Origin of the sequence: Pseudomonas sp. 1928-m (assembly GCF_029269135.1) — a bacterium.
In the GTDB taxonomy this organism is placed as follows: domain Bacteria; phylum Pseudomonadota; class Gammaproteobacteria; order Pseudomonadales; family Pseudomonadaceae; genus Aquipseudomonas.
The window spans coordinates 338,046-394,838 of the sequence record NZ_JARIXO010000003.1 but is presented as its reverse complement, the minus strand read 5'-3'; the positions used below and the strand labels follow the sequence as shown (position 1 = coordinate 394,838).

General features: G+C 59.7%; 56 protein-coding genes, 1 tRNA gene and 1 pseudogene (2 of these 58 running past the window's edge). 36 read left to right on the top strand and 22 right to left on the bottom strand.

Going from position 1 to position 56,793, the window contains the following annotated elements; translation table 11 throughout:
- Nucleotides 1-532, top strand: partial view of an SDR family oxidoreductase gene (locus P3C18_RS13780; RefSeq protein ID WP_275962416.1) — the 3' portion only. Its footprint begins 260 nt before the window's first position; the window shows 532 of its 792 coding nt (coding positions 261-792); its start codon lies off the left edge, out of view; its stop codon occupies nt 530-532.
- Nucleotides 533-541: 9 nt separating this feature from the next.
- Here P3C18_RS13780 and P3C18_RS13775 read toward each other — a convergent pair whose 3' ends face one another.
- Entirely contained in the window at nt 542-2,023 is a 1,482-nt protein-coding gene (locus P3C18_RS13775; protein WP_275962414.1) for an AAA family ATPase, read from the bottom strand.
- A gap of 57 nt (nt 2,024-2,080) precedes the next feature.
- On the opposite strand from P3C18_RS13775, the gene P3C18_RS13770 reads away from it, so the two are divergent.
- From P3C18_RS13770 to coq7, 3 genes are all read left to right on the top strand, one after another.
- Nucleotides 2,081-2,419 carry a histidine triad nucleotide-binding protein gene (locus P3C18_RS13770; RefSeq protein WP_275962413.1) on the top strand — a complete coding sequence of 113 codons (339 nt, stop codon included), beginning with the start codon at nt 2,081-2,083 and terminating at the stop codon, nt 2,417-2,419.
- On the top strand, nt 2,404-3,237 hold the full coding sequence (locus P3C18_RS13765; protein WP_275962412.1) for a formylglycine-generating enzyme family protein: 834 nt from the start codon (nt 2,404-2,406) through the stop codon (nt 3,235-3,237). The genes P3C18_RS13770 and P3C18_RS13765 overlap by 16 nt, the downstream gene beginning before the upstream one ends.
- 66 nt (nt 3,238-3,303) lie before the next feature.
- The gene (coq7, locus tag P3C18_RS13760; protein ID WP_275962411.1) at nt 3,304-3,951 is read left to right on the top strand and encodes a 2-polyprenyl-3-methyl-6-methoxy-1,4-benzoquinone monooxygenase; all 648 of its coding nucleotides are present in this window, start codon (nt 3,304-3,306) and stop codon (nt 3,949-3,951) included.
- A 69-nt stretch (nt 3,952-4,020) separates the two neighbouring features.
- Here coq7 and P3C18_RS13755 read toward each other — a convergent pair whose 3' ends face one another.
- Nucleotides 4,021-4,446, bottom strand: coding sequence for an OsmC family protein (locus P3C18_RS13755; protein WP_275962410.1), 426 nt, complete (start codon nt 4,444-4,446; stop codon nt 4,021-4,023).
- Between the two features lie 233 nt (nt 4,447-4,679).
- Here P3C18_RS13755 and crp point away from each other — a divergent pair, with 233 nt between their 5' ends.
- The gene (crp, locus tag P3C18_RS13750) at nt 4,680-5,324 is read left to right on the top strand and encodes a cAMP-activated global transcriptional regulator CRP (RefSeq protein ID WP_136664372.1); all 645 of its coding nucleotides are present in this window, start codon (nt 4,680-4,682) and stop codon (nt 5,322-5,324) included.
- 62 nt (nt 5,325-5,386) lie between these two features.
- Here crp and trpC read toward each other — a convergent pair whose 3' ends face one another.
- The 6 genes from trpC to rpe all read right to left on the bottom strand — a co-directional run bounded on the left by trpC (nt 5,387) and on the right by rpe (nt 10,947).
- The gene (trpC, locus tag P3C18_RS13745; RefSeq protein WP_275962409.1) at nt 5,387-6,223 is read right to left on the bottom strand and encodes an indole-3-glycerol phosphate synthase TrpC; all 837 of its coding nucleotides are present in this window, start codon (nt 6,221-6,223) and stop codon (nt 5,387-5,389) included.
- Nucleotides 6,220-7,269 carry an anthranilate phosphoribosyltransferase gene (gene trpD, locus P3C18_RS13740; protein ID WP_275962408.1) on the bottom strand — a complete coding sequence of 350 codons (1,050 nt, stop codon included), beginning with the start codon at nt 7,267-7,269 and terminating at the stop codon, nt 6,220-6,222. The genes trpC and trpD overlap by 4 nt, the downstream gene beginning before the upstream one ends.
- A complete protein-coding gene (locus tag P3C18_RS13735; RefSeq protein ID WP_275962407.1) occupies nt 7,269-7,862 on the bottom strand; it encodes an aminodeoxychorismate/anthranilate synthase component II in 594 nt (197 codons plus the stop codon). The genes trpD and P3C18_RS13735 overlap by 1 nt, the downstream gene beginning before the upstream one ends.
- An 11-nt stretch (nt 7,863-7,873) precedes the next feature.
- Nucleotides 7,874-9,352 (bottom strand): anthranilate synthase component I, encoded by a 1,479-nt coding sequence (gene trpE / locus P3C18_RS13730; protein ID WP_275962406.1) that lies wholly within the window; start codon nt 9,350-9,352, stop codon nt 7,874-7,876.
- A gap of 231 nt (nt 9,353-9,583) precedes the next feature.
- Entirely contained in the window at nt 9,584-10,276 is a 693-nt protein-coding gene (locus P3C18_RS13725; protein WP_275962405.1) for a phosphoglycolate phosphatase, read from the bottom strand.
- Entirely contained in the window at nt 10,273-10,947 is a 675-nt protein-coding gene (gene rpe / locus P3C18_RS13720; RefSeq protein WP_275962404.1) for a ribulose-phosphate 3-epimerase, read from the bottom strand. The genes P3C18_RS13725 and rpe overlap by 4 nt, the downstream gene beginning before the upstream one ends.
- A 136-nt stretch (nt 10,948-11,083) precedes the next feature.
- On the opposite strand from rpe, the gene P3C18_RS13715 reads away from it, so the two are divergent.
- Complete coding sequence (locus tag P3C18_RS13715) at nt 11,084-12,106, top strand: alpha/beta hydrolase family protein (protein WP_275962403.1); 1,023 nt, start codon at nt 11,084-11,086, stop codon at nt 12,104-12,106.
- Nucleotides 12,107-12,109: 3 nt separating this feature from the next.
- Here the strand turns inward: P3C18_RS13715 and P3C18_RS13710 are convergent, their stop codons facing one another.
- The 3 genes from P3C18_RS13710 to P3C18_RS13700 are packed head-to-tail and all read right to left on the bottom strand — an operon-like array spanning nt 12,110 to nt 14,557.
- Entirely contained in the window at nt 12,110-12,871 is a 762-nt protein-coding gene (locus P3C18_RS13710) for a DnaJ domain-containing protein (protein ID WP_275962402.1), read from the bottom strand.
- 1 nt (nt 12,872) lies between these two features.
- On the bottom strand, nt 12,873-13,544 hold the full coding sequence (gene murU / locus P3C18_RS13705) for an N-acetylmuramate alpha-1-phosphate uridylyltransferase MurU (RefSeq protein ID WP_275962401.1): 672 nt from the start codon (nt 13,542-13,544) through the stop codon (nt 12,873-12,875).
- On the bottom strand, nt 13,541-14,557 hold the full coding sequence (locus tag P3C18_RS13700) for a phosphotransferase (protein WP_275962400.1): 1,017 nt from the start codon (nt 14,555-14,557) through the stop codon (nt 13,541-13,543). The genes murU and P3C18_RS13700 overlap by 4 nt, the downstream gene beginning before the upstream one ends.
- Before the next feature lie 125 nt (nt 14,558-14,682).
- On the opposite strand from P3C18_RS13700, the gene P3C18_RS13695 reads away from it, so the two are divergent.
- The 15 genes from P3C18_RS13695 to P3C18_RS13625 all read left to right on the top strand — a co-directional run bounded on the left by P3C18_RS13695 (nt 14,683) and on the right by P3C18_RS13625 (nt 32,053).
- A complete protein-coding gene (locus tag P3C18_RS13695) occupies nt 14,683-17,451 on the top strand; it encodes an LPS-assembly protein LptD (protein ID WP_275962399.1) in 2,769 nt (922 codons plus the stop codon).
- Nucleotides 17,432-18,724, top strand: a complete 1,293-nt coding sequence (locus tag P3C18_RS13690; RefSeq protein WP_275962398.1) for a peptidylprolyl isomerase — start codon at nt 17,432-17,434, stop codon at nt 18,722-18,724. The genes P3C18_RS13695 and P3C18_RS13690 overlap by 20 nt, the downstream gene beginning before the upstream one ends.
- A 157-nt stretch (nt 18,725-18,881) precedes the next feature.
- The gene (gene pdxA, locus P3C18_RS13685; protein WP_275962397.1) at nt 18,882-19,883 is read left to right on the top strand and encodes a 4-hydroxythreonine-4-phosphate dehydrogenase PdxA; all 1,002 of its coding nucleotides are present in this window, start codon (nt 18,882-18,884) and stop codon (nt 19,881-19,883) included.
- Between the two features lie 108 nt (nt 19,884-19,991).
- Nucleotides 19,992-20,795: a 16S rRNA (adenine(1518)-N(6)/adenine(1519)-N(6))-dimethyltransferase RsmA gene (gene rsmA / locus P3C18_RS13680; RefSeq protein WP_275962396.1), complete on the top strand. Its 804-nt coding sequence runs from the start codon at nt 19,992-19,994 to the stop codon at nt 20,793-20,795.
- 41 nt (nt 20,796-20,836) lie between these two features.
- Nucleotides 20,837-21,217, top strand: coding sequence for a Co2+/Mg2+ efflux protein ApaG (apaG, locus tag P3C18_RS13675; protein WP_275962395.1), 381 nt, complete (start codon nt 20,837-20,839; stop codon nt 21,215-21,217).
- On the top strand, nt 21,217-22,038 hold the full coding sequence (locus P3C18_RS13670) for a symmetrical bis(5'-nucleosyl)-tetraphosphatase (RefSeq protein ID WP_275962394.1): 822 nt from the start codon (nt 21,217-21,219) through the stop codon (nt 22,036-22,038). Before apaG ends, P3C18_RS13670 begins: the two co-directional genes overlap by 1 nt.
- Nucleotides 22,035-22,364, top strand: coding sequence for a thiosulfate sulfurtransferase GlpE (gene glpE / locus P3C18_RS13665; protein WP_275962393.1), 330 nt, complete (start codon nt 22,035-22,037; stop codon nt 22,362-22,364). Before P3C18_RS13670 ends, glpE begins: the two co-directional genes overlap by 4 nt.
- A gap of 415 nt (nt 22,365-22,779) precedes the next feature.
- A complete protein-coding gene (locus tag P3C18_RS13660; protein WP_275962392.1) occupies nt 22,780-24,702 on the top strand; it encodes a PrkA family serine protein kinase in 1,923 nt (640 codons plus the stop codon).
- Between the two features lie 99 nt (nt 24,703-24,801).
- Nucleotides 24,802-26,073, top strand: coding sequence for a YeaH/YhbH family protein (locus tag P3C18_RS13655; protein WP_275962391.1), 1,272 nt, complete (start codon nt 24,802-24,804; stop codon nt 26,071-26,073).
- Complete coding sequence (locus P3C18_RS13650; RefSeq protein WP_275962390.1) at nt 26,070-27,638, top strand: SpoVR family protein; 1,569 nt, start codon at nt 26,070-26,072, stop codon at nt 27,636-27,638. Before P3C18_RS13655 ends, P3C18_RS13650 begins: the two co-directional genes overlap by 4 nt.
- Nucleotides 27,639-27,700: 62 nt before the next feature.
- Entirely contained in the window at nt 27,701-28,213 is a 513-nt protein-coding gene (locus tag P3C18_RS13645; protein WP_275962389.1) for a DUF4136 domain-containing protein, read from the top strand.
- 103 nt (nt 28,214-28,316) lie between these two features.
- Nucleotides 28,317-29,549: a multifunctional CCA addition/repair protein gene (locus tag P3C18_RS13640; protein ID WP_275962388.1), complete on the top strand. Its 1,233-nt coding sequence runs from the start codon at nt 28,317-28,319 to the stop codon at nt 29,547-29,549.
- Nucleotides 29,550-29,727: 178 nt separating this feature from the next.
- Nucleotides 29,728-30,294, top strand: a complete 567-nt coding sequence (locus tag P3C18_RS13635) for a YfiR family protein (RefSeq protein WP_275962387.1) — start codon at nt 29,728-29,730, stop codon at nt 30,292-30,294.
- A complete protein-coding gene (locus P3C18_RS13630; RefSeq protein ID WP_275962386.1) occupies nt 30,291-31,550 on the top strand; it encodes a diguanylate cyclase in 1,260 nt (419 codons plus the stop codon). The genes P3C18_RS13635 and P3C18_RS13630 overlap by 4 nt, the downstream gene beginning before the upstream one ends.
- Nucleotides 31,551-31,564: 14 nt before the next feature.
- The gene (locus tag P3C18_RS13625) at nt 31,565-32,053 is read left to right on the top strand and encodes an OmpA family protein (RefSeq protein ID WP_275962385.1); all 489 of its coding nucleotides are present in this window, start codon (nt 31,565-31,567) and stop codon (nt 32,051-32,053) included.
- Here P3C18_RS13625 and folK read toward each other — a convergent pair whose 3' ends face one another.
- Complete coding sequence (folK, locus tag P3C18_RS13620) at nt 32,054-32,593, bottom strand: 2-amino-4-hydroxy-6-hydroxymethyldihydropteridine diphosphokinase (protein ID WP_275962384.1); 540 nt, start codon at nt 32,591-32,593, stop codon at nt 32,054-32,056.
- A complete protein-coding gene (gene folB / locus P3C18_RS13615) occupies nt 32,584-32,940 on the bottom strand; it encodes a dihydroneopterin aldolase (protein ID WP_090256062.1) in 357 nt (118 codons plus the stop codon). Before folB ends, folK begins: the two co-directional genes overlap by 10 nt.
- A 74-nt stretch (nt 32,941-33,014) precedes the next feature.
- Between folB and plsY the strand changes: the two genes are divergently transcribed.
- Complete coding sequence (gene plsY / locus P3C18_RS13610) at nt 33,015-33,584, top strand: glycerol-3-phosphate 1-O-acyltransferase PlsY (protein WP_275962383.1); 570 nt, start codon at nt 33,015-33,017, stop codon at nt 33,582-33,584.
- A gap of 34 nt (nt 33,585-33,618) precedes the next feature.
- Here the strand turns inward: plsY and tsaD are convergent, their stop codons facing one another.
- Nucleotides 33,619-34,644, bottom strand: a complete 1,026-nt coding sequence (gene tsaD, locus P3C18_RS13605; protein WP_275962382.1) for a tRNA (adenosine(37)-N6)-threonylcarbamoyltransferase complex transferase subunit TsaD — start codon at nt 34,642-34,644, stop codon at nt 33,619-33,621.
- Between the two features lie 204 nt (nt 34,645-34,848).
- Between tsaD and rpsU the strand changes: the two genes are divergently transcribed.
- From rpsU to P3C18_RS13580, 5 genes are all read left to right on the top strand, one after another.
- On the top strand, nt 34,849-35,064 hold the full coding sequence (rpsU, locus tag P3C18_RS13600) for a 30S ribosomal protein S21 (protein WP_003296736.1): 216 nt from the start codon (nt 34,849-34,851) through the stop codon (nt 35,062-35,064).
- Between the two features lie 163 nt (nt 35,065-35,227).
- Complete coding sequence (gene dnaG, locus P3C18_RS13595; RefSeq protein WP_275962380.1) at nt 35,228-37,204, top strand: DNA primase; 1,977 nt, start codon at nt 35,228-35,230, stop codon at nt 37,202-37,204.
- 67 nt (nt 37,205-37,271) lie between these two features.
- Entirely contained in the window at nt 37,272-39,116 is a 1,845-nt protein-coding gene (gene rpoD / locus P3C18_RS13590; RefSeq protein WP_275962379.1) for an RNA polymerase sigma factor RpoD, read from the top strand.
- Nucleotides 39,117-39,220: 104 nt separating this feature from the next.
- Nucleotides 39,221-42,955, top strand: a complete 3,735-nt coding sequence (locus P3C18_RS13585; protein ID WP_275962378.1) for an EAL domain-containing protein — start codon at nt 39,221-39,223, stop codon at nt 42,953-42,955.
- A gap of 15 nt (nt 42,956-42,970) precedes the next feature.
- A tRNA-Ile gene (locus tag P3C18_RS13580) sits at nt 42,971-43,047 on the top strand.
- Nucleotides 43,048-43,157: 110 nt separating this feature from the next.
- On the opposite strand, the gene P3C18_RS13575 is transcribed toward P3C18_RS13580, so the two are convergent.
- The gene (locus P3C18_RS13575) at nt 43,158-43,709 is read right to left on the bottom strand and encodes a YfbU family protein (RefSeq protein ID WP_275962377.1); all 552 of its coding nucleotides are present in this window, start codon (nt 43,707-43,709) and stop codon (nt 43,158-43,160) included.
- A 230-nt stretch (nt 43,710-43,939) separates the two neighbouring features.
- Here P3C18_RS13575 and gpM point away from each other — a divergent pair, with 230 nt between their 5' ends.
- The 3 genes from gpM to P3C18_RS13560 all read left to right on the top strand — a co-directional run bounded on the left by gpM (nt 43,940) and on the right by P3C18_RS13560 (nt 45,580).
- On the top strand, nt 43,940-44,704 hold the full coding sequence (gpM, locus tag P3C18_RS13570) for a phage terminase small subunit (RefSeq protein WP_275962376.1): 765 nt from the start codon (nt 43,940-43,942) through the stop codon (nt 44,702-44,704).
- 95 nt (nt 44,705-44,799) lie between these two features.
- Nucleotides 44,800-45,192 (top strand): head completion/stabilization protein, encoded by a 393-nt coding sequence (locus P3C18_RS13565; RefSeq protein WP_275962375.1) that lies wholly within the window; start codon nt 44,800-44,802, stop codon nt 45,190-45,192.
- A complete protein-coding gene (locus P3C18_RS13560) occupies nt 45,143-45,580 on the top strand; it encodes a hypothetical protein (protein WP_275962374.1) in 438 nt (145 codons plus the stop codon). Before P3C18_RS13565 ends, P3C18_RS13560 begins: the two co-directional genes overlap by 50 nt.
- Here the strand turns inward: P3C18_RS13560 and P3C18_RS13555 are convergent.
- A pseudogene (locus P3C18_RS13555) lies at nt 45,575-45,820 on the bottom strand (hypothetical protein); the annotation flags it as partial. The gene P3C18_RS13560 and the pseudogene P3C18_RS13555 sit on opposite strands and share 6 nt — an antisense overlap.
- Nucleotides 45,821-45,859: 39 nt before the next feature.
- Between P3C18_RS13555 and P3C18_RS13550 the strand changes: the two are divergent.
- Both P3C18_RS13550 and P3C18_RS13545 read left to right on the top strand, forming a co-directional pair.
- Nucleotides 45,860-46,849, top strand: coding sequence for a hypothetical protein (locus P3C18_RS13550; protein ID WP_275962373.1), 990 nt, complete (start codon nt 45,860-45,862; stop codon nt 46,847-46,849).
- A 144-nt stretch (nt 46,850-46,993) separates the two neighbouring features.
- Entirely contained in the window at nt 46,994-47,317 is a 324-nt protein-coding gene (locus P3C18_RS13545) for a helix-turn-helix transcriptional regulator (RefSeq protein ID WP_275962372.1), read from the top strand.
- Here the strand turns inward: P3C18_RS13545 and P3C18_RS13540 are convergent.
- The 4 genes from P3C18_RS13540 to P3C18_RS13525 form a co-directional block, all read right to left on the bottom strand.
- Nucleotides 47,314-47,664 (bottom strand): type II toxin-antitoxin system RelE/ParE family toxin, encoded by a 351-nt coding sequence (locus P3C18_RS13540; protein WP_275962371.1) that lies wholly within the window; start codon nt 47,662-47,664, stop codon nt 47,314-47,316. The two genes, P3C18_RS13545 and P3C18_RS13540, sit on opposite strands and share 4 nt — an antisense overlap.
- A 303-nt stretch (nt 47,665-47,967) precedes the next feature.
- A complete protein-coding gene (locus P3C18_RS13535) occupies nt 47,968-48,480 on the bottom strand; it encodes a hypothetical protein (RefSeq protein ID WP_275962370.1) in 513 nt (170 codons plus the stop codon).
- A gap of 64 nt (nt 48,481-48,544) precedes the next feature.
- Nucleotides 48,545-48,949 (bottom strand): type II toxin-antitoxin system HicB family antitoxin, encoded by a 405-nt coding sequence (locus P3C18_RS13530; RefSeq protein ID WP_275962369.1) that lies wholly within the window; start codon nt 48,947-48,949, stop codon nt 48,545-48,547.
- Between the two features lie 86 nt (nt 48,950-49,035).
- Entirely contained in the window at nt 49,036-49,218 is a 183-nt protein-coding gene (locus P3C18_RS13525) for a type II toxin-antitoxin system HicA family toxin (RefSeq protein WP_275962368.1), read from the bottom strand.
- Between the two features lie 844 nt (nt 49,219-50,062).
- On the opposite strand from P3C18_RS13525, the gene P3C18_RS13520 reads away from it, so the two are divergent.
- From P3C18_RS13520 to P3C18_RS13505, 4 genes are all read left to right on the top strand, one after another.
- The gene (locus P3C18_RS13520) at nt 50,063-50,833 is read left to right on the top strand and encodes an NERD domain-containing protein (protein ID WP_275962367.1); all 771 of its coding nucleotides are present in this window, start codon (nt 50,063-50,065) and stop codon (nt 50,831-50,833) included.
- A gap of 118 nt (nt 50,834-50,951) precedes the next feature.
- Nucleotides 50,952-51,938 (top strand): hypothetical protein, encoded by a 987-nt coding sequence (locus tag P3C18_RS13515; protein WP_275962366.1) that lies wholly within the window; start codon nt 50,952-50,954, stop codon nt 51,936-51,938.
- Nucleotides 51,935-53,032, top strand: coding sequence for a hypothetical protein (locus P3C18_RS13510; protein ID WP_275962365.1), 1,098 nt, complete (start codon nt 51,935-51,937; stop codon nt 53,030-53,032). The genes P3C18_RS13515 and P3C18_RS13510 overlap by 4 nt, the downstream gene beginning before the upstream one ends.
- Nucleotides 53,033-53,036: 4 nt before the next feature.
- Nucleotides 53,037-53,711 carry a hypothetical protein gene (locus P3C18_RS13505; RefSeq protein WP_275962364.1) on the top strand — a complete coding sequence of 225 codons (675 nt, stop codon included), beginning with the start codon at nt 53,037-53,039 and terminating at the stop codon, nt 53,709-53,711.
- A 531-nt stretch (nt 53,712-54,242) separates the two neighbouring features.
- Here P3C18_RS13505 and P3C18_RS13500 read toward each other — a convergent pair.
- The gene (locus P3C18_RS13500) at nt 54,243-55,604 is read right to left on the bottom strand and encodes an EAL domain-containing protein (RefSeq protein WP_275962363.1); all 1,362 of its coding nucleotides are present in this window, start codon (nt 55,602-55,604) and stop codon (nt 54,243-54,245) included.
- A gap of 141 nt (nt 55,605-55,745) precedes the next feature.
- Nucleotides 55,746-56,793, bottom strand: partial view of a GGDEF domain-containing protein gene (locus P3C18_RS13495; protein ID WP_275962362.1) — the 3' portion only. 38 nt of this gene lie beyond the right edge of the window; the window shows 1,048 of its 1,086 coding nt (coding positions 39-1,086); its start codon lies beyond the right edge, outside the window; it ends in the stop codon at nt 55,746-55,748.

The window sequence follows — 56,793 nt, the reverse complement described above, 5'->3', positions numbered from 1 at the left end:
CGCCGGCATCGGCACCTCAGGCGCTTACGTGGCTCAGGACTGGGCTCGCGAACAGCAACTGATCGAACTGAATATCCTCGCACTCGCCCGCCTCTGCCACGCCATCGGCACCATCATGGCCGGCCAAGGCAGTGGGCAGATTCTCAACGTCGCCTCGGTTGCCGGCTTTCAGCCAGGCCCGGGCATGAGCAACTACTACGCAAGCAAGGCCTACGTGCTGCACTTTTCCGAAGGCCTGCGCGAAGAGCTGAAAGAGTACGGCGTTAAAGTCTCCGTACTCTGCCCGGGGCCAACCCGCAGCGCGTTTTTCCGCACGGCACGCATGAACAGTGATGCGCTACAAGGCAGCAAGCTGATGATGAGCGCCGAAGAAGTGGCCCTGATCACCGTCAAGGCGCTGGAGAAAAACCGCGCGATCATCATCCCCGGCTGGCGTAACCGCTTGCTAGCCCTCAGCCCTAGGCTAGGGCCGCGCTGGCTGGTACGGCGCATCAGCGCACGGCTCAATCGCCAGTTCGGCAAGCCAATCTAAGCGGCTGCTTTAACCTGCATTGACCGTGCGCCCATCCGCCCAGGCGCGCAGGGCGGCAAGGTCTTCGGCCATCACTACCGACAGCGGCGCGGTGCTTTGGATGCTCTGCAGCAGCAATGCCTGATTGACCGCTTGCTGCTGGGCTTGTGCGGCATACAGAGCACTGACCACCGCCTGCTCGATTTCCGCGCCGGAAAAACCATCGCAAGCCGCCGCCAGTTGCGTCAGATCGAAGCCCGTCACTTCCAGCTCACGCCGCGCCAGATGAATACGGAAGATCTCGGCCCGCACCGCCGCATCCGGCAGGTCGACAAAGAACAGCTCATCGAAACGCCCCTTGCGCACCAGCTCTGGCGGTAGCCGTGAAATCACGTTGGCGGTGGCCACCATAAAGACCGGCGCCTTGCGCTCGGCCATCCAGGTCAGCAGGGTGCCGAGCACCCGCTGGCTGACGCCACCATCGTGATCACCACTGGCCAGGCCCTTCTCGATCTCATCCATCCACAGCACACAAGGCGCCATCTGCTCGGCAAGCTTCAAGGCTTCGCGCAGGTTGCGCTCGGTCTCGCCGAAGAACTTGTTGTACAGGCAGGCAAAGTCCAGACGCAGCAGGGGCAAGCCCCACAGGCCGGCGATGGCCTTGGCGGCCAGGCTCTTGCCGCCGCCCTGTGCGCCAACCAACAGCACGCCCTTGGGCAGATCGACACCTTTACCTTCAAGAAAGATGCTTTGCCGTTCACCCAGCCAGCGCTTGAGGTTGCTCAGCCCGCCGACCTCGGCGAAACGTGCGGTGTCGTACTCGAAACTCAGCACGCCATCGAGATCGAGCAGCTTGAATTTGGTCTTGTTCAGCTCCGGCAAATCTTCCTGAGTAATCGCGCCGTCATCGCAGATTACATTGCGCGCCAGCGCACGCGCCTCGGCATGGCTAAGGCCGCGCAGATTCTTCACCACCTGCTGCAAGGTGCGGTTATCGGTGCGCACCCGGGCATTGCGGTTGCGCGCACTCCAGGCAGTGGCCTCATCGCGCACGATGGCCAACAACTCTTCCTCGGAGGGCAGCGAAAGACTGAAGCGCGATGCATAGCGCTGCACTTCCGGCGGCAGTTTGCAGGCGTGGGAAACCAGCACAAGCGTCGGCTTGCTGGGCTGCTCGCTCATGGCGATTTCCTTGAGCAGACGCACCAGCTTGGGGTTGTCCTCAAGAAATGGATGCAGATCGCACATCACATACAGCGTCGGCTGAGTGTCAGCCTTGATCAGACGCAGGGCGGTTTCCGGCTCCAGGGTGGCGCTGTCGACGGGCTCCTGAATGGAAAACCCCACACGCTGCAAACCCTCAGTCACCGACCACAGCTGCAAGCCAAGACTGCGGCGCACCGCAAGGCTGGTCAGGGTTTCCAGCACACGCAGCTCATCCCAGGACTCGATCAGCACCAGTTTGGTCTTGGAATCCAGCACCAAGCCCAGATCATGAATATCGTTTTTCACCCACGCTCCTTGTCCACTAAACTCGGGCCTCGTTAAATACCGGCCAGGAGACTGTCCATGGACTGTCTATTTTGCAAGATCGTCGCTGGTGCAATACCGGCGCGCAAGCTTTATGAAGACGATCAGGTGATTGCCTTTCACGATATCGGCCCGCAGGCACCCGTACACTTTCTGGTTATCCCAAAAAAGCACATCAGCACCCTCAATGACCTAAGTGAGGCGGACAAGCCGCTGGCTGGACATATTCTCTTCACCGCGCAACGCCTGGCCACGGAGCAAGGCTGCGAGGAAGGCTTTCGCGTGGTGATGAACTGCAATGACCTGGGCGGCCAGACGGTGCACCACATCCATATGCACGTACTGGGTCAGCGGCAGATGGCATGGCCACCGGGTTGAGTCGTGCATTACTCGGCGCGCTGACCGTGCTCGCCCTGCTGATTGGCAGTCCCGCGCACGCGCATATGCCTGGCAGCGTGTTCAGCGACGCCTTGCCCAAGGGCCAGCAAGGGCCGCAGCTGGTTGTAGTGCCCGCCGGACGTTATCTGCTGGGTGACCACAGCGGCCGTGGCAACCATAACGAGCGCCCGCTTACGCCCATCGAAATCAACCAGCCGTTCGCCATCGGCCGCTACGAAGTCAGCTTTGCCGACTGGCAGCACTACGCCGAAGCCACCGCCACAGCAATGCCGGACAACGAGGGCTGGGGACTGTCGGCGCAGCGACCGGTGATCCATGTGTCTTGGCACCAGGCCCAGGCTTACAGCCAGTGGCTGTCGAAGGTCACCGGCCAGCGTTATCGGCTGCCCACCGAAGCCGAGTGGGAGTATGCCGCCCGCGCCGGCACTGACAGCTACTACTGGTGGGGCGAGCAGCTCGACAGCCCAGAAACCCGGCCGCGCGCGCATTGCCGTGGCTGCGCCACCTCGAGGCTGATTCAGAGTAAGACCGAACGCGTCGGCCAGTTCGCCGCCAATGCCTTCGGTCTGCATGACACCGCCGGTAATGTCTGGGAATGGACCGCCTCGCGTTTCTCCAGCCCCTTCGACGGCAGCGAGCAACAGGCGGCCAGCCTGCTCGACAAAAGCCCGCGGGTGGTGCGCGGCGGCGCCTGGAACAGCGGCCCGAGCTACCTGCGCAGCAGCCAGCGCGATATGAAACAGCCGCAGCACAAGGACTACGCACTGGGTTTTCGTGTGCTGCGCGAGCTGCCCTGATCTCGATCAAGCCGACGGCCCGTGTTTGCAGTAAACTGGCCGCCGTAGTCATCGCCGGAGGTCCCTATGGCCAGCGAACGTCACTTTTCCCCCGTTGATCGCCTATTACTGCAAGCCGATGCCGCGCTGCGCACTCTGCTGCCCTTTAGCGGCCAGCCAAGCCGGCCATCACCGGCCATCGTGCAACCAGAAGCCGAGCTGGACGAACAGCAGGCCCAGCATGTCGCCGGCTTGATGCGCATCAACCACACCGGCGAGGTTTGCGCCCAGGCGCTGTATCAGGGCCAGGCCCTGACTGCCAAGCTGCCCCAGGTGCGCAAAGCCATGGAGCATGCCGCCGATGAGGAGATCGACCATCTGGCCTGGTGTGAGCAGCGTATCCGCCAGCTGGGCAGCCAGCCGAGTATTCTCAATCCGTTGTTCTACGGTTTGTCCTTTGGTGTCGGCGCGGCCGCCGGGCTGATCAGCGACAAGATCAGCCTGGGCTTTGTTGCCGCCACCGAAGATCAGGTGGTCAAACACCTTGATGAACACCTGCAGCAGATTCCGCTGGAAGACCAGAAATCCCGCGCGATTCTCGAACAGATGCGCGTCGATGAAGAACAGCATGCCTGCAACGCCCTGAATGCCGGCGGCCTGCGCTTCCCGGCACCGGTAAAGTTCGGCATGAGCTTGCTGGCCAAGGTGATGACCAGCACCACCTACCGGGTCTAGGGCTAACTCACAGGCACAGAAAAGGGCACCGCGGTGCCCTTTTTCATGTCGTGGGATATCTGCTGCGGCTTACGCGCCCAGCTCGATAATTTCGTAGTCATGGGTGATCTCGACGCCACCACGACCCAGCATGATCGAGGCCGAGCAGTATTTCTCGGCCGACAGTTCAACCGCACGCTTGACCTGAGCCTCCTTCAAACCACGGCCCTTGACCACGAAGTGCAGGTGAATCTTGGTGAATACCTTGGGCTCTTCGGTGGCGCGTTCAGCCTCCAGAAAGGCTTCACAGCTCTCTACCGCCTGCCGGGATTTTTTCAGGATGCTGACCACATCGAAATTGCTGCAACCGCCCAAACCGATCAACACCATCTCCATCGGGCGCACACCCAGGTTGCGTCCACCGCTCTCTGGCGGGCCGTCCATTACCACTGCATGGCCGCTGCCCGACTCACCGATAAACAGGGCTTCGCCGGCCCACTGAATACGCGCTTTCATTACTCGGGCTCCGCTGTTAAAAAGGAAAGCAGCTTAGCACAGCACCGTTACAAGCTCTTTGGGTGCCAAGAGAGCCAAAAGCTCGCCGCTGAGTGTTAGCCAAGTCGCAAAACAACACCTAGTCTTGGACTGGTGGTTAAGCTGATAGCTAATTACTGGCACACTTGTACAGATAACTATTATTAGAACTTCAGCCGCACAACGGCTTACCTTTATAAATTCGGGATTCAGGCATGGTAGCTATTACCCTCACACCTAAAATAAAAAATCTCGACAAGCTTCTCGCGCATTGCCACCGCCGTCGCTACACAGCCAAGAGCACCATCATCTATGCGGGCGATCGCTGCGAAACGCTGTTCTTCATCGTCAAAGGGTCGGTCACTATCCTGATCGAAGACGATGATGGTCGTGAAATGATCATCGCTTACCTAAACTCCGGCGATTTCTTCGGAGAAATGGGCCTGTTCGAGAAGGACGGCACCGAGAAAGAACGCAGCGCCTGGGTGCGCGCCAAGACCGAGTGCGAAGTGGCGGAGCTGAGCTACGCCAAGTTCCGCGAGCTGACTCAGCAGGACCCGGACATTCTCTATGCCCTGGGCAGCCAGATGGCCGAACGCCTGCGCAACACCACGCGCAAGGTTGGCGACCTGGCCTTTCTGGATGTCACCGGCCGTGTTGCGCGCACCCTGCTCGATCTGTGCAAGCAGCCCGACGCCATGACCCACCCAGACGGCATGCAGATCAAGATCACCCGCCAGGAAATCGGCCGTATCGTCGGCTGTTCCCGCGAGATGGTTGGTCGCGTACTCAAGGCCCTAGAAGAACAGGGCCTGGTCAACGTCAAAGGCAAAACCATGGTGGTGTTCGGCACGCGCTAAACCGCATGCTGTAGACGTAAAAAAGCCGACGCATGCGTCGGCTTTTTTATGGCTTGGTGGTATCAGTCCACATCAGGCGCAGCAATCACCCGCTTGCGCTCGGGGAAGAACAAACGCTCCAGCTCAGCCCCCGGATTATCGGCGCGCATAAACGCCTCGCCGACCAGAAAGGCATACACCTCGCTGATTTCCATCAACTCGACATCGGCACGGTTGAGGATGCCGCTCTCGGTCACCACCAGACGATCACGAGGAATCCGTGGCAGCAGGTCGAGGGTGGTTTCCAAGCTGAGTTCGAAGGTGTGCAGGTTGCGGTTGTTGATACCCACCAGCGGCGTATCCAGAGTTTTCAGTGCACGCTCCAGCTCATCGCCGTCGTGCACCTCCACCAGCACATCGAGACCGAATGCCTTGGCAGTCGCCGCCAACTCGGCCATTTGCGCGTCTTCCAGCGCCGAGACGATCAGTAGCACGCAATCGGCACCCAAGGCGCGGGCTTCAACGATCTGATAGGGATCGATCATAAAGTCCTTGCGGATCACCGGTAGCGAGCAGGCCGCACGGGCTTCCTGCAGGTAGCGATCCGCGCCCTGGAAGAAGTCGACATCGGTCAGCACCGACAGACAGGTCGCACCGCCGCTCTGGTAGCTCTGGGCAATCTCGGCCGGGACGAAGTTTTCGCGCAGCACGCCCTTGCTCGGCGAGGCCTTCTTGATCTCGGCGATCACCGCCGGCTGTTTGCGCTTGGCCTGGCTGATCAGCGCTTCGGCAAAACCGCGCACCGGATCGGCGTTGCGGGCTTGCTGCTCGATTTCAGCCAGGCTGACGATACTGCGCCGAGCCGCCACTTCCTCAGCCTTGCGCGCGAGAATCTTCTCCAGAACGGTTGGAATACTCACCCGGCATTCTCCTCTTTGAATACGGCGGTAAAGGACACCAACTCCTGCAATTTCTCCCAGGCCAACCCGGTGTGCAAGGCGTCATGGGCCAGTTGCACGCCTTCTTTGAGGCTAGCAGCCAGGTCAGCCGCGTACAGCGCTGCGCCGGCATTCAGCACGATCATATCGGCGGCCTTCTGCCCGGCGTCGGTCTTGCGTTTGCTCAGGGCATCGCGGATCAGCGCCAGCGAGGCCTCCGGGCTTTCCACTGCCAGACCAATCAGACTCTGGCTCTTCAGCCCGAGGTCTTCCGGCAGCACTTCGTACTCAGTGATCTGGCCATCCTTCAGTTCCGCCACATGGGTCGCGGCGGCCAGGCTGAACTCATCCAGGCCATCGCGCGAATGCACCACCAGGATATGTTGGCTTCCCAGGCGCTTGAGCACCTCGGCCAGCGGTCGGCAGAGCGCTTGGCTGAACACGCCGACCACCTGATGCTTGACCCCGGCCGGGTTGGTCAGCGGGCCGAGCATATTGAAGATGGTGCGCAGGCCCAGTTCACGGCGCGGCACCGCTGCGTACTTCATCGCCGAATGATGCACCTGGGCAAACATAAAACCGACGCCGACATTCTCGATGCAGCGCGCCACTTGCTCCGGCGTCAGGCTCAGGTAGATACCGGCAGCCTCAAGCAGATCGGCACTGCCGCTCTTGCCGGATACTGCGCGGTTACCGTGCTTGGCCACCTTGCCGCCAGCGGCGGCGACGACAAAGCTCGCAGCGGTCGACACGTTGAAGATATTCGCGCCATCGCCACCGGTGCCAACCACGTCGACCACGTGGTCGAGGGTCTGCAGGTGGACATGGCTGGCCAGCTCACGCATCACCGAGACCGCGCCGACGATTTCATCGATGGTCTCGCTCTTCATGCGCATGCCCATCAGGAAGGCGCCGATCTGCGCATCCGTGCACTGGCCGGTCATGATCTCGCGCATCACGCTCTGCATTTCTTCGGTCGACAGATCGAGCTGGCTGACCACCCGATTGAGGGCTTCCTTGATATTCATCAGCGCAGGCCTCCTTGTTGTTTGAGGAAGTTGGCAAACAGCTCATGGCCCTGTTCGGTAAGAATCGACTCAGGGTGGAACTGCACGCCCTCGATATGCAGGGTCTTGTGGCGCAGGCCCATAATTTCGTCCACCGAGCCATCCTCGTGCTGAGTCCAGGCGGTGATTTCCAGGCAGTCCGGCAGGGTTTCGCGCTTGACCACCAGGGAATGGTAGCGGGTTACGGTCAGCGGGTTGTTCAGGCCGGCAAATACGCCCAGGTCCTTATGGAATACCGGACTGGTCTTGCCGTGCATCACCTGACGTGCACGCACTACATCGCCGCCGAAGGCCTGGCCGATACTCTGGTGGCCGAGGCACACACCGAGAATCGGCAGCTTGCCGGCGAAATGCAGAATGGCCTCGATAGACACCCCGGCTTCGGTCGGCGTGCAAGGGCCGGGCGACACCACGATACGTTCGGGCTGCAGCGCTTCGATCTCGGCAATCGACAGTTCGTCGTTGCGGATTACATGCACATCGGCGCCCAACTCACCCAGGTACTGCACCACGTTGTAGGTAAAGGAGTCGTAGTTATCGATCATCAAAAGCATGGCGCAACCCCTTATTCGGCAGTCTGTTCGGCGAGGGCGACGGCGCGGAACATGGCGCGACGCTTGTTCAGGGTTTCTTCCCATTCCAGGGCCGGCACCGAATCGGCAACAATGCCGGCACCGGCCTGCACGTGCAGCTCGCCGTCCTTGATTACCGCAGTGCGGATGGCGATGGCGGTGTCCATATTGCCGTTCCAGGCCAGGTAGCCCACCGCGCCGCCGTAGACGCCGCGCTTGACCGGTTCCAGCTCATCGATAATTTCCATCGCGCGAATCTTCGGCGCACCGGACAGAGTGCCGGCCGGCAGGATGGCGCGCAGGGCGTCCATCGCCGTCAGGCCTTGCTTGAGCTGGCCGGTGACGTTGGAGACGATATGCATCACGTTGGAGTAGCGCTCGATCACCATCTTCTCGGTGAGCTTGACGCTGCCGGTGCTGGCAACCCGACCGACATCGTTGCGGCCCAGGTCGATCAGCATCAGATGCTCGGCGACTTCCTTGGCATCGGACAGCAGGTCCTCTTCCAGGGCCAGGTCAGCTTCTTCGCTGGCACCACGCGGGCGGGTGCCGGCAATCGGCCGCACTGTGACCAGGCCATCTTCCAGACGCACCAGCACTTCCGGTGAGCTGCCAACCACATGGAAGTCGCCGAAGTTGAAGAAGTACATATAGGGCGTAGGATTGATGCAACGCAGCGCACGGTACAGATCAATCGGCGCAGCCTTGAACGGGATCGACATGCGCTGGGAGATCACCACCTGCATGCAGTCACCGGCGAGGATGTACTCCTTGATCGCCTTGACCGCATTTTCGTAGTCATCGCGTTTAAAGCTGGAAATGAAATCCGGCTCGGCACCCGCTGGCGCAGCCAGATCTACACCCAGGCGCGGAGTAATCGGCTGACGCAGCTTGTGCAGGATCTCCTGCAGGCGCGCCTGGCCCTGTTCCAGCGCATCGGCCTGGGCCGGGTCGGCAAGGACGATGGCGTGCATCTTGCCGGCCAGGTTGTCGAACACCACCACCGCATCGGAGACCATCAGCAGGATATCCGGGGTGCCCAGTGCGTCCGGATTCACACCCTTGGCCAGCTTGGGCTCGACATAACGCACGCTGTCATAGCCGAAGTAACCAACCAGGCCGCCGTTAAAGCGCGGCAAGCCCGGCAAGGTTGGCACCTTGTAGCGCGCCTGGAACTGCTCGACAAAGGCCAGAGGGTCTTCGCACTGGTGGCGCTCGACCTCGACACCGTCGACGCTGATCAGCACTTCATGGCCATAGGCACGCAGCACGGTGCGGGCCGGCAGGCCGATGATCGAGTAACGCCCCCACTTCTCGCCGCCCTGGACGGATTCGAGCAGGTAGGTATTGGCCTCATCGGCCAGCTTCAGGTAGATCGACAGCGGAGTGTCGAAATCCACCAGGGTTTCGCAGGCAACAGGAATGCGGTTATAGCCGGCAGCGGCTAAACGCAGAAATTCTTCGCGGGTCATGAGCAGCCTCGTGGCTTGAGGTAATACGGTCGTGTGCAAACGCGCCGCCTAGGCGGCCAAGATCAGGTCAGGGGCGCCAGCGCCAACGGGCCAGGGCCTTGATGATTTTCATGTCGGTGCTTGCCGACCAGCGCGTGCAGGTAACCACCACGAAGCTCTCTTAATTCAGGCGGGATTGAAGTTCGGCCACACTAGCGCAGGGCCGGAAGCGAATCAACCCGCAAGCCCCGGCTACGCGGTAACCGGCAATAGCTCGCACAGATTATCCAACACTCGCGCCGGATTCTCCTCGGCAATCGGCCGACCATGGTTATAGCCGTAGTTCAGGGCCGCGCAGATGATGCCAGCTGCCTTGGCCGCCAGCACATCATTGCGCGAGTCACCGACAAACAGCGCCTGCGCCGCCTCCACCCGCGCCAGCTGCAGCACATGCAGCAAGGCCGCCGGGTCGGGTTTCTGCTGCGGCAGGGTGTCGCCGCCGATAATCCAGCGGAAATAGCCACCCAGACCCTTTTCATCCAGCAGCGGCGCGACGAAACGCTCGGGCTTGTTGGTGACAATCGCCAGCTCGACCCGTTGCTCGCGCAGCCAATCCAGGGTGGGCCGCACGCCAGGATAGACCTGGGTCAGGGCGTGGCTTTCGGCGTAGTGCTGCATAAACAGCTCCAGCGCCTGCTCGGTGCGAGCCTCATCTATATGCTCATGCTGCAGGCCGCCGGCCAGGGCGCGGCGCACCAGCACCCGCGCGCCATTGCCGACCCAATCGCGCACCTGTTCGATGCCCGCTACCGGCAGACCGAGCAATAGCAAGGTCTTGTCGATGGCCGCGGCCAGATCCGGCACCGAGTCCACCAGGGTGCCGTCCAGGTCGAACATCACCAGGCGCGGCAACTCGCCCTGGAACAGCTCGCGCAGCAGACTCACCCGCGCGCCTGGGCCAGCTCGGCGCGCATGGCGTCGATCACGGCTTTGTAGTCCGGCTGATTGAAGATCGCCGAGCCGGCGACAAAGGTATCGGCGCCTGCCGCAGCGACTTCGCGAATGTTCTGCACATTCACCCCACCGTCGATTTCCAGGCGGATTTCACGCCCGGATGCATCGATCAGCGCACGCGCTTCTTTGAGTTTTTCCAGGGTATGGGGAATAAACTTCTGCCCGCCAAAGCCCGGGTTGACGCTCATCAGCAGGATCATGTCGACCTTGTCCATCACGTGCTTGAGCACGTCCAGCGGGGTGGCTGGATTGAACACCAGGCCGGCCTTGCAGCCACCATCGCGGATCAGTTGCAGGGAGCGGTCGATATGCTCGCTGGCCTCAGGATGGAAGGTGATATAGCTGGCGCCGGCCTCGATAAAGTCGCCGATTATACGATCCACCGGCTTGACCATCAGGTGCGCGTCGATGGGCGCGGTGATGCCGTATTTGCGCAGCGCAGCGCAGACCATCGGGCCGATAGTCAGGTTCGGCACATAGTGGTTGTCCATTACATCGAAGTGCACGATGTCAGCGCCGGCGGCGAGCACCTTGTCCACTTCCTCACCCAGGCGAGCGAAGTCAGCGGAAAGAATCGACGGAGCAATGGCGAAGGGTTGCATAACGCACCTCGGTGGCATTCACGGAAGGCGCGCATTGTACCAGCCCGATCCAAGGCCTGGCGCGGGTGAGCGACACCTGACAAAGCCGGGTGGAAAAGGCTAGGCTGCTGAGACCCGATGTTTGCTGGAGAGCCCCATGTTTTCGCGCCCCGCCGCCCTTGCTCTGAGCCTGCTGTTAGTCATCAGCCCACTACAAGCGGAAGAACAAACGCCCGCAGAAGAAGCCACCGCCGCTACGGACGCCCCAACCGAGCCGACGGAAGAAATACGCGCACCCTTAGCCGAGCGCAGTGAGGTTGAGGCCACCGCACTGGAGCAGCGGCTGGAGCAAAAGGAGCAGCAGCAACTGCAGGCGGGCGATGAACGCTTTCTTGCCCTATGGCTGCCGGCCAATGTCGCCGAGCCCAGCGGTGCGGTAATCATCCTGCCAGGCGACGATGAAAACGCCGACTGGCCGCAAAGCGTCGGCCCCTTGCGCAGCAAGCTACCCAACGGCGGCTGGCACAGCCTCAGCCTGACCCTGCCTGACCCCAATAGCGATGCACCGCCACTGCGCAGCGCCGAGCCAGCGCCAGAAGACGCTGCGGCCGACACCACAGAGGCACCGGCAGAGGAAAGTGCCGAGGACAACCCCGCCACCGATGAAGCCAGCGCGCAAACCAGCAGTAGCCAACTCGACAGCGCCGAAACAGCGGCAAGCAAAGTGAAAAACATCGAAGCGCAACAGAAAGCCCATGCCCAGCGCGTATTGGCACGCATCGAATCGGCCATTGACTTTGCCGAGCAACAACAAGCCAAGACCATCGTGCTACTCGGCCACGGCAGTGGCGCCTACTGGGCCGCGCGCTACCTGGCAGAGCGCAAGCCAGCCAACATTCAGAATCTCCTGCTGGTCGCCGCACAATTGCCCGCCGGCTATACCCCGCCACTGGATGAACTGATTCCGCAACTGCAGCTGGCCACCGGTGACTTCTACTACAAGGACCTGCCCGCCGACCGCCAGGCCGCACTGAAACGCTCGCAGGCCAGCAAACGGCAGAAGCATCCCGCCTATATACAGATCGCCATGAAGGCCCTGCCGGGCAACCGCGAAGCAGAGCAGGAACAGCTCTACCGCCGCATTCGCGGCTGGCTAACGCTGAAGTTGCAGGCGAAATAGAGCCTAGCGAAAGCCGTGACGCTGGCGAATCAGGTCATAGGCCTGGTGCAGCTCACGGGTACGTTCAGTCGCCTCGCGCACACGCTCCGGCGTGGCGCCGCTGCCCGCCAGCTTGTCCGGATGATGGCGACTCAATAAGCGCCGATATGCCTGCTTGATCCGCGCAGGCTCGGCATCGGCGTTTACATTCAACAGGTTCAGGGCGCGTTGATAGGCGTTGCTGGCCGTCGAGACCAGCGGCCCCTGCTGCGGCGCGTAGGCGTCACTCAACTGCGCCTGGGTAGCCGATGAAACCTGCAGCCACTTGCCCCAGAGCATGATCAGTTCGCGCTCGGCCTGACCGACCTGACCATCCACCCAGGCCATCCGCCAACAGGCACGCAGCAGTATTTCGCTGCGCTCACGCTGTCGGTGCAACGGCGCACGCAAACTGTCGCGCCCGGTCTTGCCCCGAGCAAAAGCCGCTATCGCCTGACGCTGCCCCTCAACATCCAGCCCCAGGCGCTGCATTTCCGCCTTCGCCTGCTGGATATGCGCCGGCAGCACACGACCACCGCTCTTGGCCAAACGCCCCAGAAGCACAAATAGCAGCCACTCATCACGCACCTCGGCGCGACCGCCCAGGCGCTCACGCAAGGCCGCCCAGGACTGCAGGCGCAAGCGCCGATCGAGCACTTGACCCAGCAGCCCGCCAAGCATGGCCCCCGGAATACTCGCCACCGCCAGCCCGGTAACAGCCCCCAATAGGGTCGCCGGCCAGAGCATATTAGCCGCGCGCCTCAAGTAGCCGTTCGACCTGAGCCAGGCGCTCGTGAGTACCTACATCCACCCAGCAGCCGTCAAACCGCTCACCACTCACCTGTCCCACCGCCATCGCCGCGCGCAACAAGGGTGCAAGCGAGAACACGCCTGCCTCACAACCGGCGAACAACGCAGGCGATAACAGCGCCATGCCGCTGTAGGTCAGGCTGTCCTGCCCCTCTTGCGCATCCGTGACCCGTCCTTTCTGCAAACAGAAGTCGCCTTTGACGTGATGGCCAGGGTTCTCGATCAGCACCAGATGGGCTAGGCCGCTTAACGGCCGGCGCAGCTCGGCAAAGGGGTAGTCGGTAAAGATATCGCCATTGATCAGCACAAAGGGCTGGTCGCCTAGCAAAGGCAGCGCCTGAAAGATTCCGCCACCGGTTTCCAATGGCTCGCCTTCAGCGGAATAGGCAATGCTGACGCCGAAGCGCGATCCATCGCCCAGGTAATCCTCGATCTGCTGCCCCAGCCAGGCATGATTGATCACCAGCTCGGTAAATCCGGCCGCCGCCAACGCGCGCACGTGGTATTCAATCAAGGGCACGCCGGCCGCACGCACCAATGGCTTGGGGGTATGCAGGGTCAGCGGGCGCAGCCGCTCACCTTTGCCGGCGGCCAGAATCATCGCCTTCATACAGACTCCCGCGGCAGACTGCCGAGCAATTCAGCCAACTCGGCAAGCTCCGGCCGCCGCGCCAGTACTGCATCTATATAGGAGAAGAACCGCGGCACATCCCCCAAGTACTTGGGCTTGCCATCACGATGGCAAATGCGCGCAAAGATGCCGATCACCTTGAGGTGGCGCTGCACACCCATCAGATCGCTGGCACGCAAGAAGTCATCCAATATCGGTTGAACCGGCACACACGCCTCACGCGCCTGCTGCCAGTACTGTTCCAGCCAGCCGCGCACGCGCGCCTCGGGCCAGCTGAGGAAGGCATCCTTGAACAGGCAAGTGACGTCATAGGTAACCGGGCCGTAGACCGCATCCTGAAAATCCAGCACGCCCGGATTCGGCTCACTGAGCATCAGGTTGCGCGGCATATAGTCACGATGCACCAGCACCTTGGGCTGCGCCAGGGCGCTGTCGATCAACAGCTGACTGGCGCGCTGCCACAGGGCCTGCTGCTGCGCGCTGAATTCGATACCCAAGTGACGCTGCACATACCACTCGGGAAATAGCTGTAACTCACGCCGCAGCAGCGCGTCATCGTAGCTGGGCAGCGGCGTGCTCATCGGCAGTTGCTGAAAGGCCAACAACGCCTGCAGCGCATCGGCGAACAGCGCGTCGGCGTTATCTTCGTTGATCACATCCAGATAGGTCTGTCGGCCTAAATCGTTGAGCAATAAAAAGCCTCGCTCAAGGTCAGCGGCAAGAATCTGCGGCACATTGAGCCGCGCCTCAGCCAGCAAATGTGCCACTTTGACGAAGGGCGCGCAGTCTTCCTGCGGCGGCGGCGCATCCATCACAATCAGGCTACGCCCGGCACCTTGCCAGCGGAAATAGCGACGAAAACTGGCGTCGCTGCTGGCAGAGGTAAGCGTGGCGGCCGGTACAGCGCCCCAGCCCTGCTCGGCAAACAGCCCAGACAGCTGCTGATCCAGCCAGTTTTCGAGAAGTTTTAAGCGTACATCTTCATCAGGCATTACAAGGTCTCCGACGGCGCTAGCCGTTGCGCGGGTCATGCTTTATTATCCAGCATCTTTTCAAGCCCATCGAGAGGCGTGCGGCCTCAGGGCCAATGGCGCGCAGGAAGCCCGGAAAAAATAAGATGGCAGTAAAATACCCCGCGTTTCGTAAAAAATTCCCTCTACTGGTCACTGGCAGCCTTCTGGCGCTACAACCTTTAGCCGTTCCTTTTGCTATCGCTGCCGAGCAGTACGATTGCCAGGTTTCCGCCACCGGCGGCTGGGCATGCGCCCCAAAGACCAGCAATGCTGCACTGCCAGCACGGCCAGTACAACGTGATTCGGTCGCCAGCAACAAAGCTGGCGAAAGTGGCACCGAAGCACCTCAGGGAAAAGCCGCGCAAGCGACCCTGGTGACTGAAAGCCGTGGCAAAGGCCTCGCATCGCGCAGTGCCGATTTCAGCCACCTGGACTGGGTGCCGCGAGAAAATCTCAGCGCCGCTCAATTGGCAGAAGCCGGCCCCTACTGCGCAGGCGCGTACATAGAGCCGATGCGTCCGGGCATGGACGACAAGACGCCGATGGATGAAGCGCCGATGTTCGTATCGGCCAAAGCCTCGCGCTATGAGCAGGAAGAGCAGGTCGCCACCCTCGCCGGTGATGTCGTCCTACGCCAGGCAGGCATGCAGGTCGAGGCGGACGAAGCCAACCTGCGTCAGGCGGAAAACCGCGGTGAGCTGATCGGTAATGTGCGCCTGCGAGATCAAGGCATGCTGGTCGTGGGTGACCGCGCCGAGCTGCAGCTGGACAACGGTGAAGCCAAAGTCGACAACGCCGAATACGTGCTGCACAAGAGCCATATTCGCGGCAACGCGCTGTACGCCAAGCGTGAAGAAAGCGCGATTATCCGCCTGAAAGACGGCACCTACACCAGCTGTGAGCCTGGCAGTAACGCCTGGCACCTGAAGGGCAACAACATCACCCTGAACCCGGCCACCGGTTTCGGCACCGCGACCAACGTCACCTTGCGGGTGAAGAATATTCCGGTGTTCTACACACCTTATATCTACTTCCCGATTGATGACCGCCGCCAGTCCGGCTTTCTGCCGCCGAGCATTGGCAGCTCGAGCGATAACGGCCTGACCCTGCAAACGCCGTATTATTTCAACCTGGCGCCGAACTACGACGCCACGCTGTACCCGACTTATATGAGTGATCGCGGCTTGATGATGGAAGGCGAGTTCCGCTACCTAACCAAGAACAGCGAAGGCCAAGTTGGCGGTGCGTATCTCGACGACAGCAACGATGACCGCAAACTGCAGTCGGAGTACGAAGACCAACGCTGGATGTACCGCTGGCAACACAAAACCGGCATGACCTCACGCCTGCTGGCAGAAGTGGACTACACCGACATCAGCGATCCGTACTACTTTCAGGACCTGGAAAGCGACCTCGGAATCAGCTCCACCAGCTATGTAAATCAGCGAGGCACCCTGACCTATCGGGGTGATAGTTATACCGCACAACTGAACGTGCATGCTTACGAACTGGCCAATATCACCGATATCACACCTTATAACCGACTGCCGCAACTGGCACTGGAAGGCGAGCTTCCTTTCGAGCCAGCCGGGCTAAACCTGAGCTACGGGGCCGAGTACGTTCGATTCGACCGTAACTTACGCAACGGCCAATTCTCTGATGAAAACGGATTACTGGAAGACTGGTACGACGAGCGCCTGCGCGGTCTTGCTCGCAGCAACGGCGAACGCATACATGTCGAGCCAGCCGCCCGCCTTCCACTAAGCTGGAGCTGGGGTTATGCCACACCACAGATCAAATACCTCCAGACAAATTATGACCTAAACATCGATCAACAAGGCAAAGACAGCCTATTAGACGAGCAAACATACAAGAGCAGCCAGAGCCGCGGCATAGGAATGTTTAGTCTCGACAGCGGCCTGTACTTTGATCGCGACACTCAGTGGTTCGGCCAGCAGTTCCGGCAAACTATGGAGCCTCGCCTGTTCTACCTCTATGTCCCTGAGGAAGACCAAACCGACATCCCAGTCTTTGACACTGGCGAAAGCAATTTCAGCTATTCATCGTTATGGCGTGAAAATCGTTTCTCCGGCAAGGATCGCATCGGCGACGAAAACAAACTGTCTCTGGGTGTAACCAACCGCTGGATTGAGCCAAACGGTTTTGAGCGTCAGCGCTTCAGCATCGGTCAGGCCTTCTACTTCGAAGACCGCCAGGTACAGATGCCAGGCATTGATTACCGCACCCGCGGCGATGCAACCGCATCAGTCTCGCCCTATGCCCTTGAGTACCTCTATCGCTTTAACCGCGACTGGCGCTTTTCCTCGGACTTCAACTGGGACCCGGATAGCGGCAGCACCCGTTCGGGTAGCGCGATGTTCCATTACCAGCCAGAAGACAACCCAAACAAGGTGATCAACGCCGGCTATCGCTATCGCAATGACAGCGTGCGCTATGACGAAGCCAGCGGTAACTGGGTAGTAGGTGGTGGCGACTACGGCACCCCAGGTTCGCCTGAATACATCAAGGACTACTACAAGATCAGCCAGCACGATTTCTCGGTTATCTGGCCGATCGTTCCGCAGTGGAGCGTGATTTCCCGCTGGCAGTATGACTATGGTCGCGACCGTACTCTGGAGGCTTTCGCCGGCTTCGAGTACGACAGCTGCTGCTGGAAACTGCGCCTGATCAACCGTTACTGGATCGACTATGACGAAGTCAGCCTGAACCCATCGCGTAACGACCAGGCTGATCGCGGCATCTTCTTGCAGATCGTACTCAAAGGTCTGGGCGGTGTAGTCGGCAATAAAGTTGAGACTTTCCTCGACCAAGGCATTCAAGGTTATCGTGAACGTGAAGATAAAGCTTTCTGATTGCGTGCGCCCGCTGCTGCTGGGCGCGCTGTTCCTGGGCACTGCGACACAGGCTGAGGTCCGACCACTCAACCGCGTTGTAGCAATTGTCGACAATGACGTGGTGATGCAAAGCCAGCTCGATTCACGCCTGCGTGAAGTGCAGCAGACCATCACCCAGCGCGGCGCGGCTTTGCCGCCTGAGCACGTACTCAGCCAGCAGGTGCTTGAGCGCCTGATTATCGAGAACATCCAGCTGCAGATCGGCGAACGCTCAGGTATTCGGATTACCGACGAAGAACTGAATCAGGCCATCGGCACCATTGCCCAGCGCAATGGCATGAGCATTGAGCAGTTCCGCGCCGCCTTGGAGGCGGACGGCCTGTCGTACACCGATGCGCGTGACCAGGTACGCCGCGAGATGATCATCAGCCGTGTGCGCCAACGCCGCGTGGCAGAACGCATTCAGGTAACCGACCAGGAAGTGCAGAACTTTCTCGCCTCGGACATGGGCAAGATGCAGCTGTCGGAAGAGTTCCGCCTGGCCAACATCCTGATCCCAGTACCCGAAGGTGCCTCCCCTCAAGACATTCAGGCAGCTGACCGTCAGGCCCGCGATCTGTATCAGCAGCTGCAGCAGGGCGCTGATTTTGCCCAGCTGGCGATTGCCCGCTCGGCCAGTGAAACCGCGCTGGAAGGCGGCGAAATGGGCTGGCGTAAAGCTGGGCAACTACCACCGCCTTTCGACAGCATGCTCAGCGCCCTGCCGGTTGGCCAGGTGACTGAACCGATGCGTACGCCCGGCGGCTTTATCATGCTCAAGCTGCTGGAAAAACGCGGCGGCGACAGCCAGGTACGTGACGAAGTAAACGTTCGCCACATCCTGATCAAGCCCAGCGAAATCCGCAGCGAAGCCGAAACCAAGCGCCTGGTTGAACGCCTGTACCAGCGCATCCTGGCCGGGGAAGACTTCGCCGAATTGGCGAAGAACTTCTCTGAAGACCCAGGCTCGGCGTTGAACGGTGGCACCCTGAGCTGGATCGACCCGAACGTATTGGTGCCCGAGTTCCGCGAGGTGATGAACAACACGCCGGCAGGCGAGCTGTCCAAGCCCTTCAAAAGCCCTTACGGCTGGCACGTCCTGGAAGTCATGGGCCGCCGCGCCACGGACAGCAGCGCGCAGTACCGCGAGCAGCAGGCGATGACTGTACTGCGTAACCGCAAGTACGATGAGGAACTGCAAGCTTGGCTACGGCAGATCCGCGACGAAGCCTACGTCGAGAGCAAACTCTGATCGGCCTAGCAGGCGAACGCAGCTAGCGTACGCAACAGATCAAGCCCGGCTTTATGCACACGCAGAGCCGGGCTTTTTTTCGCCCGCGAACAACGCGCCTCTTTACTATCCGCCGTCGCACTAACAGAGTTGGCGCAAAGCCACGGAGAGCCCATCAATGACCACGCCACGCCTTTTCGCACTGACTCCCGGCGAGCCTGCAGGCATAGGCCCTGACCTGTGCCTGCTGCTGGCGCGCGAAGTACAACCACACCCGATCATCGCGATAGCCAGTCAGCAGCTGCTGGCCGACCGCGCGAAACTGCTAGGCCTGAACATCCAGCTGATCAGCGTCAGTCCCGCAGCCTGGCCGCAGCAGGCCGCACCAGCCGGCAGCCTGTATGTCTGGGATACCCCGCTACCCGCCCCCGTAACACCCGGCCAGCTGAACCCAAGCAACGCACCCTATGTGCTAGAAACCCTGACCCGCGCCGGCCAGGGCTGCCTCGACGGGCACTTCGCCGGAATGATTACCGCCCCCGTACACAAAGGCGTGATCAACGAAAGCGGGATTGCCTTCTCGGGGCATACGGAGTTTCTCGCCGAACTGACGCATACCGCGCAGGTGGTGATGATGCTCGCCACTCACGGCCTGCGCGTGGCGCTGGTGACCACACACCTGCCACTCAAGGATGTGGCCGAGGCCATCACCCCTGAGCGACTAAGCCGTGTCACACGAATTCTCGACCATGACCTGCGCACGAAATTCGGCATCGCCCGGCCGCGCATTCTGGTCTGCGGCCTCAACCCGCATGCCGGCGAAGGCGGCCATCTGGGCCGGGAAGAGATCGAAGTAATCGAGCCCACCCTGCAGCAGCTGCGCAGCGAAGGTATCGACCTGACCGGCCCGCTACCAGCCGACACCCTGTTTACCCCCAAACACCTCGACCACTGCGATGCGGTGCTGGCCATGTACCACGACCAGGGCCTGCCAGTGCTCAAATACAAAGGCTTTGGCGCGGCGGTAAACGTCACCCTGGGCCTGCCCATCATCCGCACCTCGGTTGATCACGGCACCGCGCTGGATTTGGCCGGTAGCGGCAAGATCGACAGCGGCAGCCTGCAGGTAGCCCTGCAAACGGCGTATGAAATGGCCGCCAGCCAAGTGAAAAGCGCCTGACTGCCACGCCCGGCACGGGGCGTACGTCGTCAATGCTGTTAAACTGACGGGCTTTCTACTCGCGTTACATTCGCTTCAAGCCGATGCCTTGAAGCCTGGAGCTGCTGCATGTCCGACTACCAACACCGCGCGCGCAAGCGTTTCGGCCAGAACTTCCTGCATGACGCCGGGGTGATCCATCGTATCCTGCGCGCCATCCACGCCCGCGAAGGCGAGCACATGCTGGAAATCGGCCCAGGCCAGGGGGCGCTGACCGAAGGCCTGCTGAACAGCGGCGCACAGCTCGACGTGATTGAACTCGACCGCGATCTGGTGCCGATCCTGCAACACCAGTTTGGCAGCAACCCGCGCTTTCGCCTGAACCAGGGTGATGCCCTCAAGTTCGACTTCAACCAGCTGCAGGCCGAGCCACACAGCCTGCGCGTGGTCGGCAACCTGCCATACAACATCTCCACGCCGCTGATCTTCCACCTGCTGAGCAATGCCGCGCTGATCCGCGACATGCACTTTATGCTGCAGAAGGAAGTGGTCGAGCGCCTGGCCGCAGAACCTGGCGGCGGCGACTGGGGCCGCCTGTCGATCATGGTGCAGTACCACTGCCGCGTGGAGCATCTATTCAACGTCGGCCCAGGCGCATTCAATCCGCCGCCAAAAGTCGACTCGGCCATCGTCCGCCTCGTGCCGCACGAGGTGCTGCCGCACCCGGCCAAGGACCATCATCTGCTCGAACGCGTGGTGCGCGAAGCCTTCAACCAACGGCGCAAGACCTTGCGCAATACCTTGAAGAACTTACTGCCCGCAGCGGCAATTGAAGCCGCCGGCGTCGACGGCAGCCTGCGCCCTGAACAATTGGACCTGGCTGCCTTTGTACGCCTGGCGGACAAACTGGCTGAACAACCCATCGCCGACTGACAGCGGCTAGACTGGGTTTCTGCCCACCGAGTTAATTACGCATGAGCGATTCGCGCTACAACATCGACGTCAGCGTCGTCACCCGCTACCTGCCGGAGCAGTCGCAGCCGGAGCAGAACCGCTTCGCCTTCGCCTACACCGTCACGGTCAGCAATAAAGGCGAACTGCCGGCCAAACTGCTCTCGCGGCACTGGGTGATTACCGATGGCGATGGTCGCGTGCAGGAAGTGCGCGGTGCCGGCGTGATCGGCCAGCAGCCGCTGATCGAGGCCGGCGCCAGCCACACCTACAGCAGCGGCACAGTGATGACCACCCGCGTCGGCATCATGCAAGGCAGCTATCAGATGCTCGCCGACGACGGTAAACGCTTTGACGCGGTGATCGCCCCCTTCCGTCTCGCGGTGCCGGGCTCGTTACACTAATGGCCACCTACGCAGTCGGCGACCTGCAAGGTTGCCTGAAACCCCTGCAATGCCTGCTTGAGCGCGTGGCCTTTGATCCGGCGCAGGACAAACTGTGGCTAGTCGGTGACCTGGTCAACCGCGGCCCCGAATCCCTGGCGACGCTGCGCTTTCTCTACAGCATCCGTGATGCGCTGACCTGCGTGCTGGGCAATCACGACCTGCACCTGCTGGCCGTGGCGCACAATATCGAGCGCCTGAAAAAAGGCGACACCCTGCGCGAGATCATCGACGCGCCGGATGCTGCAGATCTGCTCGACTGGCTGCGCCGGCAAAAGCTCCTGCATTACGATGAAGCCCGCGATACCGCCCTGGTGCACGCGGGCATCCCGCCGCAGTGGAACATGGACAAAGCGCTCCGCCGCGCTGCCGAAGTGGAAGAGGTTCTGCGTGATGACGCCCGCCTGCCGTTGTTTCTCGACGGCATGTATGGCAACGAGCCGGCCAAGTGGCACGGCGACCTGCACGGCGTCACCCGCCTGCGGGTGATCACCAACTACTTCACCCGCATGCGTTTCTGCAAAGCCGATGGCACCCTCGACCTGAAAAGCAAGGAAGGTGTCGGCAGCGCCCCTGCCGGCTACGCCCCCTGGTTCAGTTACAAACAGCGCAAGACCCGTGGCCAACGGATCATCTTCGGCCACTGGGCGGCGCTCGAAGGACAATCCCAGGAACCCGACGTGGTGGCTCTGGATACCGGCTGCGTATGGGGCGCAAGCATGACCCTGATGAATATCGACAGCGGCGAGAAATACAGCTGCGACTGTAAGGAGCAAGCATGAGCGAATTCAAACGCATCCCCCCTGAGCAGGCTCAAGCCCTGCGCCAGCAAGGCGCAGTGGTGGTCGACATCCGTGACCCGCAGAGCTTCGCCGCCGGTCATATCAGCGGCTCGCAGCACCTCGACAACCACTCGCTGCACGCCTTTATCAGCCAGGCCGATCTCGATGCGCCGCTGATTGTCGCCTGCTACCACGGCAACTCCAGCCAGAGCGCGGCGGCTTACCTGGTCGGCCAGGGCTTCAGTGATGTCTACAGCCTCGATGGTGGTTTTGAGCTGTGGCGCGCGACCTTCCCCGACGACACCGCACAAGCCACCGAAGAATAATTTTTTCACCGCCCAGGCCGCACCAGCAGCGGCCTGCCGGCCCCTCCCGACCAACGGTAATATCCTGTTATCGTTCCGCGCCCCTTGACCTCGCTGATTCCGAACTATCCTTTAGCTCAGGCCATCCAAAACAAGGTAGAGCCGGCCAAACGGCATCGGGCCATCGGTAAGAACCTGTTCAAGGTCTCGCGAGCTAGAGTCATGCAAGGCAAGAACAGGCGAGGAAGCGGAGTTTACTGATGTAAATGAGCATTCCGAACCTGTTCTTAACGCAGCAGGGCCGACGCGCAGCAGACGTTGGACAAGTTCTAAGATTATTAGGTGTTCTGGGGGGTTACCCGGCTGCATCCGCACCGGAGCTGCCAAGCACCTGACCGAACCCGCACCGGCTCTGCGCATCGAGCGAGGTGAAGTCATGAGCATTTTCAGCCACTTCCAACAACGTTTCGAAGCGACTCGCCAGGAGGAATTCTCCCTCCAGGAGTACCTCGAACTGTGCAAACAGGATCGCAGCGCCTACGCCTCGGCAGCCGAGCGCCTGTTGCTGGCGATTGGCGAGCCGGAATTGCTCGATACCTCGACCGACCCACGGCTGTCGCGGATTTTTTCCAACAAGGTGATCCGCCGCTACCCGGCCTTTGCCGACTTCCATGGCATGGAAGAGTGCATCGATCAGATCGTTTCCTACTTCCGCCATGCGGCGCAGGGCCTGGAAGAGAAGAAACAGATTCTCTACCTCCTCGGCCCGGTGGGCGGCGGTAAATCCTCGCTGGCGGAAAAGCTCAAGCACCTGATTGAGAAAGTGCCGTTCTACGCGATCAAGGGCTCGCCCGTATTCGAGTCGCCGCTGGGGCTGTTCAGCGACGCCGAAGACGGCGCGATTCTCGAAGAGGATTACGGCATCCCACGGCGCTACCTCAACAGCATCATGTCGCCCTGGGCCACCAAACGCCTGCAGGAGTTTGGCGGCGATATCAGCCAGTTCCGCGTGGTCAAACTCTACCCTTCGATCCTCAACCAGATCGCCGTGGCCAAGACCGAGCCGGGCGATGAGAACAACCAGGACATCTCCGCCCTGGTCGGCAAGGTGGATATCCGCAAGCTTGAGGAATACCCACAGAACGATGCCGACGCCTACAGCTACTCGGGCGCGCTGTGCCGGGCCAACCAGGGCCTGATGGAGTTCGTCGAGATGTTCAAGGCACCGATCAAAGTGCTGCATCCACTGCTGACCGCCACCCAGGAAGGTAATTACAACAGTACCGAAGGCCTCGGCGCGATCCCCTACAGCGGCATCCTGCTGGCCCACTCCAACGAGTCGGAATGGCACAGCTTCCGCAACAACAAGAACAACGAAGCCTTTATCGATCGTATCTATATCGTCAAGGTGCCGTACTGCCTGCGCGTGACCGACGAGATCAAGATCTACGACAAGCTGCTGTTCAACAGCTCCCTGGCCAAAGCCCATTGCGCGCCGGACACGCTGAAGATGCTCGCGCAGTTCTCCACCCTCAGCCGCCTGAAAGAGCCGGAAAATTCCAACGTCTACTCGAAGATGCGCGTGTACGACGGCGAAAACCTCAAGGACACTGATCCCAAGGCCAAGTCGATTCAGGAGTACCGCGACACCGCCGGCGTGGATGAAGGCATGAATGGCCTGTCGACCCGCTTCGCCTTCAAGATCCTCTCCAAAGTGTTCAACTTCGACCCGCACGAAATCGCCGCCAACCCGGTGCACCTGCTCTACGTGCTGGAGCAGCAGATCGAGCAGGAACAGTTCCCCGCCGAGGTACGCGAGCGTTACCTGCGCTTTATCAAGGAATACCTGGCGCCGCGCTATATCGAATTTATCGGCAAGGAAATCCAGACTGCCTACCTGGAGTCCTACAGCGAGTACGGGCAGAACATCTTCGACCGCTACGTGCTGTACGCCGACTTCTGGATTCAGGATCAGGAATACCGCGACCCGGAAACCGGCGAGATCCTCAACCGCGTGGCCCTCAACGAGGAGCTGGAGAAGATCGAAAAACCGGCCGGCATCAGCAACCCGAAAGACTTCCGCAACGAGATCGTCAACTTCGTGCTGCGCGCCCGGGCCAACAACAATGGCAAAAACCCGACCTGGCTCAGCTACGAAAAACTGCGCGTGGTGATCGAGAAGAAAATGTTCTCCAACACCGAAGACCTGCTGCCGGTCATCAGTTTCAACGCCAAAGCGAGCAAGGAGGATCAACAGAAACACAACGACTTCGTCACTCGCATGGTCGAGCGCGGTTACACCGACAAACAGGTACGCCTGCTGTCCGAGTGGTATCTGCGGGTTCGTAAATCGCAATAACGCGGCCTGACGCAACAGGCTGCCAGCGGCTACAGGGCGCGCGACAAACGCCGCCCTGTGCTGGCTGCGCCTGATGTCTGCAGCGCACGGAGGGCAGTTATGAGCCATGTGATCGATCGACGCCTGAACGGCAAGAACAAGAGCACGGTAAACCGCCAGCGCTTTCTGCGGCGTTACCGCGACCACATCAAGAAGGCCGTGGAAGAGGCGGTCAGCCGCCGCTCCATCACCGATATGGAGCACGGCGAGCAGATCAGCATCCCCGGCCGCGATATCGACGAACCGGTGCTACACCACGGCCGCGGTGGCCGCCAAACCACCGTGCATCCTGGCAACCGCGAATTCACCACTGGCGAGAAGATTGCTCGCCCGCAAGGCGGTGGCAGCGGCCAAGGCGCCGGCAAGGCAAGCAACTCCGGCGAAGGCATGGATGAGTTTGTCTTCCAGATCACTCAGGAAGAATTCCTCGATTTTATGTTCGAGGACCTCGAACTACCCAACCTGATCAAACGCCACCTGACCGGCAGCGACACCTTCAAAAGCGTGCGCGCCGGCATCAGCAATGAAGGCAACCCATCGCGCATCAATATCGTCCGCACCCTGCGCTCGGCCCATGCCCGGCGTATTGCGCTCTCAGGCAGCAGCCGCAACAAACTCAAGAGCGCTCAGGCCGAACTGGAACGCCTGAAGCTGGAACAGCCGGACAACCTCGGTGATATCCAGGCCCTTGAAGAGGAAGTCAGCAAACTGCGCGCGCGGATCAAGCGCATCCCCTTCCTCGACACCTTCGACCTCAAGTACAACCTGCTGGTCAAACAGCCCAACCCCAGCTCCAAAGCGGTGATGTTTTGCCTGATGGACGTTTCTGGCTCCATGACCCAGTCGACCAAAGACATCGCCAAACGCTTCTTTATCCTCTTGTACCTGTTCCTCAAGCGGAACTACGACAAGATCGAGGTGGTGTTTATCCGCCACCACACCAGCGCCCGCGAGGTGGACGAGGAAGAGTTCTTCTACTCGCGCGAGACCGGCGGCACCATCGTTTCCAGCGCGCTCAAATTGATGCAGGAGATCATGGCCGAGCGCTACCCGATCAACGAATGGAATATCTACGCCGCCCAGGCGTCGGATGGCGACAACTGGAACGATGACTCGCCGATCTGCAGGGATATATTGATCAAGCAGATCATGCCGTTCGTGCAGTACTTCACCTACGTCGAGATCACCCCGCGCGAGCACCAGGCGCTGTGGTTCGAATACGAGCAGGTCAGCGAAGCCTTCGCCGACACCTTCGCCCAGCAGCAGCTGGTATCGGCCGGCGACATCTACCCGGTATTCCGCGACCTGTTCCAGCGGAGGCTAGCCACATGAGCAACAGCAAAGACAAGCGCCGCCAGCCGATCTCCACCGGCTCGGAATGGACCTTCGAGCTGATCCGTCAGTACGACCGCGAAATCGGCCGCCTCGCCGAACGCTATGCCTTGGACACCTACCCCAACCAGATCGAGGTGATCACCGCCGAGCAGATGATGGACGCTTACGCCTCAGTCGGCATGCCGCTGGGTTACCACCACTGGTCCTACGGCAAACACTTCCTCAGCACCGAGAAAGGCTACAAACGCGGGCAGATGGGTTTGGCCTACGAGATCGTGATCAACTCCGACCCGTGCATCGCCTACCTGATGGAAGAGAACACCATCTGCATGCAGGCCCTGGTGATCGCCCATGCCTGCTACGGCCATAACAGCTTCTTCAAGGGCAACTACCTGTTCCGCACCTGGACCGATGCCAGCTCGATCATCGATTACCTGGTGTTTGCCAAGCAGTACATCATGCAATGCGAGGAGCGCCACGGCATCGACGCGGTGGAGGACCTGCTCGACTCCTGCCACGCCCTGATGAACTACGGCGTCGACCGCTACAAGCGTCCCTACCCGATTTCCGCCGAAGAAGAACGGCGGCGCATGAAGGACCGCGAAGAACACCTGCAGAAGCAGATCAACGACCTCTGGCGCACCATCCCGAAAAACGCCAGCAAGGGTGGCGACAAGGACAGCAAACGCTTTCCCGCCGAACCGCAGGAAAACATCCTGTATTTCCTGGAGAAACACGCGCCGCTGCTGGAGCCCTGGCAGCGCGAAATCATCCGCATCGTGCGCAAGATCGCCCAGTACTTCTACCCGCAGCGCCAGACCCAGGTGATGAACGAAGGCTGGGCGACCTTCTGGCACTACACCCTGATGAACGACCTGTACGACGAGGGCCTGGTTACCGAAGGTTTTATGATGGAGTTCCTGCAGTCGCACACCAGCGTGGTCTATCAGCCGCCGTACGACAGCCCCTACTACAGCGGCATCAACCCCTATGCCCTGGGCTTTGCCATGTACCGCGACATTCGCCGCATCTGCGAGGAACCGACGGAAGAAGATCGCCGCTGGTTCCCGGAGATAGCCGGCAGTGACTGGCTAAGCACCCTGAAATTCGCCATGAACAGCTTCAAGGACGAGAGTTTTATCCTGCAGTACCTGTCGCCCAAGGTGATCCGCGACCTCAAGCTGTTCAGCATTCTCGATGACGACCAGAAAGACGAACTCTACGTCCCGGCGATCCACGACGAACCCGGTTACCAGCAGATTCGCGAAACCCTGGCCGCGCAGTACAACCTGGGCAACCGCGAGCCCAATGTGCAGATCTGGAGTATCGACCGCCGCGGCGACCGCTCGCTAACCCTGCGCCACCAGCAGCACGACCGCAAACCGCTGGGCAACTCCACCGAGGAAGTGCTGAAACACCTGCACCGTCTGTGGGGGTTCAATATCCACCTGGAGCTGTACCAGGGCGAACAGCTGATCGGCACCCAGCACGTGCCGCCCAAGCACGAAGCCGAACATGACAGCGACTATCCACGCCTCGACCTGATGATCCCGCCCATTTGATCGGTTGCGCAGCCGCTACGCCAAGCACCAGCATGCGCTGCAGACCAACCGGGAATCTGCCGATGCGCCTGTTTATCGTGTTACTGCTGTGCCTGGCACTGGCCACCTGCAGCAGCCAGTTGCCCCGCGTCCAGGTACTGACCCCAGCCAGCGCCGAACTGGCGGGCAAGCGCGCCTTTACCTTGATCGCCGCCGAACAGGCCGTAGAAGGCGACGTGCCATTTGCCGAACGTTATGCGCAGCTGGAGCAATTGCTGCGCGAAGGCTTGAGCGCACGCGGTTACCAGGCCAGCCCGCAGGCGCAGATTCAGGTGTATTACTGGCTGGCGGTGCAGGACAGCCCGCTGGACTTCAAGGTCGACGCCGCCCCACCCACCCCGCTCGGCCCCTACCAGGCGATCCACCGCCTGCGCGATGAAACCGGCACCCTGCGCATCCGCCTAACCACCCCGGAGCAGCAAATCCTCTGGGAAGGCCTGATCAGCACCGGCCTAAGCCCGGCCAAGGACAGCGCCGAACTGCTGGAGCGCGCCACTCAAGCGCTATTGCAGCAGATTCCGCTAGCCAGTCCGTAGCCCGGATGCAATCCGGGGACACGCTGAAACCCTCAGAACTGCAACCAAACTACCCTTCATCAGCGGCCAGCCGCTATCCTCCGCACTTAGCGGAGGAACCATGATGCAGATTTACAAAGTAGGCGGCGCAGTGCGTGATCGCCTGTTAGGCCGCGAAGTTAGCGAGATCGACTGGGTAGTGGTCGGCGCCAGCGCCGAGCAGATGCTCGAACTGGGCTATCGCCCAGTGGGCGCCGACTTCCCGGTGTTCCTGCACCCGCAGACTGGCGAGGAATACGCCCTGGCCCGCACCGAGCGCAAAAGCGGACGCGGCTACGGCGGCTTCACCTTCTTTGCCAGCCCGGAAGTGACCCTGGAAGAAGACCTGATCCGCCGCGACCTGACTGTCAACGCCATGGCAGAGGACGATCAGGGCAACTTGATCGATCCCTATGGCGGCCAGCGTGACCTCGACGCCAAGCTGCTACGCCACGTCTCCCCCGCCTTCGCCGAAGACCCGCTGCGCGTATTGCGCGTCGCCCGCTTTGCCGCCCGTTACGCGCCACTGAGCTTCAGCGTAGCGCCTGAAACCATGGCACTGATGCGTGAACTGAGCGAGTCCGGCGAGTTAAGCGCGCTAACGCCAGAACGTAGCTGGAAGGAAATCTCCCGCGCACTGATGGAGCCGCGCCCGGATGTATTTATCCAGGTACTGCGCGACTGCGGCGCCCTGCGCGAACTGCTGCCCGAGGTCGAGGCACTGTTCGGCGTACCGCAACCCGCCGCACATCATCCGGAAATCGATACCGGCGAGCATGTGCTTAGCGTGCTGCGCCAATGCGCCGAACACCAGCAACCGCTGACCGTACGCTGGGCCTGCCTGCTGCATGATGTCGGCAAAGGCCTGACGCCCGAGGCCGAATGGCCAAGGCATATCGCCCACGAACACACCGGGCTGAAGCTGATCCGCGCGATCAACCAGCGCTGCAAAGCGCCCAAGGATTGCCAAGAACTGGCCCTGCAGGTCGGCGAATTCCACACCCACGGCCATCGCGCCCTGGAGCTGAAAGCCTCAACCCTGCTCAAGCTGCTGCAGAGCTTCGACGTGTTTCGCCGTCCGCAGCGCTTTGACGAGTTTATCGCCGCCTGTGAAATGGACGCCCGCGGCCGCCTCGGCCTGGAGCAACGCGAATACCCGCAAGCCGACTACCTGCGCGCGGCCATGCACGCCGCCCGTGCAGTGGCCGTGCAACCCCTGCTCGCACGCGGCCTGCAAGGGGCCGAACTGGGCAGCGCATTGCAGGAAGAACGCCTGCAGGCGCTCCAGCAATTTCGCCAGAACCACCCTCGAGCGTAGCGTTACGCGCAGCACACTGATAGGCTGCAGGCCTTGCAGCACTAGGCCTCCAGCCATCTAGCGCATAAATTTTGACGCCAAAATCTAAGCGCATGAGCTTTACTTAAAAGAGCCTGCCTCGCCACGCGCCAACGCGCGTGGCCTCAGCGCCGAACAGGCCACGCCGGAGACCTCTACCTTGCACCTGAATCGTCCAGTGTTTATGCGCGCCAATCGAAAAGTCCTCTGCTGCACCCTACTGGCATTGTTGCCGGCGCTGGCCCATGCCGAACCAGCCGACGCCGACAGCGCCGCCCTGCGCGCCACTCAGGTCGCCCATGTGGTGCACGGCATCCTCAGCTATGCGCGCTGGCCGCAGCAGCCCGAAACCCTGCGCCTGTGCGTGATTGCGCCAACCGAGTACGCCGACTTGCTGTGGCAGAACCACGAGCTGGAATCCCGTCAGCCAGTACAGGCCAAGCGCCTGCTGGTTGATAGCCCATTGCTGGAAACCGACTGCGAAGCCGTCTATCTCGGGGTGATCGAGGACAGCCAGCGGATTGCCCTGTTCAGCCGCCTGGTCGGCAAACCCATCTTGACCATCAGCGAAACCAACCAGGCCTGCAGCGAAGGCAGCCTGTTCTGCCTGGGCATCAGCGATGAGCATGTGGGGTTCAAGGTCAACCTCGATGCCGTTGCGCGCAGCGGCATCCGCATTCACCCGAACGTGCTGCAGTTGGGCAAGCGCGCAGGACCGCAACCATGAACCGCAGAAAGCCCGAAGTCAGTCAGCGGCGCCCGAGCCTGCGCCGCCTGCTGCATAACGCCCATCTGCGTGTCGCGCTGCTGGCCATGGGCCTGACCAGCCTGTCGCTAACCCTGGTCAGCCTGCTCGCACTTAGCACCTACGCCAGCCACAACCTGCAACTGATCGCCCGCTCCCTGGCCTATACCCTGGAAGCCGCCGTGGTGTTCAACGACCGCGCAGCGGTACGCGACGCCCTGGAGCAGATCTGCAAGACCGAGGAAATCGCCCAGGTGGCCGTCTTCGATAAAGACGGCGCGCTGCTCGCCAGCCTGGACGCAGCCAATAACACCGTACTCAACAGCGCCGAGCAATCAATCGCCCGCCTGCTGCTGCCGGACGTGGTGATTCAACCCATCACCTATCAGGGTCAACAGATCGGCGCCCTGCACCTCAGCGGCCAAGGCACCACCCTGCTGCGTTTCCTGATCGGCGGCCTGCTTGGCCTGCTGGCCAGCCTGGCGCTCAGCGCACTGGGCGCCACCTATGGCTCCAAGCGCATACAGCGGGCAATCACCCAGCCGCTGCGTAACCTGTCGCAAGTAGCGCACAACATTTCCGTGGAGCGCACCTTCAACCAGCGCGTACCGGCCACCCATATCGCCGACCTCAACGAGCTGGCCGAAGACTTCAACGCCCTGCTTGATCAACTGGAGGCCTGGCAGCATCAGCTGGAACGCGAGAACGCCTCGCTGGCGCACCAGGCCAGCCACGACGCTCTGACCGGGCTGCCCAACCGCGCTTTCTTCGAGTCGCGCTTGCTCGGCAGCATGCGCGAGGCCCGCGACAGCCAGACGCAAATGGCCGTGCTGTTTCTCGACAGCAACCGTTTCAAGGAAATCAACGATCAGCTCGGCCACGCCGCCGGCGATGCGGTGCTGATCGCCATTGCCCAGCGCCTGCGCGCCCAATTGCGTGAAGGCGACACCGTGGCGCGTCTGGGCGGCGACGAGTTTGCCGTGCTGCTCAAACCCATCCACCACGAAGACGATGCGGTGCTGATCGCCGACAAGATCATCGACAGCATGCACAAACCCATCGCCCTGCCCGAAGGCGGCAGCATCACCACCTCCCTGAGTATCGGCATCGCCCTCTACCCGGAGCACGCCGACAACCCCGAAGCCCTGGTGCACGAGGCGGACGTTGCCATGTACCACGCCAAACGCAGCCAGGGCGGGCGAACCATGGCCAGAGGCCAGGATTCACTTACCAACTGAAAAGGAGCTTCATTGTGCGCAGCTTAATGCGATTGATCTTTATCGGCGTGCTCGGCGCGGCACTGTTCATCAGCGGCTGCCAGAGCACACCCAAAGGCCTCAGTGCCGAGCAGGTGGCCTTGCTCAAGAGCCATGGCTTCCAGTGGACCGAAGACGGCTGGGAACTCGGCCTCTCCGGCAAAGTGCTGTTCGACACCGACTCGGAAGTCGTCTCCAGCGCCAGCACCGTGCAACTGACGCAAATCACCCAGGCACTGCTGGGCGTCGGTATTCAGCAGGTACGCCTGGAAGGCCACACCGACAATGTCGGCCAGCCGGCTTATAACCAACAACTGTCGCTGCGCCGCGCCCAGACGGTGGCGGCTGTGATGCAAGGTGCGGGGATGGATGCGCAGCTGATTGCCACGCAGGGCATGGGCCAGAGCAAACCGATTGCCGACAACAACACCGCCGAAGGGCGCAGCGAAAACCGCCGCGTGGCGATTATCGTCAGCACGCCCTGATCAGGGCTTGGCCGGATACTCGGCGCACAGCGCAGCCGGCGTCAGCTGCTGCTCGCGCCAGCTGAATGCGACCGGCCACAGTTGCTGATCGATCTGCGCCGCCTGCCACAGTTCGGCAAAACTACGCTGCTGCGCCGGATGCAGGACATCCGGCGCCAGCAAGGCCAGCGGCCAGAGCACAAAGGCGTTCTTGAGGATTTCCGCCCGAGGCAGAATCAAGCCGTCGAAGTTGCCGACCAGATCGCCGTATAGCAGCACGTCGATATCCAGCGGCAGGCCTTTGCGTTCAGGCGCGTAGCGGCCGTTATCGGCTTCGATAAATTTCAGCCGACGGTCCAGTTCACCCAGCGGCAGCTCGCTGTAGCCGGCCACCACCAGATTGAAGAACGGCCCGCTCTTGATGCCCACTGCCTGGCTTTCGAACACCGGCGAGCAGCGCATCTCACTGAGCAGACCAGCGAGCGCATCAAGGCCGGCGCACAAGTGCGCTTCGCGGCCGATATTGCTGCCCAGGCCAAGTAGAACGGGAGTTAGCGACATCCGCGCTCGATCTCCACGCCCACCCCACCGCTGGCCGCCGGCACCGCACCGGGCTTGGTCAGCTTGAGCCGCACCCAGGGAATCTGGAACTCAGCCATGAGTAACTCGACCAGCCGCTCGGCGAAGGTTTCCACCAGGATAAACTGCGACTCGCTGGCAAACGCCTGAATCCGCTGCGAGACCTTGGCGTAATCCAGCGCCTTGTCCAGCTCATCACCGGCGGCAGCGGGACGGTTATCCCAGCCCAGGTACAGGTCCAGACGCAAACACTGGCGAATGGTGCGCTCCCAGTCGTAGGCGCCGATCACCGTATCGACTTCCAGACCCTCGATAAAAACTGTGTCCAAGCACGCTCTCCGTGGCACGACAAGGCTGCCGCACCTAGTTAGAATCAGGGCTCCCTTGCCCCGGAATGGATACCATGTTTTGGCTGTTGGCGATCCTCGCCTACCTGCTCGGCTCGTTGTCCTTCGCCATTCTGCTCAGCCGCCTAAGCGGCGGACCGGACCCGCGCGTCAGTGGCTCGGGCAATCCCGGTGCCACCAACATGTTCCGCGTCGCCGGCAAACGCCTGGCCATCCTCACGCTGATCGGCGACCTACTCAAAGGCCTGCTGCCGGTACTGATCGCCAGCCTGCTCGACTTCAGCCTGCAGCAACAAGCCTGGGTCGGCCTGGCAGCCGTTGTCGGCCACCTGTATCCGCTGTACTTCAACTTCCGTGGCGGCAAGGGTGTCGCCACGGCCGCTGGAATGCTTCTGGGTCTGTACCCGCCCGCCGCCTTGCTGGCCGTTGCCGCGTGGTTGCTGACCTTTGTCCTGACCCGTACCAGCTCGCTGGCTGCACTGATCGCCACACCGCTGACCCTGCCACTGCTGGCCTGGCAACAGCCCGACGCACTGCTTCCCGTTTGCGTACTGACCGGTCTGATCGTCTGGCGCCATCGCGGCAATTTACGCGATCTGTTCGCTGGCCGTGAGCGGCATTTCTAAATCGACCGCGTGAATCCGCCTCATCCCGCAGGTGCTACAGCGCCGGCAGTTGCTCCATCGGCCAACGCGCCTGCACCTTGATGCTCAAATCCTCATGCTGCCCCGCCAGCAAGCGCTGGCAGCCGGCATAAGCGATCATCGCGCCGTTATCGGTACAGAACGCCGGACGGGCGTAGAACACCTCACCCTTCAGCTCAGCGAGCATCTTTTCCAGCGACTGGCGCAGCGCCTGGTTGGCACTCACACCGCCGGCGATGACCAGGTTATTCAGCCCGGTTTGCTTGAGTGCACGCTTGCATTTGATGGTCAGGGTATCGACCACCGCCTGCTGGAACGCCAGGGCGATATCACAGCGGGTCTGCTCAGAGTTGTCGCCTGCCGCTTGGCACTGCTGCCAGGTGTTCAGGGTAAAGGTCTTCAGGCCGCTGAAGCTGAATTCCAGCCCAGGGCGATCAGTCATCGGCCGTGGGAATTTGAAACGTCCAGGCGTGCCGCTCAGCGCCAGACGAGCAATCTCGGGGCCACCGGGGTATTGCAGGCCCATCAGTTTGGCGGTCTTGTCGAACGCCTCGCCTGCCGCATCATCCAGGGACTCGCCGAGCAGTTGGTACTGACCGATGCCATCGACACGAACCAGCTGGGTATGCCCGCCCGACACCAACAAAGCGACGAACGGAAAAGCCGGTGGTTGTTCTTCCAGCATCGGTGCCAGCAAGTGGCCTTCCATATGGTGCACACCCAGCGCTGGGATATCCCAGGCAAAGGCCAGCGCCTGCGCGCAGGAAGCGCCCACCAGCAGCGCGCCAACCAGGCCGGGGCCGGCGGTATAGGCGATGGCGTCGATGTCAGTCGCCACGCAGTCGGCTTCGCTCAACACCTGGCGGATCAACGGCAGCATGCGTTTGACGTGATCACGCGAGGCCAGCTCCGGCACCACACCGCCATACACACGGTGCAGATCGATCTGGCTAAACAGCGCGTCGGCCAGCAGGCCGCGCTCGCTGTCGTAGAGCGCGACACCGGTTTCGTCGCAGGAGGTTTCCAATCCCAGAACCAGCATGGGCAGTGCCTTGTAGTAGTGTGTGCAACTTCGAAGGCGCGCATGATAATGGCCGCTGGCGCGAGCCGGCCAGCGCTTTTCGATCAGAGGCTTTGCATTCCTCGCGATGAGGCGGTAACATCCGCAACCCTTAAAAACCTACGTTCTCCAGCGCCATCTGCCAGGAGTAACGTTACCCCCGGTAATAAAGAAGGTAAGCCCTGGATGCCAGCCGTCAAAGTTAAAGAGAACGAACCCTTCGACGTAGCTCTGCGTCGTTTCAAGCGCTCCTGCGAAAAAGCCGGTGTTCTGGCTGAAGTTCGCAGCCGTGAATTCTACGAAAAGCCAACTTCCGAGCGTAAGCGCAAAGCAGCAGCCGCTGTTAAGCGTCACGCCAAGAAAGTGCAGCGCGAGCAGCGCCGCAGCGTTCGCCTGTACTAATCACCGCAGCTTCGCCTGCACGATTAGCTACAAGCAACGCCTGACACCCGGCCTAGCCGGGTTTCGCTTTTAGACTCCGCGCCACCTCCGGGTGACGATCGGAGTCTTTTAGTTTTTGCCCCACCCTGTTCTGCCCCAGCGCATGACAGTATTCTGAGCGCCTATGGCCGGCCTGATCCCACAGTCTTTTATCGATGACCTGCTCAACCGCACCGATATCGTCGACGTGGTCGCCTCGCGCATCCAGCTGAAAAAGGCCGGCAAGAACTACACCGCCTGCTGCCCCTTCCATAAAGAAAAAACCCCCTCGTTCAGCGTCAGCCCGGACAAACAGTTTTATTACTGCTTTGGCTGCGGCGCCGGCGGCAACGCCCTGGGTTTTGTCATGGACCACGACCAACTGGATTTCCCCCAGGCAATCGAGGACCTGGCCAAGCGCGCCGGCATGGAAGTGCCCCGCGAGGAAGGCGGACGCAGCAACAAGCCGCGCCAGCCTACGGATTCGCCGCTTTATCCACTGCTGACCGCTGCCGCCGAGTTCTACAAACAGGCGCTGAAAAGCCACCCGCAACGCAAAGCCGCGATTGACTACCTCAAAGGTCGCGGCCTGTCCGGCGAGATCGCCCGCGACTTCGGCATGGGCTTCGCCCCGCCTGGCTGGGACAACCTGCTCAAGCACCTGGCCAGCGACAGCCTGCAGCAGAAGGCGATGATCGACGCCGGCCTGCTGGTGGAAAACGCCGAAAGCGGCAAACGCTACGACCGCTTCCGCGACCGCATCATGTTCCCCATCCGCGACAGCCGTGGCCGCGTGATTGCCTTTGGCGGCCGAGTACTGGGTGACGAAAAACCGAAATACCTGAACTCTCCGGAAACCCCAGTGTTCCATAAAGGCCAGGAGCTTTACGGGCTGTTCGAGGCGCGCAAGCACAACCGCGACCTCGACGAGATCATGGTGGTTGAAGGCTACATGGACGTCATCGCCCTGGCCCAGCAAGGCCTGCGCAACGCCGTCGCCACCCTCGGCACCGCCACCAGCGAAGAACACCTCAAACGCCTGTTCCGCGTCGTGCCCAGCGTGCTGTTCTGCTTCGATGGCGACGCCGCCGGGCGTAACGCCGCCTGGCGCGCACTCGAAGCGACTCTATCGAGCCTGCAGGACGGCCGCCGCGCACGCTTTCTGTTCCTGCCCGACGGCGAAGACCCGGACACCCTGGTGCGCAGCGAAGGCACCGACGCCTTCCGCGCGCGCATCAACCAGCACGCCCAGCCGCTGGCCGACTACTTCTTCCAGCAACTCAGTGAAGAAGCCGACCCGCGCTCCCTGGAAGGCAAGGCGCACCTGATGACCCTGGCCGCGCCGCTGATCGACAAGATCCCCGGCAACAACCTGCGCGCCCTGATGCGCCAACGCCTGAGCGAAATCACCGGCCTGTCCGGCGAAGCCCTGCAGCAGATGGCGCCAGCCACGCGCAGCAGCCAACCGAGCCAGAGCAGCGCACCGCCCAGCGACTACCCGGATTACCCCGAGATTCCCGACAGCGCCTATTACGATGTCGAGCCGAGCCGCAACGAATACGAAAACCCCAGCCCCGCGCCAGAGTTTGAACGCAACAAAGGCAAGGGCAACTGGAAGAAAGACGGCGGCAAGTGGAGCAAGAAGGGCCAGGGCGAGTTCGCACCGCGCGCGCCACGCACTGCAGTCAGCGTCGAATCGCCGCACCTGAGCGCACTGCGCACCTTGCTGCACCACCCACAATTGGCGCAGAAGGTCGAAGATGTCAGCCATTTCGCCGCCGAAGACGATACCTACGCCCAGTTGCTGGTCGCCTTGCTTGGCGCCCTGCAAAAAAGCCCCAACCTGCGCTCACTGCAACTGATCGCACGCTGGCACGGCACCGAACAGGGCCGTCTATTACGCGCCCTGGCCGAAAAGGAATGGCTGATTTCAGCCGACAACCTTGAACAACAGTTTTTCGACACTATAACTAGTCTAGTAGCCCGCCAACGCGAGCGCAGCCTGGAACATTTGCTGCGCAAAGCCCGTCAAAGTGAGTTGAGCGCAGAAGAGAAAGATCAGCTGCGCAGCTTGCTGAGCCGTAATGCATCACCGGTAATCCCGAGTCCAACTGGCGCTTAGGGGTGTTACTCGGGTATAATCCGCGGCTTGTTTTTTGCCCGCCAAGACCTTCAGTGGATAGGGTGTTATGTCCGGAAAAGCGCAACAGCAGTCTCGTATCAAAGAGTTGATCACCCTGGGTCGTGAGCAGAAGTATCTGACTTACGCAGAGGTCAACGACCACCTACCGGAAGATATTTCTGATCCGGAGCAGGTGGAAGACATCATCCGCATGATCAACGACATGGGGATCCCCGTACACGAGAGTGCTCCGGATGCGGACGCCCTTATGTTGGCCGACGCCGATACCGACGAGGCAGCCGCTGAAGAAGCCGCTGCAGCGCTGGCAGCGGTGGAGACTGATATCGGCCGCACGACGGACCCAGTGCGCATGTATATGCGTGAAATGGGCACCGTGGAATTGCTGACCCGCGAAGGCGAGATCGAAATCGCCAAACGCATCGAGGAAGGCATCCGTGAAGTGATGGGCGCTATCGCTCATTTCCCCGGCACTGTCGACAGCATTCTGGCCGAGTACACCCGTGTTACCACCGATGGTGGTCGCCTGGTTGAAGTCCTCAGCGGCTATATCGATCCGGATGACGGCATCGTTCCCGCTGAAGCGGCTGCACCTGTCCCAGTTAAAGACGGCGATGCTGCCGAAGAAACTGACGACGACGAAGCTGAATCCAGCGATGACGAGGAAGAAGAAGGCGACGGCGGTCCGGACCCAGAAGAGGCCCTGCGCCGCTTCACCGCGATTGGCGACGCCCTTGAACTTGCCAAGAAAGCCCTGAAAAAGCACGGTCGTAACAGTAAGCAAGGCATTGCCGCGCTGAAAGAAATGGCCGAGCTGTTCATGCCGATCAAGCTGGTGCCCAAGCAGTACGACGCATTGGTTGTACGTGTACGCAGCTCTCTGGAGCGCCTGCGCGCCCAGGAACGCGCCATCATGCAACTCTGCGTACGTGATGCACGTATGCCGCGCGCCGACTTCCTGCGCCTGTTCCCAGGCAATGAAATCGACGTCGAGTGGTCCGCTGGCCTGGCCAAAGGCAAAGCCAAGTACGCCGAAGCCATCGGTAACCTGCAAGGCGACATCCAGCGCTGCCAGCAAAAGCTGTCTGCCCTGGAAGCCGAATGCGAGTTGACCCTGGCTGAAATCAAGGACATCAACCGTCGCATGTCGATCGGCGAGGCCAAGGCCCGTCGCGCGAAGAAAGAGATGGTTGAAGCGAACTTGCGTCTGGTGATCTCGATTGCCAAGAAGTACACCAACCGTGGCCTGCAGTTCCTCGACCTGATCCAGGAAGGCAACATCGGCCTGATGAAGGCGGTGGACAAGTTCGAATACCGTCGCGGTTACAAGTTCTCGACCTACGCCACCTGGTGGATTCGCCAGGCGATCACCCGTTCGATTGCCGACCAAGCGCGCACCATCCGTATTCCGGTGCACATGATCGAGACAATCAACAAGCTCAACCGTATTTCCCGGCAGATGCTGCAGGAAATGGGTCGTGAACCGACCCCGGAAGAGCTGGGTGAGCGCATGGAAATGCCTGAGGACAAGATCCGCAAGGTATTGAAGATCGCTAAAGAGCCGATCTCCATGGAAACCCCGATCGGTGATGACGAAGACTCCCATCTGGGTGACTTCATCGAAGACTCGACCATGCAGTCGCCAATCGATGTCGCCACTGTTGAGAGCCTTAAAGAAGCCACTCGCGAAGTACTCTCCGGCCTCACCGCGCGTGAAGCCAAGGTACTGCGCATGCGCTTCGGCATCGACATGAATACCGACCACACCCTTGAGGAAGTCGGTAAGCAGTTCGATGTAACCCGCGAGCGGATTCGTCAGATCGAAGCCAAGGCGTTGCGCAAGCTGCGCCACCCGACGAGAAGCGAGCACCTGCGCTCCTTCCTCGACGAGTAACACCAAAACCCCCGGCCCTGCCGGGGGTTTTGCATTCTGGGCAACTACCAAGGCCTGCCAGGCGGTCTACACTTTTGCTAATTGCCCAGCGAACGAGCCAACCCATGCCGCGTGTTGCAGCCACCCTCCTGTTGTGTCTGGCCTGCTGGACCGTGCCCGCCCTCAGCCTTGAGCTGACGCCCGCCGAACAGACCTGGCTGGCGGAAAACCCGCAACTGAGCCTGGGCGTTGACCGCGACTGGCCGCCGTACGAATTTATCGACAACAATGAGCAGTACCAGGGCCTCGCCGCCGACTACGTGCGGCTGATCGAACAGCGCCTGCCGGTCACCCTGCGCCCCGCCCCGGCACAGAACTGGAGCGAAGTGCTGGCCGATGCCAGAACCGGCAAGCTGCACCTGCTGCCCAGCCTGATGGCCACCCCCGAACGCGAGCAGTACCTGACCTTCACCCGCCCCTACCTCGACTTCCCGATTGTCATCCTGAGCCAGGAGCAAGGCCCACAACCGCGCAGGCTGCGCGACCTGCAAGGGCTGCGCGTGGCCGTGGTGGACAGCTACGCCACCCACGAACTGCTGCGCGACAAACACCCCGATCTGCGCCTCTGGCCGCGCCCCAGCGTCGCCGCCGCCTTGCAGGCACTGGCCTCCGGGCAGGCCGATGCAATGGTCGGCGACCTCGCCTCCAGCGTCTGGCACCTGCGCCAACTCAAGCTCGATGGCATCGTCATCAGCGGCCAGACGCCGTACCGCTACCAACTGGCCATGGCCGTACCCAAGGACCAAGCGATCCTGGCCGGCATTCTCGACAAACTGCTGGGCGAACTCACCCCCAGTGAAATCGCCGAAATCCAGCAGCGTTGGGTGAGCGATCCGCTTGACCAGCGCCCGTTCTGGCGCAGCCTGCTGCTGTTTGGTCTGCCCGGCTTGTTGGCAGCCCTGCTGATCATCTTCAGCATCCTGCGCATCAACCACCGCCTGCGCAGTGAAATGCACAACCGCGCCCTACTCGAAGGCGAGCTGCGCAACAGCGAGCAGCACTACCGCGGCCTGGTGGAAAGCCTCAACGCCGTCGCCTGGCAGATGGCCCCCAGCGACTTTCGCTACACCTATGTCGCGCCCCAGGCAGAGAAACTGCTTGGCTATCCGGCGCAGGACTGGCTGCAGCCCGGCTTTATCGAACGCATCCTGCACCCCGATGACGCGCGCCGCACCCTCGACTATTGCCGCAGTGAAACCCTGGCCGGGCGCGACCACAGCATGGATTACCGCATGCTCGCCGCCGACGGCCGCGAAGTCTGGGTACGCGATATCGTCACGCTCTCGCCGCTGGATGGCAGCCAGATGCTGCGTGGCCTGCTGATCGACATCACCGAAACCAAGCGCACTGAACAAGCACTGGCCCTGTCGGAGCAGAAGTTCGCCTCGGTGTTCCACAGCTGCCCAGACATCATCGCCCTGCTCAACCTGCACGACGGCCGCCTGCTGGCGGTCAACAACACCTTCGAGCAGCAGTTCGGCATCAGCGCCGCCGAAGCCATCGGCCATACCAGCTCAGAGCTGGACCTGTGGATGGAGCAAGGCATCGGCCCACGCATTCTGGAAATGCTGCGCAAGGGCAGCGCGCACAACATCGAGGGTCGCTTTCGCCGGCGCGACGGCAGCCAGTTCACCGCGCTGATTTCCGCGCAGAAGGTCACCCTGGATGACAGCAGCACCCTGGTCGTGGCAGTACGTGACATCAGCGAATTGAAGGACACCCAACAGCGCCTGAAACTCTCTGAGGACAAATTCGCCAAGGCCTTCCACGCCTCCCCCGACGGCCTGCTGATCACCCGCCTGAGCGACGGCCAACTGCTGGACGTCAACGAAGGCTTCAGCCGCATCACCGGCTACAGCGTTAACGAAGCGACCGATAGCTCGACCCTGCAACTTGGCATCTGGGCCGACCCGGAAGACCGCACGCGGATGTTCGAGCACGTACAACAGCACGGCTCGGTGCGCGACTTCCGCGCCCTGATCCGCACCCGCAACGGCTCGCTGCGCACCTGTGAGATGTCGGTGCAGCCGATCCCCATCGAAGGCGACACCTGCATGCTGACCATCGCGCGCGACATCACCGAGCGCGAGCAGATGCAGGAAAACCTCAAGCAGGCCGCCACCGTTTTCGAAAGCACCGCCGAAGGCGTGATGATCACCGACCTGCAGCAACGCATCACCGCCGTCAACCGCGCCTTCACCACCATCACCGGCTACAGCGAAGCCGAAGCCCTCGGCCAGTCGCCGCGCCTGCTCGCCTCCGGCAACCACGACAGCGCCTTCTACGCCGCCATGTGGCACAACCTCAGCGCCTCCGGGCACTGGCAAGGCGAGATCTGGAACAAACGCAAAAGCGGCGAGCTCTACCCGGAATGGCTGACCATCAGCGCCGTGCGTGACAGCGATCAGCAGATCACCCACTTTGTCGGCGTGTTTGCCGATATCAGCTCGCTCAAGCACGCCCAGGCCAGCCTCGACCACCAGGCCCATCACGACCCGCTGACCGGCCTGCCCAACCGCATGCTGTTCGAAGCACGCCTGCGCGCCGCCCTCGAAGACGCGCACATCGACAAACGCATGGGCGCCGTACTGTTTATCGACCTGGACCGCTTCAAACACATCAACGACAGCCTCGGCCACCCGGTCGGCGACCAACTGCTCAAGAGCATTGCCGTACGCCTGAAAGCCCACCTACGTGATATCGACACCGTGGCGCGCCTCGGCGGTGATGAATTCATCATCCTGCTGCCCGGCCTGCAACACGATGGCGATGCCGAACTGGTGGCGCACAAGCTGCTCGACTGCTTCAGCCTGCCCTTCCAGTTCGACGAGCAGGAGCTGTTTATCAGCGCCAGCATCGGCATCAGCCGCTACCCGGACGACGGCGACGATGTCGCCACCCTGGTGAAAAATGCCGATGCCGCCATGTACCGCTCCAAGGCGCGCGGGCGCAACCGCGTCGAGCTATACACCCGCGACCTGACCTTCCAGGCCACCGAACGCATGGCCCTGGAGCGCGAACTGCGCCGCGCCATCGAGCTGGAACAACTGCAGCTCTACTACCAACCCAAGCGCAGCCTGAGCAGCAACCGCCTGATCGGCGCCGAAGCGCTGGTGCGCTGGCATCACCCGGTATTCGGCGAAATCCCGCCGGACCGCTTTATCCCCCTGGCCGAAGAAACCGGCCTGATCATCGCCCTCGGCGACTGGGTACTGCGCCAGGCCTGCTGGCAAATGCAGCAATGGCAACAACAGCACGCCCCCTTCGGCCCGCTGTCGGTCAACCTGACCGGCGTGCAACTGCGCCAGCCGCACCTGCTGGTACGCATCTCCAGCCTGCTGGAAGACCACAACCTGGCCCCCGAACTGCTGCAACTGGAAATCACCGAAAGCTTCATCATGAACCAGGCCGAAGAAGCGCTGAACCTGCTGCACCAGCTGAAAAACCTGGGCATTCAACTGGCCATCGATGATTTCGGCACCGGCTACTCCTCGCTCAGCTACCTCAAGCGCCTGCCGGTCGACACCCTGAAAATCGACCAATCCTTCGTGCGCGGCCTCCCCAATGACAGCAACGATGTTGCCATCGTGCGCGCCATCATCGCCCTGGGGCGCAGCATGCAACTGACCGTGATCGCCGAAGGGGTAGAAACCAAAGCCCAGGAACTGTTCCTCGCCGCCGAAGGCTGCGAGCAAATCCAGGGCTTCGTCATCAGCCGCGCCATCCATGCGGACGCCTTCGCACAAAACTTCCTCACCCCGCGCCATTCGGTTGGCGCTGCCGAGAAGGCACCGGTATAATCCGCCCGCTTCTGAGGGCCCATAGCTCAGTTGGTTAGAGCAGAGGACTCATAATCCTTTGGTCCACGGTTCGAGTCCGTGTGGGCCCACCAACTTGAAAGCCGCGCACTGCGCGGCTTTCGTCTTTCTATCGTGGACACATTTGTCACCACGGCGCTTTTCACACACCGAGCGGCGTCCACAAATCGTCCACATCGCCTATTCAGCGATTCTCAGGATGCACCCGCTCAAGCACGACAGAAGCGATTTCCGCAGCATTAAGGCGGCGCATGGAAAGGCGGGCACGAATAGGGATAAAGACCGACAGCATGCGCTGATAGGTTTCGACCATTCCGCAGTGCGAGTTATTGGCCGCAGTAGCTTTCAAGCTCTGGAACCGGTCGAGATCGTCCACTAGATAGCTGGCGATACTCAGGTATTCGCATTCATGGTTGCCATCAAAGCCTGGAAACGTAATGAACGACTCAACATTTGGGTATTCATCCTTGACCTGTTCCCGCCCTTCGTCATCGAGTGCCCGGTATCCCTCGGCGAGGAACTGGAACATGTCCAGCACGTCGACGACAAACCTCACGTTCTCCGGGGTTTCGATACCTAGGCTCAGGCCAGAATAGGCCCAGTCCAAAACCCATAGATCGTTATTGATAACAGCACGGCTCACCAGTGACGGATCCACACTGTCCTTGATACCCGCCTTTTGATGCAGATCACTCAGCATCACCAAGATCAGCTTTTCAACCGGACTTGCCTTCATTTGCGTTCCCTCTTCTAGTTAAGGCGACCCTTCTAGGCTGCCGGGTGTACTGCTAACCAAAATTGGCCAGCAGTGAAATCTCGCGGCATAAGCCAAAAATATCCGCTTAAACTGAATTCTGTACCGGATCAACGCCTGACCTTCTTCAAGAATTTGGTAGAGACATATGTGATCGAGCAGCTGGGCAAGTTCGCGGCTATCGAAGCCGGCAACGTGGAGTTCGTCTGACTATGAGCCTGGCCCTTGCCCACAAGCAGCGCATGCTTGAGCAAGGCCCGGCCGCCAGCAGCGCGGGGTCTTACACCCCCGCCACTGCCCTGGCTGGCCCGGCCAACGCACAGAAGCACCTGGCGCTGATGACCACCGCGCTGGCCGAAGATCTGGCCCGCCTGTCTGACCTGAATTCGATGGCCGACCGGCAACAGCTCAAGCGTGAAGAGCTGCTGCCCAAGTACCTGGAGTATGTGCAGCGCTACCGCGATTCAGGCCTGAGCCACCCCAATATGGTGGTGATGCAGGTTCTGGTATGGCTGTTCGACACTGAGCAGTTCGAGGCCGGCCTGGAACTGGCGCTGTTTGCCATCGAACAAGGCCAGGAAATGCCCGCCCGCTTCAAGCGCGACGTGCCCACCTTTGTGGCTGACGCGGTGATTGACTGGGCCGAAGCCGAGCAAAAAGCCAAGCGCAGCCCCGAGCCTTACCTGTCGCAGCTGATGCCCTACGTGGACGGCTACTGGGCCGAAATCATGGCAGACGATGAAGCACCACTGCCAACTCCCTGGAAGCTCTACGAGCGCATTCCGGCGCGCTTCCACAAGCTGCTGGGCATCCTCGCCATGGAGCAGGAACAGTGGGGTGATGCCGTTGATCACTTCGAACGAGCCACCACGCTTTACCCGGAAATTGGCGTGAAAACCCGCATGGACGACGCCAGCAAAGCCCTGCGCAAGCAGCAAGCCGAGCAGGACAAGGCCGACGAAAACCAGAACACCTAACCGACTACCCCCCCCGGTGGGGGCCTGCCAAAGCTATGGCCTTGTGCCAATGCCTAACAGCAGCCACCCCCGCCCCCTATTTTTGAGCGGCCAGCATGAGCTTTTCCGGCAAACCCACCACCCTGGTGGAACAAGCGATCACCAACGACGGCTTTTGGCCCGACTTGGGCGTGAGCGAGTTTCAGAAAGGCTACCGCCTGCCAGCGGAGTATCTGGTGGATCTGCTGGCCGACGGCATCACCAACGCCATGGGTGAAGTGAACCGCGATCTGGCCAAGCGCAAAGCTGCTTGGCAGGCCGCTGGCATCGCCACCGTGGCAACCGCTGACCCGCAGGTATTGCAGGAACGGGCGTTCTACGTGGCCACCTACAAGCGGGCGGTTTACTGCCGCGCCAAGGCCTATCTGCTGCAGCAGTTCGCCACGGTTATTCGTCAGCGTGGAGCAAGGCACCAAGCACGCCGACAGCCTTTGGCGCCACGTAACTGATGGCCCGATTACTCTCGACACCACCGCGCTGACATTTGAAATGGAAGCCGGGCGCACTGGCGTTGCGGGTGGGATTTATGACCTTGTAACGGTTAATTCCCGTGGGCAGGTAGTTGGCGGATCCAAGCAAGGGTTTGTCACCCTCAGTTCCAACACTTTGCTGGGCAATCAGCATCGCGGCACGGTTTTACTAGATGCCAGCGCCGGCCCCCGAATATTCACACTGCCCGAGGTGAACCCGGCGCTCGGCGTCGTCGATATTCTGTTACGCCGTAGCGATTCAACGGCCAATACTCTGACGCTCGCGGCAACTGGCGCTGACAAGATCATGCACAAAACCAGTCTGGTGCCGGGCGGCCTTTCTACTTATTCGCTGCTGTATTCATAGGCCCACCAGTTCGCGTACAAAGCTCAATCCATCTAGAGAACCAACCAACACCACGCCCGCGCTCAGCACCCATTCATGGCCGGGGGGCTGACCTTCCAGCAAGCCATTGCGCAGCTGGAACGGATCGCCAGGCCCGATTAGGCGAGCGCGCATGCTGCTGTCAGCAGTGCCGCCCGCCAGCAGCGCCTGCAGATCTGCCAACTGCTGGTCGCGCCCTTGCTGCTGGGCGACCTTACGGGTTACATCGGTAACGCTGAGCCAAACGCAGATGGCCATCCGATGGAAGAAGTAATTCAACGCACCGTAGAGCGCCGCTTTCCTGAGCTGACCGGTGGCTATCACCTGCCGCGCTTCGGCCGTGTGGTAGCCGCACCGGACGCCCCCGAAACGCAGGGACTGTGCGACGACTTCCGCCCGCGCTTTGCCGTGGATGTGGAGGTGCTGCTGCCAAACGGCGAGCCAGATCCGGCGCTGCCCATTCTGCAAAGCCTGCCATTGCCTGTGCCCAACGGCGGCCAGGAAGCGGGCATGTATGGCTTCCCCGAGGAAGGCACCACCGTTGTGGTGGGCTTCGCCTATGGCCTGCCGCATAAACCGTTTATTCAGCAGATCCTCGCCCACGGTTTGAGCCTGCCGCGTGTGCCAAAAGGTGATCAGGTATGGCAGCACAGCGAGGCCTGCCAGCAGCGTGTGGACGCCGACGGCAATTGGCTAAGGCAGACCCGCGATCAGGCCATAGAGCGCGAAGTGGAAGCCCTGGACAACACCGAACGCTACCAAAGCAGCACCGTGGAAGTGGACGACCACAGCACCGAAACGGTGGGTGGCATCAAGAAAGTGGAAGCGCTGGGCGCGCTCAAGCTGCTGTCGGGCGGATCTGCCAGCCTGGCCGCCGTGGACGACCTGCACCAAGCCACCGGCCGCGACCTGAACCTAGTGGTGGGACAGAAGCACAACGCCACGGTGGGCGGCGATAAGCAGACGCAGATCCAGGGCCAGTTCACCGAACAGATCAAGGGTCTGCGCAAAAGCGTGAGCCAGGCGAGCCAGCACCTAGAAGCACCGAAAACCTGGGTAGGTTCCAGCGCCGTGAATGTGCTGCAGGTGCTGTGTGATCTGATCGATCTGGTGGAGCAGATGAACATCCAGCTGGCCAGCCACACCCACATTCCAGGGCCAACACCGAGCCCTACTGACGCCAGCCAGTTCACTGCCAAGGCGGGCCAAGCGCTCGCGTTAGGGGCGCAGTTGAAGCCGATCACTCTTTGAGTAACTAGCGGGACTCTAAGCGGCCAAATAGCGTACTTGTAACGAAAGCTTCAACGCCGTTCATCACATTTGCTTGCTGTTTGAGCAAGCAAGAGTTACAGTTTTATCGTAAATTTTAGATATCGGATCACTGAGGTAAGCGATATGGCACTTCAATTTCACGATAGCCCGTTCCACGTCACGCACGACGAGGACACAGCCAGCAAAATGGCGCTGAAAATGGATTTGTCGATATTTATTACAGACTGCATCAAAAAACTGGGCCTCAAGCAAAGTGAGGCCGCAGCTAAGTTGAACGTGACCCAATCGCGCGTTTCCGAGCTAGCCAACGGCAAGATCGAAAAATTCACGGTCGATGCAATGATGGATATGCTTGATAAACTTGGCTTTCGTACCAATTTCACCTTACCGTCCAACGATGCCGGGACGTCACCTCAAATCGTCATTGCTCGGGCTCAAGCCTGCTAGACGTTGAGCCCCATTGCCCGAAGCTCCTTCTTCAATTCCTTCAACCGATCTTCCGCAACGGCCATTGCGTGACGATCGGTTCTGTTCGTCGTTTTCACGAACGAATGCAGGACGACAACCATATCCGCATACTTAGCGATGTAGACGCACCGGTATGCGGGGCTGCCATTGATGATGAGTTCAATAGCACCAGCTCCGACCGAATCCGATAGCTGCTTGATCGGCAGTTCCGGATCCTCGTTGTACTGAATACGCCTCAGACCTTTGCCGAACTCATCTTGCACTTCTTCCGGCAGATCCTTGTACTCGCGCTCAGCAGCCGCACTTACAAAAGCAAATTTTCTCAATACTCCATTCCCTCCCTATGGCTGATGAAAGCCCTCCAAGGCTAATCCCAGAGGGCGATGCCATTCTGCCATGAGAAAAGTCCGCTGCGGATAAAGAGAGGCTAAAGGATGATCTGATTGATCTGGTGAAACAGATAAACACTCAGCTGGCCGGCCACACCCACATTCCAGTGTGGCAACGCTGAGCCCTGCGGACGCCAATCAGTTCAGCGCAAAGCGGGGCAGGGATTGGCTCGAGTGAAGCGGTTAAAGACGATCACCGCATAGCAAAAGCCAGGCTACTTGCAGGTTTTCTATAATCATTCAGTCCGTGAGCGACAGCCTAATATGGATGTCGCGTGGTTTGACCCCGTGGCGCTTCGCCAACTGCTCTAGGATCTCTTTACTATCAAAATGCATCCATTCGCCGTGCCACGGCTCTCGACAAACCGGAACACCAAGCGCTTGCAGATCAGCGCGGTGATTAACAAGTTTTCCATCTGCTAAATAAGACTTTCCAGCCGTCGAATCCTCCCAGTCCCAATTCAGTTTCCCTACGAGAGCTACATCCTTCCAGATTTTCGTGAAATACAACCTGTAGGTCTGAACTTCACCGCCACGGAATGAAAGGTCGACCCTATCTAGCTCACCAATTAGGCTTGGATGAAATTCTTTCTTCTGGCCAGGGCCGAAGTCCACGGTGCGCCCAATAGTCACGTGCGTTGCACGCGCTAGAGATGTCTCCACAAGCACTGATCCCTCAATGTAAAAGCGAAAGAGCGCCGTTTCATAATCACCATGTTTAAGCTCGTACCTGGCTAACCTGATTTGATCCATTTCCGTCTTATCCCTTTTAGTCACTAAATCAGAAACTGTAGGTCATCATCATTATTGGTTTCGCCTAAGCAACCGACAACTCCCGCAGCGCAGCAGTAGCCAAGAACCCCGACCGAGACGCATAGCGATGATCCCTTTTCACCACATCGTCAATTCGCTGCAGCAGGTTTTCCGGCAGGGTGGCATTGAATCTAACTGACTTGCCAAGGTATGGCGTCACGTCAAAATCAACGATAGCCCACACACCGCCGGCATAGTCTGGATTAGCCACATGCACGTCTACTTCTTGCGCTTGTGGTAGGGCTTCACCATCAGCCACCACCCCTTCAAAGTGAAGAGCCAGCGCTTCCTGGGCATTTTCCAGAGCCTCTGAAACAGTGGCACCCGCAGAAAAGCAGCCCGGCACATCGGGCACGGTCACCCCATAATCCGAATCAGCGTCTTTGTGCAGTACGACTGGAAATTTCATTTCTTGAACCTCTAACGATTAGCTAAGGGGCTGCTGCGCAGTCCTGGTAACACAACGGGCCGAACATTTGAGAGGTGTTGCCGGCCTCACTTGAGGCCGGCTGTTTTCAGTATGTTGTTCAGCGTTCCCTTTGGTATCTCTGACTTGGGGTGTGGAACAGTCACCCTACCCGGCTTGTCTGGATGCTTGAACTGGTGGTGACTACCCTTTACTGCCACCTCGTACCACCCATCCGCCTCGATCAGCTCAATCACCTCTCTACTTCGCATCCGGCCCTCCTTTCGCCTACTAATGGTGTGTACTGTACACACCGATCTAGACTAGCGCAATATTTTTATACACACGATACACACAAGAACGCATTCCGCTGGAAAACTCGCCAAAAAACAAAACCGAGGGAAGGAACGCACTCCTCCCCGCCGACGGGCTTTATAAAAATTTCGGTAATGTGCAATCAGAGGGGTGACACAGGAATGACGCTAGACCAGCAGTGGCGCGGGGCCGGGCAGACAGGTGCCGTTTTCACGTTGTGAAAGGTTTGGTGAAGATGTGAAAGTCGGTACAGTTTGAAGTGTCCACATTGCGTCCACAACGGATAGCAAACAATGCGGAACGTATGTACATATATCCCTGAAAACATCGATATAGAGGCTTTTCCCCAGTAGCGGCGCGCATATTTTTAGGGCTCATAATCCTTTGGTCCACGGTTCGAGTCCGTGTGGGCCCACCACCTTTAAAGCCGCGCAGTGCGCGGCTTTTTCATGCCTGCAAGAAAAAGCACGCAGCAGGCGCCTGAGCAAACGCACCTTAAGCGGTCGAAAGGCTCACATCGCTTGGCAGATCTGATTAGACAGTGAGCCGAATAGGCTCGCTAATCGGCTCCCAGATACGCCATCCCAATACCCCCCTTCCGGATCGGCCGCAGTTACGCTGGCGCAGCCATGCAAAACAGCCACTCGCCCACCGCTGCTGTTAGCAATTAGTCGTTGAACCCTTGAGCTGGCGCAGGCAATTGGCCATTATCCGGGGCAGTGTCATGCATTTGGAAATCCGACACGCCTGCTCGCTCGGCTTACGGGCGCCACTCAAGCGGCATTGCTCAAGGAAGAAGGCATGGACTACAGCGTCATCCTGCGGCCCGTTCTCGATACGATGACCTGGCTGCTTCCCGCCATGCTGCTGGTCGGCCTGCTCAAGTCGCCCTGGGCCAAGGGCCATATTGGTGAACTGCTGGTGCGCTTATTCGCCCATTGGCAGCTGGACAAACACACCTACCGCCGCCTGCACAACGTCACCCTCAACACGCCCGACGGCACCACGCAGATCGACCACGTATTCCTCTCGCCCTATGGCATCTTTGTGCTGGAAACCAAGAATATGAGCGGCTGGATCTTCGGCAGCGAAAAGCAGGCGCAATGGACGCAGAAGTTCTACAAACGCACCTTCAAATTCCAGAACCCGCTGCGGCAGAACTACAAACACCTTAAAGCGCTGGAAGCCACCCTGGGCGTAAACCCCGAGCACCTGCACTCGGTCATCACCTTTGTCGGCGGCAGCAGCTTTAAAACCGAAGTGCCGGCCAACGTCACACAGGGCATCGGCTTTATCCGCTATATCCAATCATTCCAGCAGCCGGTATTTAGCGCGGCTGAAGTCGACGCCATGCTGCATGCCCTGCAAACCGGCCGCCGCGCGCCATCGCTCGCCACCCAGCGCGAGCATGTGCAAAACCTTAAACGCAGAAGTGATCCGACAGCCGAGCGGCAATGCCCGAAATGTGGCAGTGCGCTGCTGATCCGCACCGTGAAATCAGGGGCGAAAGCGGGGTCGCAGTTTTGGGGGTGCTCGGGGTTTCCGAGGTGTAGAACTGTGCAGAACCTTTAGACATACCATGCTGATGAGGTTTTTGGTTTAGCAGAGTTTAAACAGGACACGAATCCTTCCAGCGCAGATGAATAATAAGTTTGTCTTTGACTCACAAACATACAAAGGATGCTGATAAGTGGCTGAGAATGAAAACATTGCAAGACAAGCTGAGCTCTTGGCGGGCGAGTTATTTGCAGAGTTTTTCTGGGAGCGGGTGGGTCCGACGAATCATGATTGGCCATGCGAGGCTCCAGAAGAGCACGGCGTAGCGACACATCCGTGCGATGTTGTGTATTACTATGATGAGCCCTACTCGGCTCAACGCACCTACGTTCACTGCGATCTCAAAAGCTACGCTAAAGGCTCAATCAAATCGCTCGCTATAAAATCAGCACTAATAAGTCTTGGAAAGCAAGTTTCTTGTGCGGATAAAAGCTCAGCCTGGCAGGAAAAGCATGCCCATGACGATGTTACGTATTCCATCTGCGGGTTACTATTTGTATATAACCATGACGGGCAATACGACTCAGACTTCAACACTTCACTTACTTTTGTTGCAAACGAGAGCTTACAACTTCCTCGCGGGAAAAAAGTATTTGTACTGGGCCCTAAGGAAATCTTCTGGCTTGATAACATAAGCAGTGAAATTCAACGCATGCGGGGTAAGCGAATCGCGGAATTACCAAGTGCCGAGCATTGCTCGTACTACCACCCGCAACTGGTTCGCAAGGCAAATCTTCAAATAAAAAAAGCAAAGAGCGCAACTCTCGAAACTTTAACTTCGCCCATAATAATCCTAGAAGCTCGCGACCCCAAAGGAAGCGCGCAACGAAAAATTATTGTTTTCTACTCTCGAGCGGGTGAGACAACTGCTGAATTCACATACTTGATTGACATAATACGCAAGTACGAATTACTGGATGAGAGGACCAAAGTTATCATAAAAACATTAAACGCCTCTGCCAACTCATCACCCACCTTTCAAAAGTCTCAGCAGCAATATATTGAAGGCCTAGCTGGAACTAGTACAGACCTGAGTGAATATGTACTTGCTATAAAGTACGAACCGATTAGCGAAATCAAGACAACGTATTCATCCATCGACTTGGGTACCTGGTCATGAACGATTATCTGGACCACATTAGCGCCAATGACAACGACATTTACGACTTACTGATCTCTGGCAAACAACGAATTACCGCCTCCATTCTAAGAGAACTGCTACGTGATCGAGGTATTTTTTGCTCATCTAAAGATGATAGAGAAGATATTTGCGACTATATATCAATGATCCCACATGGCTTCCATGACATTGAAGCAATTGTAGATAAACGGGAACCGGGTATCCGGCGGGAAAAGACCACTAGCATCCAGTTTGATTCTGAAATTGCGATAGATGATATAAGAGCTGCCGTTGAAAACTACATGAAAGATATTGGCCCGAATGAGGAGGTAAAGCACCGAATCAGCAAGGACGGCGGCTATACCATGAAAGTAGAGTATGACGAATTTAATCACAACAGGACCAAGCTTCTTCAACGTGAGCGCAATGAAGCAAAAATTGATTTTTTAGTTGAAAGTGGGCGGACAGTAGTCCGACTTCCCGCCAGCGATAAAGCCAAGCGAGTAGTTGATGCTATCAAGGAATGTGTTGAGCAACGCCGAAAGGCACCACTGAATCAGCAAAAAGTGGAGCTTGCGGGGCTATCGACACCCGAACTACGCTCCAAGTTTTTCACATCCTTAATATCGAAACTTCCGGGTTTTAAACTTCGTAACGTCATGAACCTAAAGGTTTCATCTCTACGCAGGAGTGAAGAGGATGACGACAATTTAGGTATTGATATGGAGGAAAGTGAAGCTGGCATGGAAATGTTCGCGGTTGTCCATAGCATGGCACTCAGCGGTCAGAACCTAGTGCAATCTAAAGAATACAAAGAACTGAGCCAGCGTGGATTCTATATAACACACATATCTTGGAAGTCCGAGCAAATTCAAAACCCGCCGAATATAGTTAGATTCGAGGCAGGGTTTGAAGATAGACAGAACTGCATTGGTTTTCGGTATGGCGTACAGGGCGAGTTTAAATACCACAAAGGAGCACATCGAAAAACAATGACTGCTGTCGAGGCAGCTGACCGGGCTCGATATTTTTCGCTAATAGAACAAACCGCATTAGAACTGAAGAGCGAGCTGCTATCTCAGGCCGAGGGATAACCACATGCGCTACAAATGGTTAAATGTCGAATGGCCGGCCCATATCGATCAGCTTGCTTTACGTATGAAATCTCTCGATTTCAGCAGCAACCAGCATCATGGCTTTGTTATAGACAAGATCCGAGACGAGTTAATTGAGGCCAGGTATATTGAGAAGATCAGTTTCACTGACACTGTAACTGACCCCTTTGGAAACGAAACAAAATTTGATCGCATTGAATATCGAGAATCCGCATTTAGGATTACGAACGCATTCCCTACTCTTGAGCTGATAAATGCCCCCCGCAGCTTGCAGGCATTGCTCAATAGACTCTCTGAAATTACTGATTTTGAAGTCAGCATTGAGCAGCTACGTGTCGACGTGCTTTCATGGGCAGAAGAGCTGATTAAAGCAATAAACGGCACAGGTAGTTTTGACTCTATGCAAATTTCCAAATTGGAACTAGGAAAAAAAACGTTCGCCAAAATCTTGGTTACTGGCGAGCAAGACATCAAACAATTATCCGCCGAGCTTATTAGTGGCCGACGGCATGTAGTAGAAAAAATCAGGATCCGCTTACATCACCCGCTCAAAGGCTCAATAATTCTTACTAACACCGGATCAGCAACAGTCAATATGGACGACTTGGAAGAGAATACAGTTCGAGTTATAAGAGCCTCACTTGCCATTGCACTTTAAAATATAAAAATATTGACTATAAAAACGGGGACAGATTTATTTTCTCTGATCAGCTGTTCCCTGATACGAGAGTGGGTACAAACCACAGTTTAAACCGCCCCCGAAACCACTAGAACACCAACTCGATCAGTCCCCAAAAGGGACTGATCGTTCCCACTTTGGGACTGATTAAGCCAACCCTGTAATCAACCCACCTGAACACCACAGTAGAAAACCCTTTGCGGCTTTCCATCCTACGCAGCGACAGGCATTGGCACATCCGTAGGGTGGGTTAGCGCCGCCAACACCGCCCGAAAGCCACCCGCAACAGTGGCGCGGCGCGTAACCCACCAGCCCTTAAAGCGTGTTGCACCGATGGTGGGTTACGCCGCAGGCCGAGTGGGGTGATGCCTGGCAATCGCCAGATGCGGCTAACCCACCCTACGAAGGCGGCTTGCAACAGGTTATTGAGCATTACCCAAACAAGAAACCGCGCACTGCGCGGTTTTTGCTTTGTTGCCTATCAGCGGCCAATCAGCCCACATCTCCCCCTCAACCATTCTGCCTTTCCACAAACGCAGTAAACGCCTGCAGCGGCAGCGGCTTGCTGAATAGATAGCCCTGAAACTGCATACAGCCGTTGCTTAGCAAAAACTGCTGTTGCGCGTGGGTTTCCACGCCTTCGGCTATCACCGTCATGCCCATGCTTTGCGCCAGGGCGATTACGGTGCGCACGATGGCTTGGCTGTTGCCGTCGGTAAGCAGGTCGCTGACAAAGGAGCGGTCGATTTTCAGGGTGTTGAGGGGCAGGCGTTTGAGGTGGCTGAGGGAGGAGAAGCCGGTGCCGAAGTCGTCCAGGGAGAAGCGCACGCCGCGCTCGACCAGTACGGCCATTTTGCGCATCAGGTCGTCGATGTCGTGGACGATCAGGGTTTCGGTGAGTTCCAGTTCGAGGCGGCGTGCGTCGATGCCGTAGGTTTCGATCAGGCCGAGCATGTCGGTGACGAAGCTGGCCTGGCGAAACTGCTTCTGGCTGATATTCACCGCCAGGCTGATGTCGCGGTACAGCGGGTCGTCCTTCCAAGCGCGCAGTTGGGTGAAAGCCTGCTCCAGCACCCATTGGCCAATCGGGATAATCAGCCCGGTTTTCTCGGCATGGCCGATAAACTCGGCGGGCGGCACCAGCCCGCGTTGCGGGTGTTGCCAGCGGATCAGCACTTCAGCGCCGGTGACTGTGCCGCTGCTGTTCAGTTGCGCCTGGTAGTGCAACACAAACTGTTGTTCACGCAGCGCGGCATGCAGGTCGCGGTCGAGCATCGAGCGTTCGGCGGCGTCGCTTTGCAGAATATGCAGCAGGGCAAAAAGCATCAGCATGGCCGCCACGCTCTGCACCCAGGAGCCGGCCATGCGTACGTCATCCGGCAGGTGGTAGGCGCTGGTTGGGCTCCAGGATGAGGAGGCCAGCACGGTAAACAAACCTAGGCAGAACAGTGCAACGCCGTAGCGCAGCCACAGGCGTTCATCGCGAAAGGCCATCAACGCCGCCACGGCAATCGGCAGCAGATACAGGTGGGTCGCGCGCGGCGCGGCGGCGGTGTGCGGGTCCATCAACAAGGTGGTGCCGACGATCACCAGGATGATCACGCCGAACAGCAGCAGATTGGCCAGGCGCACGCGGTTGCGCAGGGTGAGGATAAATACGCCTAGGCCGCAGAGGATCATCAGCAGGTCCATCATCACGATGCCCCACTCGCCGCGCAGGCTGAAGAAGATGCCCCAGAGGCTGCCGACCAGCAGCAATACGAGGCTGGCAAGCATGCGCATGCGCCGTTCGCGGCGCTGCCCGATCAGCGCCAGATCGGGCGAATGCCAGAGTTTGATGACCTGCTTGAGAAAGGCGGAGAGGACGGTCATGAAAAGTCCCTGAGTGACCAATTGCAGCGCCAAGGAGGTCGCCCGGGGGCACGCCAACGCAGCGGTTTATCGATAAGCCGAGTTGAGTGTAGACGGCGCAACAGGGGCGTTCTGCGCGATTGCGCGCGGCGCTGGCCGGGCTTATTCGTCGCTGTGTTTGTCCTGCGAACTGCCGCGCCCCACCAGGCGATTGCGGCCCAGTTCCTTGCCGCGATACAGGCGCTGATCGGCGCAGCGGTACAGCTGTTCGGCGGTGCTGCCGTCGACRGGCCATTCGGCCAGGCCGAAGGTGGCCGACAGGGCAATCTCCTCATCACCGTAACGCATCGGCTGGCTGCACAGCTGCGCGCGCAGGCTTTCCACCAGCGGTTCGGCGCCCTGGCCATCGGTGTTGCGCAGCAGCAGGCCAAACTCTTCGCCCCCCAGGCGGCCAAGGGTGTCGGTGGCGCGCAGGCGTTGGCTAAGGCTGTTGCAGATATAGCGCAGGGCCTGGTCGCCGGCATCGTGGCCGTACTGGTCATTTACCGCCTTGAAATAGTCGACATCCAGCACCACCAGCACCAGCTTGGCCTGGCTGCGCTGCGCCTCGCGGATGCTCTGTTCCAAGCTCTGCTGGAAGCTGCCACGGCTGGCCACGCCGGTCAGCGCGTCGGTGCGCGCCATATGCTGCAACTGCTGGTAGGCCGTGGCGCGGCGGGCTTCGTAGAGGTAGACGAAGACCAGGATCATCACCCCGCAGAACACCGCGTTACCCAGATCGATCAGGCTTTCGGCATCCAGCTGGATCGGGTAGGTGTAGAGGTACAGCAGGCAGGCGCCGATCACGAAGGGCAGCGACAGCAGGCTGCCGCGCTTGCGCCCCAGCAGCAGGTAGGACAGCACGGGGATGCTGTAGACCCAGACAAAAGCGGTTTTCGAGGCATTGGGAATAACGATGATGTACAGCAGAAAGCTGAAGGTCGGCAGCAGGTAGAGGTAGATCCAGGGCAGCAGGTTGCGCGCCCTGACAACGCGCCAGGCGCCCCACAGCAGCACGCCGGTGGCCAGCAGTTCAAAGCTGGCAAACAGGTAGTTGCCGGCCATAAATTGCAGCACGCAGAACACCCCGAGGGTCAGCCCGGTGGTGGCAAAGATCATGCGGATCAACGAGCGCTGGCCGACATCCTGCAAGTCGTCGACGGCAGCACTG

Bases quoted from the DNA above. Each gene is read 5' to 3' on its own strand.
- P3C18_RS13715 (WP_275962403.1), top strand. From the start codon at position 11,084: ATGTTTTCGCGCCCCGCCGCCCTTGCTCTGAGCCTGCTGTTAGTCATC.
- gpM (WP_275962376.1), top strand. From the start codon at position 43,940: ATGAGCCTGGCCCTTGCCCACAAGCAGCGCATGCTTGAGCAAGGCCCG.
- folK (WP_275962384.1), bottom strand. From the start codon at position 32,593: ATGTCGCTAACTCCCGTTCTACTTGGCCTGGGCAGCAATATCGGCCGC.
- P3C18_RS13700 (WP_275962400.1), bottom strand. From the start codon at position 14,557: ATGCCTGATGAAGATGTACGCTTAAAACTTCTCGAAAACTGGCTGGAT.
- P3C18_RS13525 (WP_275962368.1), bottom strand. From the start codon at position 49,218: ATGCGAAGTAGAGAGGTGATTGAGCTGATCGAGGCGGATGGGTGGTAC.
- P3C18_RS13565 (WP_275962375.1), top strand. From the start codon at position 44,800: ATGAGCTTTTCCGGCAAACCCACCACCCTGGTGGAACAAGCGATCACC.
- P3C18_RS13500 (WP_275962363.1), bottom strand. From the start codon at position 55,604: ATGACCGTCCTCTCCGCCTTTCTCAAGCAGGTCATCAAACTCTGGCAT.
- rpe (WP_275962404.1), bottom strand. From the start codon at position 10,947: ATGCAACCCTTCGCCATTGCTCCGTCGATTCTTTCCGCTGACTTCGCT.
- trpD (WP_275962408.1), bottom strand. From the start codon at position 7,269: ATGAATATCAAGGAAGCCCTCAATCGGGTGGTCAGCCAGCTCGATCTG.
- coq7 (WP_275962411.1), top strand. From the start codon at position 3,304: ATGGCCAGCGAACGTCACTTTTCCCCCGTTGATCGCCTATTACTGCAA.
- P3C18_RS13535 (WP_275962370.1), bottom strand. From the start codon at position 48,480: ATGGATCAAATCAGGTTAGCCAGGTACGAGCTTAAACATGGTGATTAT.
- P3C18_RS13530 (WP_275962369.1), bottom strand. From the start codon at position 48,949: ATGAAATTTCCAGTCGTACTGCACAAAGACGCTGATTCGGATTATGGG.
- P3C18_RS13575 (WP_275962377.1), bottom strand. From the start codon at position 43,709: ATGAAGGCAAGTCCGGTTGAAAAGCTGATCTTGGTGATGCTGAGTGAT.
- rsmA (WP_275962396.1), top strand. From the start codon at position 19,992: ATGTCCGACTACCAACACCGCGCGCGCAAGCGTTTCGGCCAGAACTTC.
- P3C18_RS13695 (WP_275962399.1), top strand. From the start codon at position 14,683: ATGGCAGTAAAATACCCCGCGTTTCGTAAAAAATTCCCTCTACTGGTC.
- P3C18_RS13755 (WP_275962410.1), bottom strand. From the start codon at position 4,446: ATGAAAGCGCGTATTCAGTGGGCCGGCGAAGCCCTGTTTATCGGTGAG.
- P3C18_RS13765 (WP_275962412.1), top strand. From the start codon at position 2,404: ATGGCCACCGGGTTGAGTCGTGCATTACTCGGCGCGCTGACCGTGCTC.
- P3C18_RS13520 (WP_275962367.1), top strand. From the start codon at position 50,063: ATGGACTACAGCGTCATCCTGCGGCCCGTTCTCGATACGATGACCTGG.
- glpE (WP_275962393.1), top strand. From the start codon at position 22,035: ATGAGCGAATTCAAACGCATCCCCCCTGAGCAGGCTCAAGCCCTGCGC.
- P3C18_RS13630 (WP_275962386.1), top strand. From the start codon at position 30,291: ATGAACCGCAGAAAGCCCGAAGTCAGTCAGCGGCGCCCGAGCCTGCGC.
- P3C18_RS13710 (WP_275962402.1), bottom strand. From the start codon at position 12,871: ATGCTCTGGCCGGCGACCCTATTGGGGGCTGTTACCGGGCTGGCGGTG.
- murU (WP_275962401.1), bottom strand. From the start codon at position 13,544: ATGAAGGCGATGATTCTGGCCGCCGGCAAAGGTGAGCGGCTGCGCCCG.
- apaG (WP_275962395.1), top strand. From the start codon at position 20,837: ATGAGCGATTCGCGCTACAACATCGACGTCAGCGTCGTCACCCGCTAC.
- P3C18_RS13505 (WP_275962364.1), top strand. From the start codon at position 53,037: ATGCGCTACAAATGGTTAAATGTCGAATGGCCGGCCCATATCGATCAG.
- P3C18_RS13510 (WP_275962365.1), top strand. From the start codon at position 51,935: ATGAACGATTATCTGGACCACATTAGCGCCAATGACAACGACATTTAC.
- trpE (WP_275962406.1), bottom strand. From the start codon at position 9,352: ATGACCCGCGAAGAATTTCTGCGTTTAGCCGCTGCCGGCTATAACCGC.
- crp (WP_136664372.1), top strand. From the start codon at position 4,680: ATGGTAGCTATTACCCTCACACCTAAAATAAAAAATCTCGACAAGCTT.
- P3C18_RS13640 (WP_275962388.1), top strand. From the start codon at position 28,317: ATGCAGATTTACAAAGTAGGCGGCGCAGTGCGTGATCGCCTGTTAGGC.
- P3C18_RS13545 (WP_275962372.1), top strand. From the start codon at position 46,994: ATGGCACTTCAATTTCACGATAGCCCGTTCCACGTCACGCACGACGAG.
- tsaD (WP_275962382.1), bottom strand. From the start codon at position 34,644: ATGCTGGTTCTGGGATTGGAAACCTCCTGCGACGAAACCGGTGTCGCG.
- P3C18_RS13735 (WP_275962407.1), bottom strand. From the start codon at position 7,862: ATGCTTTTGATGATCGATAACTACGACTCCTTTACCTACAACGTGGTG.
- P3C18_RS13645 (WP_275962389.1), top strand. From the start codon at position 27,701: ATGCGCCTGTTTATCGTGTTACTGCTGTGCCTGGCACTGGCCACCTGC.
- P3C18_RS13550 (WP_275962373.1), top strand. From the start codon at position 45,860: ATGGAAGAAGTAATTCAACGCACCGTAGAGCGCCGCTTTCCTGAGCTG.
- P3C18_RS13670 (WP_275962394.1), top strand. From the start codon at position 21,217: ATGGCCACCTACGCAGTCGGCGACCTGCAAGGTTGCCTGAAACCCCTG.
- P3C18_RS13655 (WP_275962391.1), top strand. From the start codon at position 24,802: ATGAGCCATGTGATCGATCGACGCCTGAACGGCAAGAACAAGAGCACG.
- P3C18_RS13585 (WP_275962378.1), top strand. From the start codon at position 39,221: ATGCCGCGTGTTGCAGCCACCCTCCTGTTGTGTCTGGCCTGCTGGACC.
- pdxA (WP_275962397.1), top strand. From the start codon at position 18,882: ATGACCACGCCACGCCTTTTCGCACTGACTCCCGGCGAGCCTGCAGGC.
- rpsU (WP_003296736.1), top strand. From the start codon at position 34,849: ATGCCAGCCGTCAAAGTTAAAGAGAACGAACCCTTCGACGTAGCTCTG.
- rpoD (WP_275962379.1), top strand. From the start codon at position 37,272: ATGTCCGGAAAAGCGCAACAGCAGTCTCGTATCAAAGAGTTGATCACC.
- P3C18_RS13770 (WP_275962413.1), top strand. From the start codon at position 2,081: ATGGACTGTCTATTTTGCAAGATCGTCGCTGGTGCAATACCGGCGCGC.
- P3C18_RS13650 (WP_275962390.1), top strand. From the start codon at position 26,070: ATGAGCAACAGCAAAGACAAGCGCCGCCAGCCGATCTCCACCGGCTCG.
- dnaG (WP_275962380.1), top strand. From the start codon at position 35,228: ATGGCCGGCCTGATCCCACAGTCTTTTATCGATGACCTGCTCAACCGC.
- P3C18_RS13660 (WP_275962392.1), top strand. From the start codon at position 22,780: ATGAGCATTTTCAGCCACTTCCAACAACGTTTCGAAGCGACTCGCCAG.
- plsY (WP_275962383.1), top strand. From the start codon at position 33,015: ATGTTTTGGCTGTTGGCGATCCTCGCCTACCTGCTCGGCTCGTTGTCC.